This is a genomic window from Roseateles toxinivorans (genome assembly GCF_004362525.1).
GTDB classification, from domain to species: Bacteria; Pseudomonadota; Gammaproteobacteria; order Burkholderiales; family Burkholderiaceae_C; genus Paucibacter; species Paucibacter toxinivorans.
Genome location: NZ_SNXS01000001.1, coordinates 57,174 through 110,421, shown reverse-complemented (window position 1 = coordinate 110,421; position 53,248 = coordinate 57,174). Strand labels below are relative to the sequence as shown.

51 protein-coding genes (1 of these 51 running past the window's edge) are annotated in these 53,248 nt (G+C 67.8%); 28 read left to right on the top strand and 23 right to left on the bottom strand.

Annotated features, from left to right (window positions below):
- The 3 genes from DES47_RS00490 to DES47_RS00480 form a co-directional block, all read left to right on the top strand.
- The coding region (locus DES47_RS00490) for a glutathione S-transferase N-terminal domain-containing protein (RefSeq protein WP_341800553.1) at positions 1 to 457 on the top strand (457 nt) is incomplete at its 5' end.
- A 368-nt stretch (positions 458 to 825) separates the two neighbouring features.
- Entirely contained in the window at positions 826 to 1,587 is a 762-nt protein-coding gene (locus DES47_RS00485) for an OST-HTH/LOTUS domain-containing protein (protein WP_208114872.1), read from the top strand.
- 189 nt (positions 1,588 to 1,776) lie between these two features.
- Positions 1,777 to 2,022 carry a hypothetical protein gene (locus DES47_RS00480; RefSeq protein ID WP_133698713.1) on the top strand — a complete coding sequence of 82 codons (246 nt, stop codon included), beginning with the start codon at positions 1,777 to 1,779 and terminating at the stop codon, positions 2,020 to 2,022.
- Between the two features lie 25 nt (positions 2,023 to 2,047).
- Here the strand turns inward: DES47_RS00480 and DES47_RS00475 are convergent, their stop codons facing one another.
- Together DES47_RS00475 and DES47_RS00470 are read right to left on the bottom strand one after the other, a co-directional pair.
- Positions 2,048 to 2,677, bottom strand: a complete 630-nt coding sequence (locus DES47_RS00475) for a histidine phosphatase family protein (RefSeq protein WP_243748101.1) — start codon at positions 2,675 to 2,677, stop codon at positions 2,048 to 2,050.
- 98 nt (positions 2,678 to 2,775) lie between these two features.
- Positions 2,776 to 3,420: an SOS response-associated peptidase gene (locus DES47_RS00470; RefSeq protein WP_243748100.1), complete on the bottom strand. Its 645-nt coding sequence runs from the start codon at positions 3,418 to 3,420 to the stop codon at positions 2,776 to 2,778.
- A 142-nt stretch (positions 3,421 to 3,562) separates the two neighbouring features.
- Here DES47_RS00470 and DES47_RS00465 point away from each other — a divergent pair, with 142 nt between their 5' ends.
- The 3 genes from DES47_RS00465 (at position 3,563) to DES47_RS00455 (ending at position 5,413) form a co-directional block, all read left to right on the top strand.
- The gene (locus DES47_RS00465; RefSeq protein WP_133698711.1) at positions 3,563 to 4,183 is read left to right on the top strand and encodes a DJ-1/PfpI family protein; all 621 of its coding nucleotides are present in this window, start codon (positions 3,563 to 3,565) and stop codon (positions 4,181 to 4,183) included.
- Between the two features lie 119 nt (positions 4,184 to 4,302).
- Positions 4,303 to 4,644 (top strand): zinc ribbon domain-containing protein YjdM, encoded by a 342-nt coding sequence (locus tag DES47_RS00460; protein WP_133698710.1) that lies wholly within the window; start codon positions 4,303 to 4,305, stop codon positions 4,642 to 4,644.
- Positions 4,645 to 4,657: 13 nt separating this feature from the next.
- Positions 4,658 to 5,413: a spermine/spermidine synthase domain-containing protein gene (locus tag DES47_RS00455; protein ID WP_133698709.1), complete on the top strand. Its 756-nt coding sequence runs from the start codon at positions 4,658 to 4,660 to the stop codon at positions 5,411 to 5,413.
- A 13-nt stretch (positions 5,414 to 5,426) separates the two neighbouring features.
- Here the strand turns inward: DES47_RS00455 and DES47_RS00450 are convergent, their stop codons facing one another.
- The 4 genes from DES47_RS00450 to DES47_RS00435 form a co-directional block, all read right to left on the bottom strand.
- Entirely contained in the window at positions 5,427 to 6,389 is a 963-nt protein-coding gene (locus tag DES47_RS00450; RefSeq protein WP_133698708.1) for a helix-turn-helix transcriptional regulator, read from the bottom strand.
- Positions 6,386 to 8,491, bottom strand: a complete 2,106-nt coding sequence (locus tag DES47_RS00445; RefSeq protein ID WP_133698707.1) for a xanthine dehydrogenase family protein molybdopterin-binding subunit — start codon at positions 8,489 to 8,491, stop codon at positions 6,386 to 6,388. The genes DES47_RS00450 and DES47_RS00445 overlap by 4 nt, the downstream gene beginning before the upstream one ends.
- Positions 8,488 to 8,952, bottom strand: coding sequence for a (2Fe-2S)-binding protein (locus DES47_RS00440; protein WP_166651794.1), 465 nt, complete (start codon positions 8,950 to 8,952; stop codon positions 8,488 to 8,490). The genes DES47_RS00445 and DES47_RS00440 overlap by 4 nt, the downstream gene beginning before the upstream one ends.
- An 89-nt stretch (positions 8,953 to 9,041) precedes the next feature.
- Complete coding sequence (locus tag DES47_RS00435) at positions 9,042 to 9,737, bottom strand: PEP-CTERM sorting domain-containing protein (protein WP_133698706.1); 696 nt, start codon at positions 9,735 to 9,737, stop codon at positions 9,042 to 9,044.
- A gap of 192 nt (positions 9,738 to 9,929) precedes the next feature.
- Here DES47_RS00435 and DES47_RS00430 point away from each other — a divergent pair, with 192 nt between their 5' ends.
- Complete coding sequence (locus tag DES47_RS00430; protein ID WP_166651793.1) at positions 9,930 to 10,733, top strand: substrate-binding periplasmic protein; 804 nt, start codon at positions 9,930 to 9,932, stop codon at positions 10,731 to 10,733.
- A 12-nt stretch (positions 10,734 to 10,745) separates the two neighbouring features.
- Here the strand turns inward: DES47_RS00430 and DES47_RS00425 are convergent, their stop codons facing one another.
- The gene (locus DES47_RS00425) at positions 10,746 to 11,645 is read right to left on the bottom strand and encodes a LysR family transcriptional regulator (protein WP_133698704.1); all 900 of its coding nucleotides are present in this window, start codon (positions 11,643 to 11,645) and stop codon (positions 10,746 to 10,748) included.
- Positions 11,646 to 11,768: 123 nt separating this feature from the next.
- On the opposite strand from DES47_RS00425, the gene DES47_RS00420 reads away from it, so the two are divergent.
- The 6 genes from DES47_RS00420 to DES47_RS00395 all read left to right on the top strand — a co-directional run bounded on the left by DES47_RS00420 (position 11,769) and on the right by DES47_RS00395 (position 17,336).
- On the top strand, positions 11,769 to 12,269 hold the full coding sequence (locus DES47_RS00420; RefSeq protein ID WP_133698703.1) for a hypothetical protein: 501 nt from the start codon (positions 11,769 to 11,771) through the stop codon (positions 12,267 to 12,269).
- A 70-nt stretch (positions 12,270 to 12,339) separates the two neighbouring features.
- On the top strand, positions 12,340 to 13,218 hold the full coding sequence (locus tag DES47_RS00415) for a DMT family transporter (RefSeq protein ID WP_133698702.1): 879 nt from the start codon (positions 12,340 to 12,342) through the stop codon (positions 13,216 to 13,218).
- Positions 13,219 to 13,320: 102 nt separating this feature from the next.
- Complete coding sequence (locus DES47_RS00410) at positions 13,321 to 13,554, top strand: hypothetical protein (RefSeq protein ID WP_133698701.1); 234 nt, start codon at positions 13,321 to 13,323, stop codon at positions 13,552 to 13,554.
- Positions 13,555 to 13,688: 134 nt separating this feature from the next.
- Positions 13,689 to 14,405: a hypothetical protein gene (locus tag DES47_RS00405; RefSeq protein WP_133698700.1), complete on the top strand. Its 717-nt coding sequence runs from the start codon at positions 13,689 to 13,691 to the stop codon at positions 14,403 to 14,405.
- Between the two features lie 11 nt (positions 14,406 to 14,416).
- Entirely contained in the window at positions 14,417 to 15,955 is a 1,539-nt protein-coding gene (locus DES47_RS00400; protein ID WP_133698699.1) for a methyl-accepting chemotaxis protein, read from the top strand.
- A gap of 124 nt (positions 15,956 to 16,079) precedes the next feature.
- The gene (locus DES47_RS00395) at positions 16,080 to 17,336 is read left to right on the top strand and encodes a PQQ-dependent sugar dehydrogenase (protein WP_133699658.1); all 1,257 of its coding nucleotides are present in this window, start codon (positions 16,080 to 16,082) and stop codon (positions 17,334 to 17,336) included.
- Between the two features lie 7 nt (positions 17,337 to 17,343).
- Here the strand turns inward: DES47_RS00395 and DES47_RS00390 are convergent, their stop codons facing one another.
- From DES47_RS00390 to DES47_RS00370, 5 genes are read right to left on the bottom strand one after another with little or no spacing between them, the layout of a single operon-like run.
- Complete coding sequence (locus tag DES47_RS00390) at positions 17,344 to 18,699, bottom strand: ATP-binding protein (RefSeq protein WP_133698698.1); 1,356 nt, start codon at positions 18,697 to 18,699, stop codon at positions 17,344 to 17,346.
- Positions 18,699 to 19,370, bottom strand: coding sequence for a winged helix-turn-helix domain-containing protein (locus DES47_RS00385; RefSeq protein ID WP_133698697.1), 672 nt, complete (start codon positions 19,368 to 19,370; stop codon positions 18,699 to 18,701). Before DES47_RS00385 ends, DES47_RS00390 begins: the two co-directional genes overlap by 1 nt.
- A 26-nt stretch (positions 19,371 to 19,396) precedes the next feature.
- Positions 19,397 to 20,107 (bottom strand): cytochrome b/b6 domain-containing protein, encoded by a 711-nt coding sequence (locus DES47_RS00380; RefSeq protein ID WP_133698696.1) that lies wholly within the window; start codon positions 20,105 to 20,107, stop codon positions 19,397 to 19,399.
- Positions 20,079 to 20,555, bottom strand: coding sequence for a diheme cytochrome c (locus DES47_RS00375; protein ID WP_133698695.1), 477 nt, complete (start codon positions 20,553 to 20,555; stop codon positions 20,079 to 20,081). The genes DES47_RS00380 and DES47_RS00375 overlap by 29 nt, the downstream gene beginning before the upstream one ends.
- Positions 20,556 to 20,586: 31 nt before the next feature.
- Positions 20,587 to 20,988: a DUF1924 domain-containing protein gene (locus DES47_RS00370; protein WP_133698694.1), complete on the bottom strand. Its 402-nt coding sequence runs from the start codon at positions 20,986 to 20,988 to the stop codon at positions 20,587 to 20,589.
- A gap of 166 nt (positions 20,989 to 21,154) precedes the next feature.
- On the opposite strand from DES47_RS00370, the gene DES47_RS00365 reads away from it, so the two are divergent.
- The 7 genes from DES47_RS00365 (at position 21,155) to DES47_RS00335 (ending at position 30,580) form a co-directional block, all read left to right on the top strand.
- Positions 21,155 to 22,102 carry a cation diffusion facilitator family transporter gene (locus DES47_RS00365; RefSeq protein ID WP_133698693.1) on the top strand — a complete coding sequence of 316 codons (948 nt, stop codon included), beginning with the start codon at positions 21,155 to 21,157 and terminating at the stop codon, positions 22,100 to 22,102.
- Positions 22,099 to 24,651 (top strand): cation-translocating P-type ATPase, encoded by a 2,553-nt coding sequence (locus tag DES47_RS00360; protein ID WP_133698692.1) that lies wholly within the window; start codon positions 22,099 to 22,101, stop codon positions 24,649 to 24,651. Before DES47_RS00365 ends, DES47_RS00360 begins: the two co-directional genes overlap by 4 nt.
- Before the next feature lie 66 nt (positions 24,652 to 24,717).
- Positions 24,718 to 26,472 (top strand): PHA/PHB synthase family protein, encoded by a 1,755-nt coding sequence (locus DES47_RS00355; RefSeq protein ID WP_133698691.1) that lies wholly within the window; start codon positions 24,718 to 24,720, stop codon positions 26,470 to 26,472.
- A gap of 41 nt (positions 26,473 to 26,513) precedes the next feature.
- Positions 26,514 to 27,941, top strand: coding sequence for a bifunctional enoyl-CoA hydratase/phosphate acetyltransferase (locus DES47_RS00350; protein WP_133698690.1), 1,428 nt, complete (start codon positions 26,514 to 26,516; stop codon positions 27,939 to 27,941).
- An 8-nt stretch (positions 27,942 to 27,949) separates the two neighbouring features.
- The gene (locus DES47_RS00345) at positions 27,950 to 29,080 is read left to right on the top strand and encodes an acetate/propionate family kinase (RefSeq protein WP_133698689.1); all 1,131 of its coding nucleotides are present in this window, start codon (positions 27,950 to 27,952) and stop codon (positions 29,078 to 29,080) included.
- 34 nt (positions 29,081 to 29,114) lie between these two features.
- Positions 29,115 to 30,314 (top strand): lipase family alpha/beta hydrolase, encoded by a 1,200-nt coding sequence (locus DES47_RS00340; RefSeq protein WP_243748099.1) that lies wholly within the window; start codon positions 29,115 to 29,117, stop codon positions 30,312 to 30,314.
- Between the two features lie 50 nt (positions 30,315 to 30,364).
- Positions 30,365 to 30,580: a hypothetical protein gene (locus DES47_RS00335; protein ID WP_133698688.1), complete on the top strand. Its 216-nt coding sequence runs from the start codon at positions 30,365 to 30,367 to the stop codon at positions 30,578 to 30,580.
- 15 nt (positions 30,581 to 30,595) lie between these two features.
- On the opposite strand, the gene DES47_RS00330 is transcribed toward DES47_RS00335, so the two are convergent.
- The 9 genes from DES47_RS00330 to DES47_RS00290 form a co-directional block, all read right to left on the bottom strand.
- Positions 30,596 to 31,015 carry a SirB2 family protein gene (locus DES47_RS00330; protein ID WP_133698687.1) on the bottom strand — a complete coding sequence of 140 codons (420 nt, stop codon included), beginning with the start codon at positions 31,013 to 31,015 and terminating at the stop codon, positions 30,596 to 30,598.
- A 36-nt stretch (positions 31,016 to 31,051) separates the two neighbouring features.
- A complete protein-coding gene (locus tag DES47_RS00325) occupies positions 31,052 to 32,722 on the bottom strand; it encodes a sulfurtransferase (RefSeq protein WP_166651791.1) in 1,671 nt (556 codons plus the stop codon).
- A gap of 177 nt (positions 32,723 to 32,899) precedes the next feature.
- Positions 32,900 to 34,210, bottom strand: coding sequence for a citrate synthase (gltA, locus tag DES47_RS00320; protein ID WP_133699656.1), 1,311 nt, complete (start codon positions 34,208 to 34,210; stop codon positions 32,900 to 32,902).
- On the bottom strand, positions 34,210 to 34,521 hold the full coding sequence (locus DES47_RS00315; protein ID WP_133698685.1) for an FAD assembly factor SdhE: 312 nt from the start codon (positions 34,519 to 34,521) through the stop codon (positions 34,210 to 34,212). Before DES47_RS00315 ends, gltA begins: the two co-directional genes overlap by 1 nt.
- Positions 34,522 to 34,555: 34 nt before the next feature.
- Complete coding sequence (locus DES47_RS00310) at positions 34,556 to 35,260, bottom strand: succinate dehydrogenase iron-sulfur subunit (protein ID WP_133698684.1); 705 nt, start codon at positions 35,258 to 35,260, stop codon at positions 34,556 to 34,558.
- 41 nt (positions 35,261 to 35,301) lie between these two features.
- Positions 35,302 to 37,098 carry a succinate dehydrogenase flavoprotein subunit gene (sdhA, locus tag DES47_RS00305; RefSeq protein ID WP_133698683.1) on the bottom strand — a complete coding sequence of 599 codons (1,797 nt, stop codon included), beginning with the start codon at positions 37,096 to 37,098 and terminating at the stop codon, positions 35,302 to 35,304.
- Positions 37,098 to 37,460: a succinate dehydrogenase, hydrophobic membrane anchor protein gene (gene sdhD, locus DES47_RS00300; protein ID WP_133698682.1), complete on the bottom strand. Its 363-nt coding sequence runs from the start codon at positions 37,458 to 37,460 to the stop codon at positions 37,098 to 37,100. The genes sdhA and sdhD overlap by 1 nt, the downstream gene beginning before the upstream one ends.
- A 20-nt stretch (positions 37,461 to 37,480) precedes the next feature.
- Positions 37,481 to 37,903: a succinate dehydrogenase, cytochrome b556 subunit gene (gene sdhC, locus DES47_RS00295; protein WP_133698681.1), complete on the bottom strand. Its 423-nt coding sequence runs from the start codon at positions 37,901 to 37,903 to the stop codon at positions 37,481 to 37,483.
- A 105-nt stretch (positions 37,904 to 38,008) separates the two neighbouring features.
- Positions 38,009 to 38,779 (bottom strand): GntR family transcriptional regulator, encoded by a 771-nt coding sequence (locus DES47_RS00290; protein WP_133698680.1) that lies wholly within the window; start codon positions 38,777 to 38,779, stop codon positions 38,009 to 38,011.
- Between the two features lie 206 nt (positions 38,780 to 38,985).
- On the opposite strand from DES47_RS00290, the gene DES47_RS00285 reads away from it, so the two are divergent.
- From DES47_RS00285 to acnB, 6 genes are all read left to right on the top strand, one after another.
- Positions 38,986 to 39,972, top strand: a complete 987-nt coding sequence (locus DES47_RS00285) for a malate dehydrogenase (protein WP_133698679.1) — start codon at positions 38,986 to 38,988, stop codon at positions 39,970 to 39,972.
- Positions 39,973 to 40,052: 80 nt separating this feature from the next.
- Positions 40,053 to 41,069, top strand: a complete 1,017-nt coding sequence (locus tag DES47_RS00280) for an HpcH/HpaI aldolase/citrate lyase family protein (protein ID WP_425057394.1) — start codon at positions 40,053 to 40,055, stop codon at positions 41,067 to 41,069.
- 81 nt (positions 41,070 to 41,150) lie between these two features.
- Positions 41,151 to 41,819 carry a hypothetical protein gene (locus DES47_RS00275; protein WP_133698678.1) on the top strand — a complete coding sequence of 223 codons (669 nt, stop codon included), beginning with the start codon at positions 41,151 to 41,153 and terminating at the stop codon, positions 41,817 to 41,819.
- Positions 41,820 to 41,926: 107 nt separating this feature from the next.
- The gene (locus DES47_RS00270; RefSeq protein ID WP_133698677.1) at positions 41,927 to 42,172 is read left to right on the top strand and encodes an AbrB/MazE/SpoVT family DNA-binding domain-containing protein; all 246 of its coding nucleotides are present in this window, start codon (positions 41,927 to 41,929) and stop codon (positions 42,170 to 42,172) included.
- Between the two features lie 6 nt (positions 42,173 to 42,178).
- Positions 42,179 to 42,583 carry a type II toxin-antitoxin system VapC family toxin gene (locus tag DES47_RS00265; RefSeq protein WP_133698676.1) on the top strand — a complete coding sequence of 135 codons (405 nt, stop codon included), beginning with the start codon at positions 42,179 to 42,181 and terminating at the stop codon, positions 42,581 to 42,583.
- 48 nt (positions 42,584 to 42,631) lie between these two features.
- Positions 42,632 to 45,229 (top strand): bifunctional aconitate hydratase 2/2-methylisocitrate dehydratase, encoded by a 2,598-nt coding sequence (gene acnB / locus DES47_RS00260; protein WP_133698675.1) that lies wholly within the window; start codon positions 42,632 to 42,634, stop codon positions 45,227 to 45,229.
- 436 nt (positions 45,230 to 45,665) lie between these two features.
- Here acnB and pdxR read toward each other — a convergent pair whose 3' ends face one another.
- Positions 45,666 to 47,120, bottom strand: coding sequence for a MocR-like pyridoxine biosynthesis transcription factor PdxR (gene pdxR, locus DES47_RS00255; RefSeq protein WP_133698674.1), 1,455 nt, complete (start codon positions 47,118 to 47,120; stop codon positions 45,666 to 45,668).
- Between the two features lie 101 nt (positions 47,121 to 47,221).
- On the opposite strand from pdxR, the gene DES47_RS00250 reads away from it, so the two are divergent.
- Entirely contained in the window at positions 47,222 to 47,881 is a 660-nt protein-coding gene (locus tag DES47_RS00250) for a pyridoxamine 5'-phosphate oxidase family protein (protein WP_133698673.1), read from the top strand.
- Positions 47,882 to 48,048: 167 nt separating this feature from the next.
- Complete coding sequence (locus DES47_RS00245; protein WP_341800550.1) at positions 48,049 to 48,858, top strand: class I SAM-dependent methyltransferase; 810 nt, start codon at positions 48,049 to 48,051, stop codon at positions 48,856 to 48,858.
- 4 nt (positions 48,859 to 48,862) lie between these two features.
- Here DES47_RS00245 and DES47_RS00240 read toward each other — a convergent pair whose 3' ends face one another.
- On the bottom strand, positions 48,863 to 53,248 hold the 3' portion of the coding sequence (locus DES47_RS00240) for a PAS domain S-box protein (RefSeq protein WP_133698672.1). Its footprint extends 717 nt past the window's final position; 4,386 of the gene's 5,103 nt are visible here — the last part of the coding sequence; the start codon falls outside the window, past its right edge; the stop codon is at positions 48,863 to 48,865.

Sequence of the window (53,248 nt, the reverse complement as noted above, 5' to 3'; positions counted from 1 at the left end):
GGGGCTTTTTTCTTTCTTGGCGCCGAGCAAGCAGATCGACGACGCCATTCACCCGACCCCATCCCACATGAAGCCACTCATTCGATTCTTCTTCAGAACCCTGCGCATCCTGCTCGGCCCGGTCATGCTGCTGAAAGAGCGCCTGTCGCGCCCGGCAGCCCTGCAGCGCTCTGCCGACCGGCAGGCCGAAGTCGATCTCCAGTGCAATAGCCTGGTGCTCTATCAATTCAAGACCTGCCCGTTCTGTATCAAGGTTCGGCAGGAGATGCATCGCCTGTCACTGCCGATCGCGCGGCTGGACGCTCAGCATGACGCTCTGAATCGAACGGCCCTGCTGCAGGGCTCGGGATCGGCCAAGGTGCCCTGCCTGAAGATCACCAACGCCAATGGGTCGGTGCAGTGGCTAACCGAATCCGGCGCGATCATTGACCACTTGCGGGGGCGGTTTGCGGTGTGAGCCATCCGACCTCCACCATGTAGTTCCAGGCTGAGCTACCCCGGGCGGCAACCAGTTCATCTGCACTTAGTGCAGCCATGTATGGTCAGCGTACCGAGCATTGATAGGATCTAGCTACTCACTACGCCTTGTCCCTCTAGCCGTACCTTGAGCAGACAGCCACGCGCCCTCATCGTGGGCCAGAACGGCCGCCTGTGGGCCGACTTCGGGGCTGGGTGACCTGCTCCCATCCAGCCGTACCAAACAAACCAGCAGGCACACCACACCCGGTCTGGCCGATGAACGTAGAGCCAAAACCTGAACGACAGCGAGACGTGCAGCGCCTGCTTGGCCGTTGCATGCTGCGTCTTCAGCAGTACGAGCGCCTGATGAAGACGCTGCTGGTCCACCATGAGTTGGCGGGCCCTGTTGACACGCTGGAGGCCCAGCTCGTGGCGCGCCAGGAGAAGCTCGCCGACAAGACCCTGGGCACCCTGGTCAAGGTCTTGTTCGACACCTATGCTGTGCCCGAGGGCTACGAACGAGAACTGCTGCCTGAGGACAAGACGCCGACGGACCGCATCTCGTTGGCCTTCAGCTTTCGCTTGACGATGCCTCCGGAGCAGTTGGCCCAGACGCGAGCCGCCATCGAAGAATTGGTCACGCTGCGTAACGAACTCGTGCACGACCTAATTGAACGCTTCGACGTCTGGACCGAAGACGGATGCACCGCCGCCATCAAGCACCTAGAGACGTGCTACGAGCGCATAGACCGCCACCATGGTGAACTCGCGGACTGGGCCATGAGCGTGGACGAAGCACGAGCCAAAGTGGCGGCGTTCGCCCAGACAGAGAGCTTCAAGGACATGATGCTTAACGGCATCGCGCCGGACGGGACCTTCGAGTGGCCTGCCACCGGCATCGTTCGCGTTCTGAGAGAGGCCGGCAGGCGAGCCTCGGAGCGCGGCTGGTCGCGACTAGATCACGCGCAGGCGTGGATAGAGGCTCATCACGCCCAGCAGACGCCTGCAAAGTACGGCTGCCGGACGTGGCCGCAGGTACTCAGCGATTCGCGGCTGTTCGACCTCGAGTACCGCATCGGCGAGGATGGGCGCAAGGTCGCTTGGTTCCGCGCGCGTCCGGACCATTGAAGTTGAGCCAATGAGCGGCTGCACTTGCTGGCTCGCAGGTCGCCGCGACGGCCGAAGTATTGATGTCATGCTGCTTCATCCAAAGGTGCATTACCCGTGAAACAACTGTGGGCAACGACGTCAATTGGCCCCCAGGACTAGACTCCCGCCGGGTCCATCCCGTTTTCCAACCGCAACTTGGAGATGCGCATGAAGCTACGTTCCTACCTCGCCGCCGGTGCCTTGATGATTTCGAGCGCGGCCTTCGCGTTTCATTGCCCGGCCGACATGAAGAAGATCGACGAGGCGCTGGCCAAGAGCCCGAAGCTGACCGCCGAGCAGATGACCGAGGTGAAGAAGCTGCGGGCCGACGGTGAAACCCTTCACAAGGCCGGCAAGCACCAGGAGTCGGTGGACACGCTGGCCAAGGCGATGAAGATGCTGAGCATCCAGTAGGGCCGCTGCCGCACCCGGGCGCTGCTCACTTGCCAGGCGCCGTCTCAGCCTCTTCAGCCGTCCGCGCCACCAGCTCGGTCTCGTTCCACAACTCGATCAGGCGCTTCGGCGTCGGATCGCTGTTGTGGCCGAGGATGCTCACGCTGGCGGGGTTGAGGACGAAGTGCTGCCCGGCGTTGATGGGCAGGCCAATCCATCGCGCGGCCAGGGCGGAGCCCAGATGGCCGTGGGTGAACAGCGCCACATTGCCGTGCATGCTGCACAGGTGGGTGATGAGGCGGTCGACGCGGCTGGCCATCTGCGCCGGCGACTCGCCGTGGGGGCAGCCGTCCTGCCAAACGCTCCAGTTGGGCCTGTCCTTGCGGATGTCGGCGGCACGCAGGCCCTCGAAATCACCGTAGAGCCATTCGGCCAGCTTGGGCTCGACCTCGCTGCCCGAGGCCAGTTCGGCGAGTTCGCAGGTCTTCTGCGCCCGGATGCGGGGGCTGACGAGCACATGGCTGAACTCGACGTCGATCAGCCGGTAGGCCAGCGCCCGTGCCTGCGCCTCGCCATGTTCGGTCAGCGGGATGTCGCTGGTGCCGGTGTGCTGCCCGGTCAGGGTCCAGGCGGTTTCGCCGTGGCGGATGAGATAGATCGTTGGCAGTGCTTTCAAGCGAGCTCCCTTGTTTGATGACGACCGTGCGGCCGTGCGGCCCATTGTGCGCGCCGGTGCACCTGGCCTTCTAGCGGGTTCACCGCCATACCCGCGCCTCAGCCCAGCGGCTTCGCTTCCAGCCGGTTCGCCGGGTACTGCTTCAGGAAGGCCGCGGCCTCGGCCACCGGGCAGTTCAGCCAGGCGTCGTATTCGGCCTCGTCCAGAATCACCACCATGCGCTTCTCTTCGCCCGGCTTGTGCATGCGCTCATAGATCTCGTGCCCGGCGCCGCTGATCGTCAGCATCGTGAATGACAGCACCTCCTTGCCGTCCTTGTCGCGCCAGTAGCCCCACAGCCCGGCCAGGCCCAGGGGCAGGCCATCGCGGCGGCTGATGGCCCACTTCACGGCTTTGCCTGTTTCCCAACAGGGTTCATACACCGCTTCGGCCGGAATGATGCACCGCCGCCCCTTGGCCCAGGCGTCGCGAAAGCTGGGCTTCTCGGCCACCGTCTCGCTGCGGGCATTGAAGGTCTTGCGGCCGAAGGCCAGGTCCTTGGCCCATGACGGCAGCAGGCCGAACAGGCCCAGCTGCGCCTCGCGCTCCATCTCTGGCCGGTGTTTGGCGGCCACGATGAAGGGCGCCAGATAGCCCGGGAAGACCAGCTCAGGCGGCTCCGTGCCCTTGGGCCGCTCGACGCCAAAGTAGGTCAGCAGGCGGTCGGTTGAAGTGACGGTCTGGTAGTTCGAGCACACAGGCACACCTCGCTATCGTCGATACGGCACATCGTGCGGCCGTGCTCGGCGTCAAACTGATGGCGCAAACCTACCACATCGAACGGCTTCGACTTAAGCTGCTGGCCCCGGGCCTCACAAGCCGCGAACCACAGGAACAAGCCGCCCCATGCACATCGCCATCCTCACCTTCGAGGGCTTCAACGAGCTGGATTCGCTGATCGCCCTGGGCATACTCAACCGCGTCAAGAAACCCGGCTGGCGGGTGTCGCTCGCCAGCCCCACGGCCAGGGTGCGCTCGATGAACGGTGTGGTGCTGGAGGCGCAGGCCTCCTTGCAGGACGCGGCCGAGGCCGACGCGGTGATCGTCGGCAGCGGCATGCGAACGCGCGAGGTGGTGGCCGATGCGGCGCTGATGGCCCAGCTGAAGCTCGACCCGCGCGGCCAGTTGCTGGGCGCCCAGTGCTCGGGCACCCTGGTGCTGGCCAAACTGGGCCTGCTGAACGGCGTGCCGGCCTGCACCGACCTGACCACCAAGCCCTGGGTGCAGGAGGCCGGCGTCGAGGTGCTGAACCAGCCGCTGTTCGCGCGGGGTAATGTGGCCACCGCCGGCGGCTGCCTGGCCTCGATCTATCTGGCGGCCTGGGTCATCGCCCGGCTGGACGGCATGGAGTCCGCGAGGAGCGCGTTGCACTATGTCGCGCCGGTGGGCGAGAAGGATGAGTTTGTGGCGCGTGCGCTGCGCCATGTCGAACCCTGTCTGGGCGGCGAAGCGCTGACCGAGGCCTGAACACCCGGCTCTTACAATAGCTCGACTCTTTGACGCCCCCCGCGCGCCAGACCGCCTCCAAGATCGCAAGATGTTGGAGGCTTTTCCTTTTGACTTCAGCCCCAGCCCGAAAGCCCGCCATGAGCACCCTGCCGAACTGCCCGCAGTGCCAATCCGAACTGACCTATGAGGACGGCGCGACGCTGATCTGCCCGGAGTGCGGCCATGAGTGGGCGCCAGGCGCCGCGGCCGCCGCGGAGGACGGGCCGCGTGTGATCCGCGACGCCAATGGCAATGAGCTGAAGGACGGCGACACCGTCACCGTGATCAAGGACCTGAAGATCAAGGGCTCGTCCCTGGTCGTCAAGGTCGGCACCAAGGTCAAGAACATCCGCCTGGCCGAGGGCGACCATGACATCGACTGCAAGATCGACGGCGTCGGCGCGATGGGGCTGAAGTCGGAGTTTGTGAAAAAGGTCTGAGGGAGCCGCCGCCATGCCCGAGAACACCGCCGATGCCTTCGTGAAACCCTTTGTCTACGAGACGCTGACCTCCAAGGCCCTGCATTTCACGATCTCGGAGATCCAGAGCCGCATGCAGCCGCAGCGGCCCTATGCGCTGGACCTCGAATACACGCAGACGATGATGGCCGTGCTGCTGTTCAACAACCAGCCCGAAACGCTGGCGATGATAGGCCTGGGAGGCGGCTCGCTGGCCAAGTTCTGCTACCACCACCTGCCCAGGACGCGCATCCAGGTGGTCGAGATCAATCCGCACGTGATCGCCCTGCGCGACGAGTTCAAGGTGCCGCCAGACGACGAGCGCTTTAAGGTCAGGCGTGGCGACGGTGCCGAGTTCGTGCGTTTCGCGCCCAGTCCGGTCGATGTGCTGATGGTCGATGGCTTCGACAGCGAGGGCCAGCCACCCGAGCTGTGCTCGCAGCGTTTTTATGACGACTGCCTGGATGCCTTGCAGCCGAACGGCATCCTGGTCGTGAACCTGCATGCCGGTCACCGCAAACACGACACCTTTCTTTCACGCATCAGGCGCAGCTTCGGTGATGAGGTGCTGGTCGTCGGAGATGCCGACTGCTGCAACAACATCGTGTTCGCCTGCCGCGGCTCGCTGGTCCAACGCTACAAGCCCACGGCGATGCGCAGGCCCAGACACATCGACGCAGCGACCTGGGCCGAGCTGAGGCCGGCCTTCGACAAGGTGGCCGCAGCCTGGGCAAAGCGGGCCGCGGACTGAATCGCCTCCGGCCTCAGCCGAAAAAGCTCTGCCGATACGCACCGGGCGCCATGCCCGTGTGCCGCTTGAAGCAACGGTTGAAGTGAGCCTGGTCGGCATAGCCGCACAGAAAGCCGGCTTCGGCGAGCGGGTGCCGGGTTTCCAGCAGCCACCAGGCGGCAGCGCGCAGGCGCACCTCGGCCAGCAATTGCGAGACGCGCAGGCCATGCTGCTGCAGATGGCGCTGCAGGCTGCGCGGCGACAGCGCGAGCCCCTGGGCCAGCGACGCCACGCTGGGCGGGTGCATCAGGTCCTGCAGCAGGCGCCGGGCGCAGTGCTGGGCCAGCTCCGGCCAGGGCAGTGCCTGGCACAGATCCAGCGGCAAGGCGGGTGCGCGGGCTGCCGCGGCAGGCCCGGCATCGGCCGCGCTGTCCGGCACCTGCCAACTCAGATGCCAGCTACCGGCCGCGCCCGCCTCGGCCAGCGCGCGCAAGGCCTCACCATCACCCCGGGGAAATGCCGGCACCGCGCCCGCGCGGGCCTGCACCTGCTGCAGGCCCAGCGACTGCAGCAGCGCGCACAGCAGGCCCAAGACGACCAGGCTTTCGGCGGCCATCGGCGGCTCACCGGCGCGCAACGACACATGGCGCAGTCTGGCCTCATGGCCACCCAGCTGCAACAGCTCGACGCGGTGGCGCGAGTGCACGTATTTCTCCAGCCGACTCCAGCGTGCCAGCAGGCTGGCGACATCGGGTGCCGAGACCAGTGCGCGATGCAGTGGCGCATGGTCCTGCCCATGAAAGCCCTGACCCAGCTGCGGCAACAGGGCCCAGCCGCCCCGCGCCAGCGCGGCACCGACCAGGGCCCGCTTGGTCTGCAGCGCGACGTGCGCGCCTGCGGCCGCGTCGGGCAACGCCGGGCCGTCGCTGCCAAGGCCCAGGCGCTGCAGGCCGGCGTGCATCACGGCCACCATGGCGGCGCTGGCAAAGTCGCTCACAGTCGAGTCGTGGCCTGGGATTGCATGGCGGCAAGCATATCGCTGGCGAGCACCGGCAGCCGCGTGGCTCGGCAGCCGCTGGCCGCAGCCAGCGCATTGGCAATGGCCGCCGCGGCGCAGACCATGGCCGTTTCACCGGCGCCGGTCGGCGCTTGGGTCGAGTCGATCAGTTCCACGGCCAGCGGCGGCACCTGGGGCAGGCGCGGTATCGGCGCCTCGGCAAAGCTGGTGGCAGCCACTGCCGAGCTGCCCACTGGCAAACCATCGCTGAGCACCATGGCCAGGCCCCACACCAGATTGCCCTCGCACTGGGCGCGCACCTGATCGGGGTTGATGATGTGGCCGCAGTCATGCACGCAACTCAAACCCAGCACACGCCATTCGCCGCTGGAGGCATCGACCTCGACCTCGGCCACGGTGGCCGCATAGCTCAAGCCCTTGTAGATGCCGCAGGCCAGGCCACGCGCGCGCAGCTTTCCCGGCACAATGGGCAAGACATGACCCCATCGCCCCAGCCGGGCCGCCTGCCGCAGCACCGCACCCAGCCGCGAATCATCGATATGCGCCAGGCGAAAGGCGAGCGGGTCAGCGCCCGCCTTGTCGGCCAGCAGGTCCCAGGCGGTCTCCAGCGCAAAGGCATTGGGGCCGGCACCCAGGCCGCGCCAGGGCCCGGTGAACACCGGCAGCCGCGCGAGATCGAACTCGATGCGCTGCTGCGGCACCCGATAGGGCAGCTGGGCACTGCGCGCCGCGCCGGCATCGCCAACGAAGCTGGACACGGTCTGCATCCAGCGAGGCATGGCCGCATTGGTGAACAGGATGTGGCTGGTGGCGAAGGCATGCCACCATTGCTGCACCCGGCCCTCGTGCAGGCGGGCGCGGATGCGGTGCTGCGAGGGCGGGCGGTGAAAGCCCTGCTGCAGCTCCTGCGCCCGGCTCCATTGCACCTTGACGGCGCCTCCCAGCCGCCGTGCCAGCACCGCCGCCTCCATCTCGACGGTGCACAGCATGCGGCCGCCGAACGCGCCGCCGATGCGACAGGCCTGCACCCTGACCTGAGCCTCGTCGAGCCCGAGCTGGCGGGCCACCGCATCGCGCTGGTAGAAGATGTCCTGGCTTCCGACCCACAGGCGCAGCAGGCCCTCCGGTTGAGACCATTGCGCCACCGCCGCGCGCGGCTCCAGAGCGCCATGGGCGGCCAGCGGCACCTGCAGCAGCAGATCAATGTCCCATGGCGCCTGAGCGACGGCCGCATCGTCGCGCAGCCGGTGCGCCAGGGTACCCTTGGCCAGCCGGGCATTGACATCGATCAGGGCCTCCACATCGGTCGCTTCAAACCCGCCCTCGATTTGCCATTCGACGGCCAGTGCCGCCTCGATGCGCACCAGAGCGCCCGGTGTGCGCGCCACGATGCCCACGCCCTCGCTGCCGCCCATGCGCAGGCCGGGGTCGCGCAGCAGCGCAACGAAGCCCGGCACGGCGCGGGCCGCATCCTCGCTCAGGGTCTTGGCCCGCGAGGCCAGCTCGGGCGACACCGGCGCACGCAGCACACGCCCGTAGACCATGCCGGCCAGGCGCACATCGGCGGCATACAGCGGCGCACCGCGCACGATGGCCAGGCCCTGCTCCAGCGGCGCCGGCCGGCCCACATGGCGGCCCCTGCCCGCAAAGCTGCGCAGGCTCTCGACCGGCCGCGGTTCGGCGGCCAGCAGGCCCTGAGTCTGGCCGCGGGCCAGCGCATCGCGCAGGGTCGCGCAGGCCTGGGCCAGCAGCAGGGCGAACTCGCGGATCGAGTCACTACCGACAGTGGCCTTGACGCGGCGTATCGTGCGAGTGTCGGGCAGTCGGACCTGCACCGCCGCCCAGGCCACGCCCAGCTCCTCGCTGGCCACCTGCTTCAATGCGGTCAGCATGTTCTGCCCCATTTCCGCGCGCGGCAGATAGAGGGTGTAGCGCCCCTGCTCATGACGCAGCCAGGACATCGCATCCTCGGCCGTGGGCAAGGGGCGCTTGGGCAGCACCGGCAACAGACTGCAGCCAGGCAGCGCAATGGCAACGGTCAGCCCACCCGCGGCCAGGCCGAGAAAACTGCGGCGCTTCATGGCTGCGCCCTTTGCGCGGCGCGGTGCACCGCCTGGCGTATGCGCTGCTGGGTGCCGCAGCGGCACAGGTTGCCGGCCAGCGCGGCGTCGATGTCGGCGTCACCCGGGCGGGGCTGCCGGCGCAGCAGGGCCACGGCGGACATGATCTGCCCGGCCTGGCAATAGCCGCACTGCGGCACCCGCTCGTCCAGCCAGGCCTGCTGCACCGGATGCAGCGCCTCACCGTCGCGGCTCAGGCCCTCGATGGTGGTGATCTGTGCGCCCAACACATCCTGCGGCCGCAGCAGGCAGCTGCGCCTTGGCTCGCCGTCCACCAGCACGGTGCAGGCGCCGCACTGGCCCAGGCCGCAGCCCAGCTTGGCGCCGACCAGGCCCAGCACCTCGCGCAGCACGAACAGCAGCTGCTCGTCCTGCCAGATGGGCGGCACGTCGTGCCGCTCGCCGTTGATATGCAGTTCCATGATCCGGTCTCCTGTCGGGAGCCCGGATCGTCGGCCGGTGGCGGCGGTGCGTCTTGAACCAACGCGCCAATCGCACCGCCGCGGGCCTGTCAGCCCTCGGCCACGCCGCGCCGCCGGGTCGCGGCCATGCCCAGCAGGGCCAGCGCCGTCAGGGCCAGCGTGGCGGGCTCGGGCACCTGGGCAACGCCCTGGGCATAGCTGGCAAAGCCGCCGAAGTCGAGGAAGCGCTGCGCGCTGGCCGAGTCGGCAAAGCCGTCGAAGGTGAAGCTGACGTCGTAGAAGGCGGTCTGCCCGGCGCCCATCACGCCGAAGTCGAACAGCGGAAGCTCCCAGTCGGCCTCGGTGGCGATGGCCGTGTAGTTGAGCGCGTCGGGCGTCCAGGGGTTGCCGACCCAGGTGTCGCCCTGCACGTCGCCGGGGCGCAGCATCTGCGTGGCCGCATCGGTGCGCGCAACCTTCAGGCTCAGGCTGCCGGTGCTGAAGGCGCCGGCCCCATTGCTCCAGGGCATGGACTGGTAGGCGCCATTGGCCTCCGGACGCACCCAGGACCAGCCGAAGTACATGCCCAGATGGCGGGCCTCGGCGCCCGTGTTCGTGACCGATTGGGCGCTGAAACTGACGATCGCCGTCGTGCCCGAGACCTGGCCGACGTAGTTGTTGTCGAGCGTGCCGGCGAGCGGGTCGTACTGCGCCCACACCGGGCCGGCCTGCGCCGCCGGGGCGGTGGCCAGCGCGGCGCAGAGCGCCAGCAGGGTCAGACTGAAGTAGCGCTGGGTGGTAGCCATGGGTGAGTTGCTCCGGGTGGTGGGGTTGAAGGCCTTGGACTGCCGGATAGTGTCGACGCACGCCGTCCCGGCTTGATTTCAGGGCGCTGGTTTCGCGGGTTTCATTTGTTTCAGTGCCCGCAGCGCGCCGCAGGCGGCCCTACCCGCAGCTGCTGCATACTGGTGCATCCCTGCACCCGTGGAATGCGCAAGATGACGATGGCGACGAGCCTGCCCGCTCCGGCCCGGCACCTGGCCTGGCACAAAGCCATGGCCTTGCTGCTGTGCCTGCAACTGCTGTGGCCCGCCACGGTGGTGGCCGAGCCGGCGCGGCTGCGCATCGCCCAAACCGAGGGCATGGGCTATCCGCTGCTGACCCTGAACGGCCCGTCGGAGGTCAGCGGCGGTTTTCTGAAAGAGCTTGGCGATCGCGTCGCCGAGTTGCTGGGCACCCAGGCCGAACACATCGTCTATTCGCGCCGCCGCGTCGAGCAGGCGGTGCTCGGTGGCAGCGCAGACATGCTCTGCTATTCCAGCCCGCTGTGGGTCAAGAACGTTGACGAGCACTGGACGATTGCGCTGCTGCCGCAGATCGAGCGGGTGGTCGTGCCGGCCGCTTCGAGCCTGGTCTACGGCGGCCCCGAAGACCTGGCCGGCATGCGCATCGCGGTGATGCTGGGCTACAACTTCCCGGCACTGCAGCCCTTGTTCGACAGCGGCCGCGCGACCCGTGTCAACGAGACCCGGGTTGACCTGCTGTTCCGCCAGCTGGAGCTGGGCATTGCCGACGCCATGATCGTCTCCGAGGCCGAGATCGAGGGCTATTTCAAGACCCGGCCGGCCGAGCGCGAGCGCTACAAGGTCAGCAGCAAGGCCTACTCCTCGGTCGATACCCGCTGCCTGGTCTCGCCCCAGTCGAACTGGGCGCTGACGGCCATTGACCGGGCCCTGCTGACGATGCTCAAGAGTGGCGAGATCGCCCGCATGGCCCAACGTTACGGCATGAGCATGCGCTGAGGCCGACGGCGCTCAGGCCGGCAGCGCCGCATCGCGCAGCCAGGCCTTCAGCCAGCGGCAGAAATGCCGTGCCGTCTCGGGCCTGGCGCTGCGCGGATTGACATAGGCCTGATAGCTGGCATCGCGGCGCACCAGATCGGGCGTGGCCAGCACCAACTGACCCTGGCTCAGCGCCACCGCCACCAGGGCCAGTGGCGCGACCAGATGGCCCATGCCGGCCATCGCCGCCGGTATGGCCAGGAAATAGTGGTCGAAGCTGGCGCAGATGGCGGGCGCCCCGCCCTCGGGCCGCACCTGGCGGGCCCAGGCCAGCAGCGCCTCGGGGCGCGAATGGGTGGCCAGGAACTGCCACTCGGCGACCGGCCGCTGCGCCCAGTCGCACTGGCGCTGTGGCGCGGCCACGCACACCAGCACCTCGCTGCACAGCAGCCACTGCTCTGCGTCGCCGAGGTGCAGATCGCGGGTGATCAGCACATCGTAGGCATCGTCCGGGCCGGGGGCGTCCAGCGAGGTGACCAGATCGACGCCCACCGGTGGCGTGGCCGCAAAGTGCGGCAGCGCCGGTATCAGGCTGCCCATCGCAAAGGTCGGCAGCGAGGTGCGCACGATCAACCGCCCGGCCGCGGGCTGGCGCTGGGCCATCTGCCGGCTCGCCAGTTCGATGGCTGCCATCGGTTCCTGAACCGCATCGAAGTACAGCCGCCCGCCATCGCTCAGCGTTACCGCGGTGCCCTGGCGATGGAACAGCGCAAAGCCAAGATGGCGCTCCAAGGTCGCGACATGGCGACTGACCCCACCCTGGGTGATGCCCAGCGCCCGCGCCGCACGGCTGAAGTTGAGCTGGCGCGCCGCCTCGACGAAGACGCGGACGGCGTTCAGCGGCGCCGCCGCCTCGCTATCGCTTTTACTCATCGCTCAGCCTCATTTGCAGATGACCTGGCAAGACTTTTCACCTTGGAAGCGTCATTATCAAGGCAGCAGCTGCTTCGGATTCGATGCAATTTCTTCATCAAGACAGCTGCCAAGAGAGGCCCCATGCCCCAGATACTCCATGCCTGCACCGGCGGCACCCTGTGCCTGCCCGAAACCCTGCTGTGTGATCGGCAGGATGGCGGCCACCTGATCGTCAACCCGCCGCGCCCGGTGTGGGAGCGCCATGAGCTGGCCCCGCTGGAGCTGGCCCTATGGTCGCTGCTGGTGGCCGCCACCGGCCGGGCCATGCTGGAGACCCTGCCCTGCCTGAGCGATGGCTGCATCAACTACTGGGAAGCTGGCAACTGGGCACTGAACGACGCGGCCGCGCCGGTGGGGCCCAAGCACGTGCGCGAGCACCGGCGCGTGCATCTGCACCTGTTCGGCCGCAGCCGCCAGGCCCGCCATGCTGACTGGCGCTGGGGCGAGTCGCCACGCTTTCCGGACTACCGGGATGTCAAGACCTGGAGCGCAGCGATGACGCCGCTGGACGCCGCCGAATGCGCGGCAGTGGCGCAGCGCGTGGGCGAGCTGCTGGCCAGCGAGATGCGGCTGGCACCATGAGCCCCGCCCGACCGCCCGAAGGGGCGAATTCCCGCTTGGCGGGACAGCGCGTAGCGCGAAGGGTGCACCAATGAGCGCCACCACACTGGCCCTGGTGCTGGCCGGCGCGTTGTGCCATGCACTATGGAACATCGCCGCCAAACGGGTGGCCTCGGGCGCGGCCAGCGCGGTCGCCTTTGTCTGGCTGTTCGGCTGCGTCAGCCTGGTTTTCGCCACGCCGCTGGCACTGTGGACCTGGCACAGGCAGCCGCAGCACTTCGATGGCTGGATGTGGGCTGCGGCACTGGGCAGCGGCCTGGTCCATGTGGGCTACTCGCTGGTGCTGCAGCGCGGCTACCGGGTGGCCGACTTCGCCGTCGTCTATCCGGTGGCGCGGGGCAGCGGCCCGTTGCTGGCCGTGCTGGGCGCGGTGCTGTGCCTGGGCGAGGTGCCCAGTGCGCTGGGTTGCCTGGGCGTGGCCCTGGTGCTGGGCGGGGTGATGCTGACGGCCAGCGGCCAACAGGCAGCCAGCGTCGATGCGAGCCGCCGCCGCCTCGGCGTGGCCTGGGGGCTGCTGACCGGCCTTTGCATCGCCAGCTACACCGTCATCGACGGCTGGGCGATCAAGAGCCTGGGCATGGCGCCACTGCTGTTCTACACCGTGGGCCTGGCCATGCGCACCCTCGCGCTGGCACCCTGGGCGCTGCGCCGGCCGGCCGCCCTGCTGAGTCAGGCGCGCAGCCACAAGGGCGCGATCCTGGTCGTGGGCCTGCTCTCGCCGCTGGCCTATTCGCTGGTGCTGTTCGCGCTGCAGCGAGCGCCGCTGAGCTATGTCGCGCCGGCGCGCGAGGTCTCGATGCTGCTCGGCACGGTACTCGGCGCGCGCCTGCTCAAGGAGGCGCTGACCAGCCGCCAGTTGCTGGCTGCGGCACTGATGCTGATCGGTGTGGCCGGGCTGGCCCTGGCCTGAGTCGAGCCCGCCCACCAACAAGCTAGGGATACGCAGCCCTTGAATTGGCCTTTCCAATGGCGCAGACTTTTCCCGGACCACGACCGTGCAGGGAGACCCATCGTGTCCCATACCCCCCGCGACGATGCCGCACGCAAGCGCGTTTGGCGCATCACAGCCAATGCCCCGCAGGGCGAGTATCTCGATCGCGACGAGGCCGCGCGCCGCGACCGCCAGGCTCTGCAAGCCGACGCCGGCTGGCAGCAGTCTTCGTTCGATCTGAGCATGGGCGCCGAGGTCCATGACGCCTCGAACACGCTCAGCGACAAGATGTTCGACGAACTGTTCAAGCGCTGAAGGCGCCTCCTCACACTCAGGTGTGCGCTGCTGTGATGGTTCGCATGAATTGAGCCTGTCTCAACCGACGGGGATTGAAGATCTCCATCGCTTGCGCGTAAGCTCGGCCATCGGAACAGGCCAAGGAGCTAGCAATGGCGTTGCGGTTAACCCTCCTGTGCGCTGTCGCAGGCATCTGCTCGTCGCCGAGCGTCTGGGCCGGGCGCCCGCTGAGCAGCGACGACGCCGCCACCGCCGATCCAGGCACCTGCCAGGTCGAGAGTTGGCTGGAGCGACAAGGCGGTGACCGGACACTCGTCATCGCCCCGGCCTGCGGCATTGCCCCGGGCATGGAACTGGCCGCCGACTACAGCACCCTCCACCCGCGCGACGTGCTGCATGCCGGCGCGGGCCTGGCTTTCAAGTGGGTACCCGAAACCTGGGCCTGGGACACCCCGGCCGGCGCGGTGCAGCTGGGACTGAAGCTCAGCGCCAGCTGGCTTCGACCTTCGGGCACCGGCTGGCAGCACAGCGAGCTTGGTGCGCTGGGCCTGCTGACGCTGCAGCCGCACGAGGACTGGGCACTGCATGCCAATCTCGGCCGCGTGCGCGAGCGCAGCAGCGGCAGCGGCGCCACCCTGCTCAATCTGGCCCTCAGCTGGACGCCGACGGAGCAGGCGCAGCTGTTTGCCGAGACCCTGGCCAACAACCGGCGCCAGGTCTTTGGCGGCACCGTCAACACCGTGGGCGGGCGCTGGTGGCTACTCAAAGATGTGCTGGGCCTGGACCTGACCGCCAGTCGCGAGGCGGGTAGCGGCGCCCGTACCGTCTGGAGCCTCGGTTTTGGCTGGTACGGCCTGCGCCTGCCCTGAAGGACCACGACATGAAGCTTCGTACGCAAATCATTGCCCTCGGACTGGCCGGCGCAGCGCTCGCGCTGGTGGTGGGCGGCATCGGCCTGCTGGCCTCGGCCAATCTGGGCACCGCCATCGATGACGCCATCCAGTCGGGTCAGGCCCTGCAGGCCAGCCAGGAGGCGGACATGATGCATGACGCCATCCGGGGCGACGGCCAGCTGGCCCTGTTCGGTGCGCTGCAGAAAAGCCCCGAGCGCATTGCCGAGGCCGAGAAGGGCCTGGCCGATCATGGCGCCACCTTCAACAAGGCGCTGGAGCGGCTGGAGGGCCTGCCGCTAAGCGACGCCAGCCGCAGCGCGCTGAACAAGGTCAGGCCGCTGGTCAAGTCCTATATCGCCGCCGCCGAGCAGACCATCAAGGCCTCGAGGACCGGCCAGGAAGAAGCCGAGAAGGCGGTGCCCGGCCTGCAGGCCGCCTTCACCGAGCTCGAGCGCGAGATGGCGGCCCTGTCCGACTCGATCGAGCAAAGCGGTGACGCGCTGAACGGGCAGGCCAAGGGCGGCGTCGGCCAGACGCGCTGGGCCATCATCCTGGCCCTGGTCGCGGCCACTGCGCTGATGCTGGGCCTGTCGCTGTGGCTGGCGCGCCGCATGACCCTGCCGATGGCCCATGCCGTGGCGGTGGCCGACAGCATGGCCAAGGGCGATCTGACCGCGGTCATCCACCCCAGCGGCAACGACGAGAACCTGCAGCTGCTGCAGGCCATGGCGCGCATGCAGTCCAGCTTTGCCGGCATCGTGCGCGAGGTCAAGGGCAATGCAGACCGCGTGGCCAGCGCCAGCGCACAGATCGCCGATGGCAACCAGGACCTGTCCAGCCGCACCGAGCAGCAGGCGAGCTCGCTGCAGCAGACGGCCGCGACCATGGACGAGCTCGGCGCCACGGTGCGCAACAACGCCGACAACGCCCAGCAGGCCAATCAGCTGGCGCTGGGCGCGGCCAGCATCGCCGTCAAGGGCGGCACGGTCGTGGGCCAGGTGGTCGAGACAATGAAGGGCATCAATGACAGCTCGCGCAAGATCGCCGACATCATCGGTGTCATCGACGGCATCGCCTTCCAGACCAATATCCTGGCCTTGAATGCGGCCGTCGAGGCCGCCCGGGCCGGCGAGCAGGGCCGCGGCTTTGCCGTGGTGGCCGGCGAGGTGCGCAGCCTGGCGCAGCGCTCGGCCGCTGCGGCCCGCGAGATCAAGGCCCTGATCGGCGCCAGCGTCGAGCGCGTCGAGCAGGGCTCGACCCTGGTGGACCAGGCCGGCCAGACGATGAGCGAGATCGTCAGCGCGATCCAGCGCGTCAATGACATCGTGGCCGAGATCAGCTCGGCCAGTGCCGAGCAAAGCAGCGGCGTCAATCAGGTCGGCAAGGCAGTGACCTCGATGGAGCAGGCGACGCAGCAGAACGCCGCGCTGGTGGAGCAGAGCGCCGCAGCCGCCGAGGGCTTGCGCCAGCAGGCTGACGAACTGGTGCGAGCGGTGGCGGCATTCAGGCTGAGCGCGCCGGGCTGACCCGGCCAACTTTGCCGCAAGTTCGGCGCCTCGTCCCCGGCATCGCGACCCGGTGGCGAGTACGGGCATCGGGCACACCGATTGCTCCGCTCTGCCGCGCACCTCTGCGCTCAGGAGTCTCGCCATGGCCTTTTCCTTGCGCCCCCTTCACCATCTTCACTCCCTTCTGGGTTCCGTGCTGCTCGCCGCAGCCGGGGCCGTGCATGCCCTCGGCGGCCAGATGGTGGTCAGCGCCGGCTTGACGCAGCCGCTGCACATCAGTGCGCCGGCTGGCGATGACCGGCTGTTCGTGCTGGAGAAAGGCGGCCTGGTGCGCATCGTGTCCGGCGGCGTGCTGCAGGCCACGCCGTTCCTGGATCTGTCGGCCGTTGTGGCCACCGGCGGCGAGCGGGGCCTGCTGGGCCTGGCCTTCGATCCCGGCTATGCCAGCAATGGCCGCTTCTATGTGAACTACATCGACAAGACCTCGCTCAACACCGTGGTGGCCCGCTACCAGGTGGCCGCACCCGGGGCCAACGTGGCCAATGCGGGCTCGGCCCAGACCATCCTGTCGTTCGCGCAGCCGGCCTTCAGCAATCACAAGGGCGGCTGGATCGCCTTCAGGCCGGGCGACGACCAGAATCTGTACATCGCCACCGGCGATGGCGGCGACAGCAACGACCCGCTCAACAATGCCCAGAACGGCAGCAGCCTGCTGGGCAAGATGCTGCGCATCGACGTCAGCGGCAACACGGCCGGCTACACGGTTGCCGCCAGCAACCCCTTCGTCGGCAGCGCAAGCACCCGCGAGGAGATCTGGGCCCTGGGCCTGCGCAACCCCTTCCGCAACAGCTTCGACCGCAGCAACGGCGACTTCTGGATCGCCGACGTGGGCCAGGGCCAGCGCGAGGAGATCAACTTCGAGGCCGGTGGCAGCGCCGGTGGCCTCAACTATGGCTGGCGCCTGCGTGAGGGCACGATTGCCACGCCCGGTGTCGGCGGCAACGCACCCGGCCTGACCGACCCGGTGTTCGACTATGCGCACCTCAACGTGGCAGGCGGCCTGGGCGACTCCATCATCGGCGGCTACGTCTATCGCGGCCCCAGCATCGCCGGTGCCGACGGCCGCTACTTCTTCGGCGACTTCGTCAGCGACCGCATCTTCTCGTTCGCCGTGGGCGCCGGCGGCACGCCGATGGACTTGCGCGACGACACCAACGCCTTCCTGGGCGGCACCGGTCTGAGCGGACTCGACTCGTTCGGCGAGGATGGCAGCGGCCGGCTCTATGCCGTGGGCATCAACGGCGTGGTCGTGCGAATGGTGCCCGAGCCGCACACCTATGGGCTGATGCTGGCGGGCCTCGTGGCGCTGGGCTGGGTGGCGCGCTCGCGACGCGGTTGATGGCGGGTCAGGCTTGCTGATCCACCACGACGGCAAGCCCGCCCAGGTCGGCCGACCTGGCGACCTGCACGCCCAGGTGATGCGCCGCAGCAATGCGTCGCACGATCGACCAGCCCAGCCCGCTGCCGCTCTCTTCGCTGCCCAGCACGCGGAAGAAGCGTTCGCCCAGGCGCCGGCGGTCGGCCTCGTCCAGGCCCGGGCCGCTGTCTTCAACCTTCAGTTGCACCCGCCCCTGAGGCTGCGACACGCTGACCAGGACGCGCGCACCGGCAGGGCTGTAGCGCAGCGCGTTGTCGACCAGATTGCGCACCAGCACCGCCAGCAGCGTGGGCTCGCCCGGCAGCCTGCAGGCGCCGTCGGCCTCAAGCTCCAGCGTCTGGCGCTTGGCGGCGGCCCGGGGGGCCAGTTCGGCCAGCACCTGGCGGGTCAGCGCCGTCAGATCCAACTCCGAGGCGGCCGGTGCGCCTGCCGGCAGCGACTGGGCCTCCAATCTTGAGAGGGTCAGGAGTTGCTCGACCAGACGGCTGGCGCGGTCGCAGCCCTCCAGCGTGTGCTGCAGCGCCTGCTGGCGCAAGCCGGCATCGCGCTCGCCCATCGCCACCTGGGCCTGGGCGCGGATGGCGGCGATCGGTGTGCGCAGCTCGTGAGCGGCGTCGGCAGTGAAGCGGCGCTCGGACTCCAGCAGCCGGGCAATGCGCTCGAACAGGCCATTCAGGGCGTCCAGCATCGGCCGCATCTCCGACGGCGCGTCGTGCAGGGCCAGCGGGTGCAGGGCCTGGGCCTCGCGCTCGGCCAGGCTGGCGCCGAGGCGGCGCAGCGGCGCCATGCCGCGGTAGACGGCCCACCAGACCAGCAGCGCCAGCAGGGGCAGCGCCACCACCATCGGCCACAGCGTGCTGCGCAGCACAGCCCAGAGGATGGAGGCACGCGAGCTCAGCTGCTCGCCGACATAGACCTGGACATCGCGCTCGGCGCCCGTCGCTGCGAACACGCGCCAGGCGGTACCCGCTATCTCCGCCGTCCTGAAGCCGGTCTTGAAGGGTTCGCCCGGTCCGACCATGGGCGCACTCGGGGCCTGCGCCGAGCGCAGCGCCAGACGTCCCTCGTGAAAGACCTGGAAGGCAACCTTCGGGGCATAGCGGTGCAGGCTGGGCGCATCGACCGCGTGGTCATCGTCCTCGATCTCGCGGGCCTGCTGCACCACCAGCAGGGCGGCGGCCTGGGCCAGATGGCCGTCGAGCAGCTCATCGAGTTCGTGGCTGACGTCGAACCAGGTCATCACCGCCGTGGCCAGCCAGAGCAGCGACACCGCCGCCAGCACCAGCGCCAGCAGGCGACGCTGCAGGGAGCGAGGCCCGCGCATCACACCGCCGGCACCCGGCGCAGCAGCATGTAGCCGACGCCGCGCACGGTCTGAATCAGGGCGGCTCCGAGCTTGCGGCGCAGGTGGTGGACATGGACCTCGACCGCATTGCTGTCCACCTCCTGGCCCCAGCTGTACAGGTGCTGCTCCAGCTGCTCGCGCGACAGCACGCGGTCGGCATTCAGCATCAGCACCTGCAGCAGGTCGAACTCGCGCTGCGACAGTGTCACCGGCAAGCCGGCCCGCAGCACGGTGCGGGCGGCCGGGTCCAGCAACAGGTCCTGCGCCTGCAGGCACTCCTGCACCTGGCCGTGGGCGCGGCGCACCAGGGCGCGCAGGCGGGCGGCAAGCTCATGCAGATCGACCGGCTTGAGCACATAGTCATCGGCGCCGAGGTCGAGGCCGCGAATGCGCTCGGGCACGGCGTCACGCGCCGTCAGCACCAGCACCGGAAGAGTCACACCGGCGCGGCGCACCGCCGCCAGCACGTCCAGGCCATCCTTCAGCGGCAGCCCCAGATCGAGCACGGCGGCAGCATAGGGCTCGGCACGCAACTCGCGCTCGGCGGCCTCGCCGTCGCGCACCCAGTCGACCTGGAAGCCCAGCTGCCGCAGGCCGGCGCGCAGGCCATCGCCCAGCAGGGTGTCGTCTTCGGCAAGCAGGATGCGCATGGGTCGATTATTCCGTCATCGCAAAGTCAGTCGTCATGATCTTCATCATGTCCCGAACGTGCCGATGCGGCAGGCCTGTCCGCGAGGCCCCCGGCCGGGGCACCCTGCCATTGCAGCCACCAGAAGCCCAGCACCGCCACCAGCATCAGCGCCGCCACCGAGCGCCAGGCGCTGCGGATCGCGTCCTGCGGCAGGCCGGGCTTGCGGCCGCTGACCATCGCGCCGATCAGGTTCTCGCCATGCAGGACGCTGCTCAGGACCACCGCCGCGACATGCAGCCCGACCAGGGCCAGCATCGCGTTGGCCGCCAGCTCGTGCACCTCCTCCAGCCATTCGGGGCCGACCTCGGCGTATATCGCCCAGCCCGAGGCCGTGACCGCCAGCGCCAGGCCCAGCAGGCCGACGATGGCCAGCGCTCCGGCCGGGTTGTGGCCCAGATGGTGCTCGGGCCGGCCCCGTAATAGCGAGCCGAGATAGCGCGCCACTGCCTGCGGGCCGCGCACAAAGCCGGCGAAGCGCGCATAGCGCGTGCCCATCAGGCCCCAGACCAGGCGGAACAGCACCAGACCGGCCAGCGTGTAGCCCAGGCTGACGTGCACGAGGCGCCAGCGCTCGCTCTCGGCCGTCAGATAGGCGCCGGCAAAGCTCAGCACCATCAGCCAATGGAACACGCGCACCGGCGCGTCCCAGATCAACACCTTGCGGGCTTCAGCGGGGAATGCGGACGTAGCGTTCATTGAAATCTCCTTGATCGGCTCGGGTATGGCAGGCGGCGCAGTTGGCGGCGCTTTTCACCGCCGGCAGCTTCCAGGTGGCGGCGGCCACCTCGTCGTGCTTGCGCACAAACCAGGCGGAGCGGGTGATGCGGTCCTGCGGTGGCTCCTCGCGCACCCGCTTGTAGGTACCGGCGTTGGCGCCCAGCCAGGCGGACAGCTCCTTCAGCGTGGCCGGGTCCACCGAAGCATCACTGCCGAAGTGCTGCGGCAGCTGCGTCATCAATCGCTGCCAGGAGGCCGCGGGCAGCATGCCCGGCGGATAGGCCAGATGGCAGGCGGCGCACTCCTGCTGGTACTTTGGCAGCAGCGGCACACGGGCCGTGCGGCCCTCGCCGTCGGCCCATGCCGATGAGGCCAGGGCGAACACAGCCAGCGCGGCCAAGCCGACACGATGCTTGATTCGTTTCATGGAGCATTCCTTGTTCGGGATAGGCAGGGGGTCAGGGCTTGAGCGTGAGCAGCCAGCTCAACACATGGGCCTTCTCGGCGGCGCTGCACTCGCGGTCGAGCACGTCCTTGCAGTTGCGCCGGAACCATTTCTCGGTCTTGGCCGGGTCGGTGAAGCGCTCCGGGTTGAAGGCCGGGGCCAGCGGCGCGATGGCCTTGCCGGTGGCTGCGTGCTTGCCGGCCTGGGTCGGCACGACGCCGTGGCAGGAGGCGCAACTCCATTCGCGCCCCTGGCGCACGGTGAACAGCTGCTGGCCCGCAGCGGGCACGGCCGGCACGCCCGCCTGGGCGCTGTAGCCGGCCAGCAGCTCGGCCGGCGTGGCGGCGACCACGGCGGGTGCCAGCGCGGCAAACAGGACGCTGGCGATGAGTCGATTCAAGACGGTGGGTTTCATGGCATCTCCTTGAATGCCATCGTGCAAGTGCCGGCTTAGGGCTTTCTTAAGCGCGCCGCGGCCGCGCCACCGGGCTTGCGCCAGCGCAAACCGGCGCTGGCGCGACACCGCTTGGTCACCTGCTCTGCCTTAAGCTGCACGCCAGACTTCACTCGATCACCCTCTCATGACCCCTGATGAACTGCTGGATGACAGCGAAGACCCCCGGCACAGCCCGGCCGAGCGGGCGGCGGCGGGCGCGCGCAGCACCTGGGTCAGCGTGGGCGTGAACCTGGTGCTGACGGTGACGCAGATCGTCGTCGGCCTGCTGGCCAAGTCGCAGGGCCTGGTGGCCGACGGCCTGCATTCGCTGTCCGATCTGGTGGCCGACTTCGTGGTGCTGTTCGCCGGCCACCATGCGCGCAAGGATGCCGACGAGGACCACCCCTACGGCCACCAGCGCTTCGAGACCGCCGCCTCGCTGGTGCTGGGCCTGCTGCTGCTGGGTGTGGGTCTGGGCATGCTGTGGTCGGCCGCGACCAAGCTCGAGGCGCCCGAGACGGTGCAGCCGGTGCATATCGTGGCGCTTTGGGTGGCCGGCGGCGCGCTGCTGGCCAAGGAGCTGCTGTTCCGCTACATGCTGGCGGTGGCCAAGCGGGTCAAGTCCAGCATGCTGGTGGCCAATGCCTGGCACGCACGCTCCGATGCTGCCTCCTCCCTGGTCGTCGGCCTGGGCATCATCGGCAACCTGATGGGCTACCCGATCCTGGACCCTATCGCCGCGGCCATCGTCGGCTTCATGGTGGCCAAGATGGGCTGGGGCTTCGGCTGGGATGCGATGCACGATCTGATGGACCGTGCCGTCGATGAGCAGGAGGTCGAGGCGATACGCCGCACGCTGCGCGAAACCCCGGGCGTCAGCGATGTGCATGACGTGCGCACGCGCAAGATGGGCGACATGATCGTTGTCGATGCCCATCTGGAGGTCGATGCCACCTTGACCGTCGAGGCCGGCCACGACATCGCCGTGGCGGCGCGCCAGCGCGTCTTGCAGCGCCACCGGGTGCTGAATCTGATGACCCATGTCGATCCGTACCGGCGCCCCGATCTGGACCACAGGCCTGGCCAATCATGACCGAACAGGGCCTCAGTGCCATCGAGGCACAGCAGCGCCTGGCGCAGGACGGCCCCAACGAGCTGCCGCAGTCGCGCCCGCGCAGCGTGCTGCGCCTGTTGCACGAGGTGGTGACGGAGCCGATGTTCCTGCTGCTGGTGGCCTGCGGCGGCATCTATCTGCTGCTGGGCGACCGCGGCGAGGCGCTGATGCTGCTGGGCTTTGTGTTCGTCGTGATGGGCATCAGCTTTGTGCAGCAGCGCCGCACCGAGCGCTCGCTGCAGGCACTGCGCGAGCTGTCCAGCCCGCGCGCGCTGGTGCTACGCGATGGCCAGGCGCTGCGCATCGCCGGCCGCGAACTGGTCCGCGGCGACATCGTGCTGCTGGCCGAGGGCGACCGCGTGCCGGCCGACCTGTATCTGCTGCAGGCCAACAACCTCAGCGTGGACGAGTCGCTGCTCACCGGCGAGTCCGCGCCCATGCTCAAGCACGCCGGCCCGGCGGACCGTGCCGTGCTGCTCGAGCCCGGGGCTCAGGGCGAGTCCAGTGTCTTCTCGGGCACGCTGGTGACGCAGGGCACGGCCCAGGGCCTGGTGATGGCCACCGGCGAGCGCAGCGCACTGGGCCGCATCGGCAGGTCGCTTGCCGGGCTGGCCCCGCAGGCCACCCCGATACAGCAGGAGACCGATCGCATCGTCAAGCGCGTGGCCGTCATCGGTCTGACGGTGGCTGCCGGCCTGGCGCTGGCCTACTGGGCGCGCACCGGCGACTGGCTGCACGGCCTGCTGGCCGGGCTGACCCTGGCGATGGCCATCCTGCCCGAGGAACTGCCGGTGGTGCTGACGCTGTTCCTGGGCCTGGGCGCCTGGCGCCTGTCGCGTGAGGGCGTGCTGGCACGCAGCGTGCCGGCCGTCGAGCTGCTGGGCGCCACCAGCGTGCTGTGCGTGGACAAGACCGGCACGCTGACCGCCAATCGCATGGAGCTGCGCCGCCTGTCGTCGGCCGACGCCGAGTACGACACCAAGGCCACCGAGCCGCTTCAGGAGGCCCTGCACGGCCTGCTCGAATTCGCCGTGCTGGCCAGCCACCGCCAGGCCTTCGACGCCATGGAGATGGCCATCGCCAGCGCCGGCCGGCGCCTGCTGGCCGACACCGAGCACCTGCACGGCGACTGGACCCTGGTCGACGACTATCCGCTGTCGCGCGAGATGCTGGCGATGTCGCGTGTCTGGCAGTCGCCGGACCAGCGCGAACGGGTGATCGCCGCCAAGGGCGCCCCCGAGGCCATCGTCGACCTGTGCCATCTGGGCAGCGATCAGGCCGGCCGCATTGCCGCCCAGGTGGCGACATTGGCCGCCGATGGCCTGCGCGTGCTGGGTGTGGCCCAGGCCCGCTTTGCCGCCGAGGTGCTGCCCGGCAACCAGCACGAATTCGAGTTCAAGTTCCTCGGCCTGATCGCCCTGGAAGACCCGCTGCGCCCGGAGGTGCCGCAGGCGATCGCCGAATGCCAGGCGGCCGGCATCCGCGTGGTGATGATCACCGGCGACCATCCGGCGACAGCGCTGGCCATCGCGGCCCAGGCGGGTCTGGGCAACCGGGCCGCACCGCTGAGCGGCCCCGAGCTGGCGGCGCTGGACGATGCCGGGCTGCAATCCCGGCTGGCCGACACCACGGTGTTCTGCCGCGTCCAGCCCGAGCAGAAGCTGCGCCTGGTGCAGGCCTTTCGCGCCCGCGGCGACATCGTCGCGATGACCGGCGACGGCGTCAACGATGCCCCGGCCCTGAAGGCAGCGCACATCGGCGTGGCGATGGGCGCGCGCGGCACCGACGTGGCCCGCGAAGCCGCGGCCCTGGTGCTGCTGAAGGACGACTTCGGCTCCTTGCTGACGGCGGTGCGCTATGGCCGGCGCGTCTTCGCCAATCTGCGCAAGGCCATCGTGTTCGTGATCGCCGCCCATGTGCCCATCATCGGCCTGTCGATCCTGCCGGTGCTGCTGGGCTGGCCGCTGTTGCTGATGCCGGTGCACATCCTGTTCCTGCAGCTGATCATCGACCCGGCCTGCTCGGTTGTCTTTGAGGCCGAGGCGCTGGAGGACCAGGCCATGACGGCGCCGCCCCGCAGCCCGCTGGCGCGCCTGTTCGACCGGACCGTGCTGCTGCGCGGCCTGTGGCAGGGGCTGGGCCTGCTGGTGCTGCTGATGGCCGTGTATGCGGGCATGCGCCAGGCCGGGCAGTCTGATGCGGCGGCGCGCGCGCTCAGTTTCATGGTGCTGGTGCTGTCCAACCTGACACTGATACAGGCCAACCGCCGCTGGGGCCGGCCGCGCCAGGCGGGCCCGGCCAACCACCAGTTTGTGTGGATCGCGCTTGCAACGGTCCTGCTGCTGGCCGCGGTGCTGGGCGTGCCGGGCCTGAGCGCGTTGTTCGCGTTCGAGCGCCCGTCGCCGCTGCTGCTGCTGGCGGGCCTGGGCGCGGTCCTGCTGGGCCTGCTGTGGTTCGAAGCGGTCAAATGGATGCTGAGCCGTGGGACTGAAACGCCGGGCCAGGCCCGCATGAGCGGCGAGGCTTGACTCAGGTCAAGCTGCAGGGCAGCGTATCTCCCTACAGTGACTGCAAGCCCCGCTCTCAGAGATCCCATGCCCAGCACCGCGCCGACGCCCCCGCACGCCCTCGACCGCCCTCTGGCCGAGCGCATCGACCCCGCCCTCCACGCCGCCCTGGCCAGCGCCGGTTCGGCCCTGTCCATCGCCTCGCCGCTGCTCGCCCTTGCCGACTGGGCCCTGCATTTGAGCCTGTCGCCGGGCCAGCGCATGGATCTGCTGCGCCTGGCCTTCCAGCAGGGCAACGAGCTGGCCCGCTATGCCCGCGAGCGCCTGGCGGCCACGCCCGAGACCCGAGACGCCGTCGAGCCGCCGCTGCGCGACCGCCGCTTTGCCGCGCCCGAGTGGCAGCAATGGCCCTTCAATCTGATGCACCAGTCGTTCCTGCTGACCGAGCAATGGTGGGCGGCGGCGACGCACGGTGTCTGGGGCGTGGAGAAACATCACGAGGACCTAGTCGCCTTCGGTGCGCGCCAGATGCTGGACATGCTGTCGCCCGGCAACCATCTGGCCACCAACCCCCTGGTGCTCAAGCGCACGCTGGACGAGGGCGGCGCCAATCTGCTGCGCGGCGCGGCCTTTGCCCGCGACGACATCCGGCGCCAGGCGCAGCAGGCACCCGCCGCCGGCACCGAGGCCTTTGTGGTCGGGCGCGACGTGGGCATCACCCCCGGCACCGTGGTGCTGAAGAACCGCCTGATGGAGCTGATCCAGTACACGCCGACGACGGCCACCGTGCACCCCGAGCCCATCCTGATCGTGCCGGCCTGGATCATGAAGTACTACATCCTGGACCTGTCGCCGGAGAACTCGCTGATCAAGTACCTGGTCGACCAGGGCCACACGGTGTTCTGCATTTCCTGGCTGAACCCGGGCGCCGACGATCGCGATCTGGGCATGGACGACTACCTGGAACAGGGCGTGATGGCGGCGCTGGACGCCGTGGGCGCGATCGTGCCGAAACGCAGCGTGCATGCCACCGGCTACTGCCTGGGCGGCACGCTGCTGACGATTGCCGCCGCCGCGATGGCGCGCGACGGCGACAGGCGCCTGGCCTCGATCAGCCTGTTCGCCGCGCAGACCGATTTCTCCGAGCCCGGCGAGCTCGGCCTGTTCATCGACGAAAGCCAGGTCAGCCTGCTGGAAGCGAAGATGGCGCAGACCGGTTACCTGACGGCCGCGCAGATGGCCGGTGCCTTCCAGATGTTGCGCTCGCAGGACCTGCTGTGGTCGCGCCTGGTCAATGAGTACCTGCTGGGCGAACGCGCCAGCATGAATGATCTGATGGCCTGGAATGCCGACACCACGCGCATGCCCGCGCGCATGCATTCGCAGTATCTGCGCCGGCTGTTCCTGCACAACGACCTCGCCTCGGGCCGCTACCCGGTCAGGGGCAAGGCGGTGGCGCTGAGCGATCTGCACCTGCCGGTGTTCATGGTCGGCACCGTCACCGACCATGTGGCGCCCTGGCGCTCGGTGTTCAAGCTGCACCACCTGACCGAGGCCGAGATCACCTTCGTGCTGACCAGCGGCGGACACAACGCCGGCATCGTCAGCCCGCCCGGCCATGCGCACCGCAGCTACCAGATACGCACCCAGCCCGAGCATGCCGCCTACATCGCGCCGGACGCCTGGGCGGCCGCGACGCCCAAGGCGGAGGGCTCCTGGTGGCCGGCCTGGCAGGACTGGCTGCGGGCCCGCTCGGGTGCTCGGGTCAAACCACCCCGGACCGGCGCCAAGGCCTACCCGGCCCTGGGCGCGGCGCCCGGCAGCTATGTGCTGCAGCGTTGATGCGCCCTCCACCCTGCCAACTTCCCGATTGAACGACTAGCATGCCTGACCTGCCCAAGACCCTTGACGGCGACCTGAGCCGCGTGCGCAATCGCACCTTCGACGAGATCACCGTCGGCGAGACCGCCGCCATCGAACGCACGCTGACGGCCGAGGACATCCAGCTCTTCGCCGTGCTGTCGGGTGACGCCAACCCGCAGCACCTGGACCACGACTTCGCCGCGGCCTCGCGCTTTCACGGCGTGATCGCCCACGGCATGCTGGGCGGCGCCCTGATCTCGGCCGTGCTGGGCACGCGTCTGCCCGGGCCGGGCACCATCTACCTGGGCCAGACGCTGCGCTTCCTGGCGCCGGTGCGGGTCGGCGACAAGCTGACCATCAGCGTCACCGTCAGCGCCCGCGACGAGGCGAACAAGCGCCTGAAGCTGGCCTGCGCCTGCGTCAATCAGGACGGCCTCAGCGTCATCACCGGCGAGGCCGAGGTGATTGCCCCCACCGTGCACATCGAACGCGCCCGCACCACCCTGCCCGAGGTCCGGCTGACGCCAGGCAATGACGGTCTGCAGCGCCTGCTGGACCATGTGCGGCCACTGGGCGCGATCCGCGTCGCGGTGGTCCATCCCTGCGATGCGGTCAGCCTCTCCGCTGCGCTGGACGCCCAGGCCGCCGGCCTGATCACCCCGGTGCTGGTGGCGCCGCGCGCACGGCTGGAGGCGGTGGCGCAGGAGGCCGGCCTGGACCTGCGGGGCCAGATCATCGAGGAGGTGGCGCACAGCCATGCCGCCGCGGCACGCGCCGTCGAGCTGGCCGTGCGCGGCGAGGTCGAGGCCCTGATGAAGGGCAGCCTGCACACCGACGAGCTGATGGCCGCCGTGGTCGCCGCTGGCACCGGCCTGCGCACCAAGCGCCGCATCAGCCACTGCTTCCTGATGCAGACGCCGGCCTATCCCCGCCCCTTCATCATCACCGACGCGGCGATCAACATCAGGCCCACGCTGGACGACAAGGCCGACATCATCCGCAATGCCATCACGCTGGCCCATGCGATCGGTGTCGAGCTGCCGCGCGTGGCCATACTGGCCGCGGTGGAGACCGTCAACCCGCACATGCCGGCCACGCTGGACGCCGCCGCGCTGTGCAAGATGGCCGATCGCGGCCAGATCAGCGGCGCGCTGCTGGACGGGCCGCTGGCCTTCGACAACGCGGTGTCGATCGCCGCGGCGCGCATCAAGGGCATCGTGTCCGAGGTGGCGGGCCGCGCCGACGTGCTGGTCGTGCCCGATCTCGAGAGCGGCAATATGCTGGCCAAGCAGCTGGAGTATCTGGGCGGAGCCTCCAGCGCCGGCATCGTGATGGGTGCGCGCGTGCCCATCGTGCTGACCAGCCGGGCCGACTCGCGCGAGTCGCGCATCGCCTCCTGCGCGATCGCCCTTCTGCTGGCCCAGCGCTACCGGAGCACCCCGCCATGACATCGACCATGAGCCCCGTGGTTGTGGTGCTCAACTGCGGCTCGTCCAGCATCAAGTTCGCGCTGTTCGAAGCTGGGACAACGCCGCTGCCACGCACGCCGCTATGGGGCGGCAAGGTCGAGGGACTGAGCAGCGGCGAGGCGTATCACCAGGCGCTGGATGACATCCGGGCGCGAATCCTCGCCCGGCTCGAAGGCCGACCGATCGCCGCGATCGCCCACCGCGTCGTCCACGGCGGAGCCAGGTACGCCGAGCCGGTGCGGGTGGATGCCGCCGTGCTGGTCGACCTGAAGTCCTTCATCCCGCTGGCGCCCTTGCACCAGCCCTTCGCCCTGGAGGCGATAGCGGTACTGCTCGAGGCCCGTCCCGACCTGCCCCAGATCGCCTGCTTCGACACCGCCTTTCATCACACCCTGCCCCTGGTCGAGCAGATCCTGCCGCTGCCCTACTCGGCCTGGGAGCGCGGCCTGCGGCGCTACGGCTTTCACGGCCTGTCCTACGAGTACCTGGCGGTGGTGCTGCCCGAGCGCCACGGCGCGTTGGCGCGGGGCCGCACGCTGGTGGCGCATCTGGGCAGCGGCGCCAGCCTGTGCGCGATGCAGGACCTGCAAAGCGTAGCCACGACGATGGGCTTCTCGGCGCTGGACGGCCTGATGATGGGCACGCGCTGCGGCGCGCTGGACCCGGGCGCCGTGCTCTACCTGATGGAGGTGGAAAAGCTCAGCGTCGAGCAGCTCGGTCATCTGCTGTATCACGAGTCGGGGCTGCTGGGCCTGTCGGGTGTATCGGCCGACCCGCGCGCGCTGCTCGCCCAGGAGACTGGCAACCCGCGCGTGCAGGCGGCGCTGGACCTCTATGTGCGGCGCATCGTGCGCGAAATCGGCGCGATGGTGGCGGTACTGGGCGGGCTGGACCTGCTGGTCTTCACCGCCGGCGTCGGCGAGCACAACGCCGAGATCCGGGCCCGCATCTGCCGTGGCCTGGGCTTTCTGGGCCTGGTGCTGGACGAGGCCGCCAACGCGGGCCATGCGGCGACGATCTCGAACACCGAAAGCCGCGTGCGCGTGGCCGTGGAGCCCACCAATGAGGAATGGATCGCGGCGCGAGATGCGCTGGCCTGCTTGAACAAGCCCAGCTGAGGTCACAATCGGCGGGCACGAGCAGGAGCCACGCATGGTCAAGATGATGTCGAAGAAGCGCAGCACCGTCAGTGATCTGCGCGGCGGCCTGCGCCTGCTTGTCGATAGCGTCAGCGGCATGACCGGCATCGTCGAGGCCATGCACTCGCGCATCACCCGGGTGGCGCGCCCGGTGGGCCCGGTGGCCGAGAGGCCCACACGAGGCATCACCGGCCTGGTCTATCGCAGCATCCAGGGCACGAACCGGCTGGTCGGCAAGGGCCTGGACGGCGCGCTGGCCCTGGCCGAGGCCGGCCTGCAGGCCTCGCTGCGCGAGGTGCCCGAGGACCAGCGCATGCCCCGCCGCGACGCGCTGGTGGCGGCCCTGAACGGTGTGATGGGCGATCACCTGGTGGCCAGTGGCAACCCGCTGGCGATACAGATGCAGCTGCGCCCTCAGCTGCCCCCCGCCGGCGGCCGGGTGCTGCTGCTGATTCACGGCCTGTGCATGAATGACCTGCAGTGGTCGCGCAAGGGCCATGACCATGGGCAGGCGCTGGCCGAATCACTGGGCTACGCGGCGGTCTATGCCCGCTACAACACCGGGCAGCACATCTCCATCAATGGCCGCGACCTGGCCGCGCAGCTGGAGCAGTTGCTGGGCTCCTGGCCCGAGCCGGTGAGCGAGCTGGCCATCATCGGTCACAGCATGGGTGGCCTGGTCGCGCGCAGCGCCCTGCACCAGGCGCTGGAGGCCGGCATGGCCTGGCCCCGGGTTCTGCACAAGCTGGTGCTGCTGGGCAGCCCGCACCACGGCGCGCCGCTCGAGCGCGGCGGCAACTGGCTGCACCGCGGCCTGGGCGTCAGCTCCTATGCGGCGCCGCTGACCCGGCTGTCGGGCCTGCGCAGCGCCGGCATCACCGATCTGCGTCACGGCAATCTGCTGGACGGCGACTGGGACGACGACACCCGCTTTGTCCAGGCCGACCAGCGCTCATCCCTGCCCCTGCCCGCCGGCATGGCCTGCTACGCGCTGGCCGGCAGCCTGAGCCCCAGGACCGACCGTGCGGGGGCCCACGACTGGCTGGGCGACGGCCTGGTGCCGGTGGCCAGCGCGCTGGGCCAGCACGCCGACGCAAGCCGTGACCTACGGATTCCGGCCTCGCATCAGTGGGTGGCCCGCGGCGTCAATCATCTGGACCTGCTCAGCGACAAGGGCGTGTACCGCCGCCTGCGCCAGTGGCTGGCCGAATGAGGCAGGCTTTTTGAGCGATTGACGCGCGCGGCATCGGGCAGCATGGGCAGATGCTCAAATCGGCCCGCTCACTGCTGCTCATCGCGCTGACCGGCCTAGCCGGCGCCCTGCCCGCGGCCTCCGCCCCCTGGTACCAATGGCGCAGCCAGGTCAATGGCGAGCTCTACTGCAACCAGCTCAAGCCTGGAGAGGGCTGGAAGCTGGCCGACGGACCGTTCCGGGATGCCGGCTGCCGGCAGAAGGGGCGGCCGGGAGAGCGGCGCTGAGCCGTACGGTCGACCTCAGCCCAGCAGCCCCAACGCCGCGCTGCGGGTGTAGGACGCCCCCATGATGTAGGCCAGCAGCAGCAGGGCCGCCACGTACTCGGGCAGGCGCAGGTGCCCCTCCTGACCCAGCGCACGGTGGGCGATGAAGCCGTAGCCGGCAAAGGCCAGCAGCTTGGCCAGCAGCCAGGTGTCGCGCAGCGGATTGTGGTAGCGCAGCACCCACAGGCTCAGGCCGGTGACGATCAGCAGCACCAGGGCGCCGAACACCAGCACCAGCATGTCGGGCACCCAGCTCGCACCGAGCCGCAGAGCCAGGCCGCGAATCAGGAACAGGGCGATGAAGCTCCAGGCCAGCAAGGCATGGATCTCGCTCATCTGCTGGTTGTAGGAGTACATGGCGCCGCCGCGGTGGTTGCTGGCACCGAGCTTCGCCACTGGTCGCCTCACTGTCAAGCCCGGGTCGGGCGGCGCTCAACCCTGCAGCAGGACCTTGACGTCGGGAAAGCCCATCAGCTTGAGGATGTAGTAGTTGACGGCCGCCTCGCCGGGGTCGTCGGAAAAGCAGACGATCTCGGCATACCTCGGCACGCCGGCCTTGACGAGCGCCTTCCAGATGTCCTTGGCGGCCTTGGGCGAGCCATCGGCATTCAGCAGTTCCTTGTAGGGCAGATGAACGGTCTTGCCGTGGCGCCGCACATCGCCGCCATCGGCCGGCGCCGCCTGGCCCGAGGCGATGAAGACCTTGGGGTAGCGGCCCTTGCTGCTCTTGGCATCGCGGACAAGGACGTCGTCGCGCAGCCGAACCGGATAGACGCTGGCCGGCACGGCCATGTCCTGCGGTGCCTTGGGCGCGCCCACGACGGTGGCCTCCTTGGCCAGCGGCAAGCCCTTCAGGCCCCACTCATCGACGGAGTCCATCAGCACCGACACCCTCTGGTGGCCCAGCCGCTGGAACATCAGATAGGCCAGGGCCGAGTGCGGGTTCAGCCCCCCGTCCGACACGATCACCGTCTCGGTATCGGGGTTGACGCCCGCCGGGCCCAGGCGCTCGGCCAGGGCGGCGGGCTTGTCCAGGCTGCCGCTGAACAGCTCGGCGGGCAGGCTCAGCGCATAGGGCACATGGCCCAGCCGGTAGGCCTCGGGTGGGCGAACATCGATGACATTGATCTTGGAGCCGCCATAGGTACGCATCATCCGGCTGCCCCAGCCGTTGAGCCAGCTCATGTCGCGCTTCAGTTGCGGCGCGGCCTCGGTCCAGAGCGGCAGGCCGCGCGAGTCCTGCAGCCACTCCAGCTGCGACTCCCGGTACAGCTTGACCTTGGGATAGTTCAGGATGAACTTCAGCGCGAAGAAGGGCACGCTGGCGGCCACGCCGCCGCCGCAATAGCTGTGAATCTGCTGCTCGGGCCGTATGCCCAGGTAGCCGACCATGCGGGCGATTTCTTCCGGCGACTTGAAGGTCTTGTCGGCGTTGTAGAAGTCTTCGCCGGGCAGCATGATGGCATTGGGCACATGGCCCGCCCGGTCGAAGAACTTCGCCTCGCCGACATAGTAGCCGGGCTCCAGCGCATCGACCACGGCGTGGTTGGCGGGGTCGCCCGCCGCGTTCAGGAACTCGGGCAGCCGTACCCGCACCTCGTCCCGGACGGCCTGCAGGCGAAAGGTCCCGGGCTGCGGCGGCACGGCCTCCTGGGTCACCGCCCCTCCGTCGGCCTGCCACTTTGCCAGCCCCCCATCGAGGATGAAGAGGTCCTCGGCCGGCACGCCCTGGTAGTAGAGATCGAAGAACAGCCGCGTGGCCATATTCGTGCCGCCCTGGTCGTAGATGACGATCTTCCTGCCCGGGCTCACGCCCCAGGACTGCAGGCGACGCTCCATCACCTCCGGCGCGACCTCCCGGTTGCCGTAGCGATACAGATCGACGCTGACGGCCCCGGCAATATGCTTGGCCGTGTACAGCGGCGTGACCGAGGCGTCGAGCAGCAGCACCTCGCCGCTCTTCAGGGCCTGCTCCAGCCAGGCCACGTTCACCAGATGGCCCTGGCGGCCCTGCTGTGCCCAGGCGGGCTGCAGCATCAACAGGCAGCTGGCGAGGGCCAGCAGAATCCATTGACTCCAGCGATTTGAGACTGACTTGGGCATGGCACGCTCCTGTTGCGGAGCCTCACTTTGGCCGCCCAGGCGCACCGGGGCCAGCCACATGCGACAGGCTGCAGCCGGGCCGGATCCGGCCGCGCCAGCCGCAGACGAACGACGAGCAGCAAGAAAAAGGCCCCCTGCATCACTGCAGGGGGCCCGTCACTTCAGGACTGCACAGTCTCAGCGCTGTGCCATCGGCGTCACGTCGCGGCGCTCGGAGCCGACGAAGAGCTGGCGCGGGCGGCCGATCTTGTACTCGGGGTCGCCGATCATCTCGTTGAGCTGGGCGATCCAGCCGACAGTACGTGCCAGCGCGAAGATGGCGGTGAACAGGCTGACCGGGATGCCCACGGCGCGTTGCACGATGCCCGAGTAGAAGTCGACGTTCGGGTACAGCTTGCGCGACACGAAGTAGTCGTCTTCCAGGGCGATCTTCTCCAGCGCCATGGCCAGCTTGAACAGCGGGTCGTCATGCAGGCCCAGTGCGTTGAGCACCTCGTGGCAGGTCTCGCGCATCAGCTTGGCGCGCGGGTCGTAGTTCTTGTAGACACGGTGACCGAAGCCCATCAGCTTGACGCTGGAGTTCTTGTCCTTGACCTGCTTGATGAACTCGCCGATCTTCTCGACGCCGCCATTACGCTGGATGTCTTCCAGCATGTTCAGCGCCGCCTCATTGGCGCCGCCGTGGGCCGGGCCCCACAGGCAGGCCACGCCGGCAGCAATCGCCGCGAACGGGTTGGTGCCCGACGAACCGCACAGGCGCACGGTCGAGGTGGAGGCGTTCTGCTCGTGGTCGGCGTGCAGGATGAAGATGCGGTCCATCGCGCGCACCAGCACCTCGTTGGGCACGTACTCTTCGCAGGGCGTGGCGAACATCATTCGCATGAAGTTCGCGGTATAGCCCAGATCGTTCTTCGGGTACACATAGGGCTGGCCCACGGTGTACTTGTAGGCCATGGCCACCAGGGTGGGCAGCTTGGCGATCAGGCGGATGGCGGCGATCTCACGGTGCTGCGGATTGTTGATGTCCGTGCTGTCGTGGTAGAAGGCCGACAGCGCGCCGACCAGGCCGGTCAGCACGGCCATCGGGTGCGCATCACGGCGGAAGCCGCGCAGGAAGAACTGCATCTGCTCGTTCACCATCGTGTGATTGGTGACGCGGCCGACGAAGTCCTGCTTCTGCGCCGCATTGGGCAGTTCGCCCTTCAACAGCAGATAGCAGGTTTCCAGGAAGTCGCAGTTGGTGGCCAGTTGCTCGATCGGGTAGCCGCGATACAGCAGTTCGCCCTTGTCGCCATCGATATAGGTGATGGTCGAGTTGCACGAGGCAGTCGAAAGAAAGCCCGGGTCGTAGGTGAACTTGCCGGTCTGGGCGTAGAGCTTGCGGATGTCGATCACGTCCGGACCGATGCTGCCCTTGTACAGGGGCAGATCCATGCTGGGGCTGCCGTCGGAGAACGACAGGGTGGCTTTCACGTCGGACGGGGTCATCATATTGATTCCTCTGGGGTTCGTGGTATCGGGGGGAATGACGGATGAGATACAGGCTTGAGCATGCCCAGCACCTCACGAACTTCGGGCAAGTCCAACTCGGGGCCGGGCTCCTTGCGCGACAGCAGCAGGTCCAGCAGGTCGTTGTCGGCCAGTTCCATCAAGGTATTCATGCCCTGCCCCTGCGCCTCGGTCAGCGTATGGGCATAGGTATTGAAGAACCGCTCTATCAGCAGATCGTTTTCTAGCAGGCCGCGCCGGCAACGCCAGCGCAGTTTGCTCAATGACCGCTCACTCAGAAGGGTATCCATGGTGGGTACTGCGTGATCCCGGTGGTGGTGTGGCTTAGACCGCGCGCCTGACCATCAGCTCTTTGATCTTGCCGATCGCCTTGCTGGGGTTCAGGCCCTTGGGGCAGACGTCCACGCAATTCATGATGGTGTGGCAGCGGAACAGGCGGTACGGATCTTCAAGATTATCCAGGCGCTCGCCGGTGGCCTGGTCGCGGCTGTCGGCGATGAAGCGGTAGGCCTGCAGCAGACCGGCCGGGCCGACGAACTTGTCCGGGTTCCACCAGAAGCTGGGGCAGGCGGTCGAGCAGCTGGCGCACAGGATGCACTCGTACAGGCCGTTGAGCTCGTCGCGCTCGACGGGCAGCTGCAGACGCTCCTTGTCGGGCGGAGGCGTGTCGTTGACGAGGTAGGGCTTGATCGAGTTGTACTGCTTGAAGAACTGCGTCATGTCCACGATCAGGTCGCGGATCACGGGCAGACCTGGCAGCGGCTTCAACACGATGGTGCCCGGCAGGGTCAGCATATTGGTCAGGCAGGCCAGACCGTTCTTGCCATTGATGTTCATCGCGTCCGAGCCGCACACGCCTTCGCGGCAGCTGCGGCGGAAGCTCAAGGTCGGGTCCACCGCCTTGAGCTTGCCCAGGGCGTCCAGCAGCATGCGCTCGGAGCCGTCCAGTTCGACCTCCAGCGTCTGCATATAGGGCTTGGCATCCTTGTCCGGGTCGTAGCGGTAAATCTGGAAGGTGCGCTTGGTCATTTGAATTCCTAGGTATGTTCGGGCTTCGCTCTCAGCACTCGTCAGAACGTGCGCACTTTGGGCGGAATCGATTCAGCCGTCAGCGGCTTCAGGTTCACCGGCTTGTAGTCCAGGCGGTTGCCTTCGGAATACCACAGCGTGTGCTTCATCCACTGCTTGTCATTGCGGCCGTTCGGGAACTCGGGGCTGTCGGCATAGTCGTCGACCGTGTGCGCGCCGCGGCTCTCGGTGCGGGCCGCGGCCGACACGATGGTCGCCTGCGCCGCCTCGATCAGGTTCTCGACCTCCAGCGCCTCGATGCGGGCGGTGTTGAAGACCTTGGACTTGTCCTTCAAGGTGATGTTCTTCACCCGCTTTGCGATCTCGGCGATCTGGCTCACGCCCTCGTTGAGCATGGCCTGGGTGCGGAACACGCCGGCATGACGCTGCATCGCGTTGCGCAGATCGTTGGCCACGTCCTGTGCGTACTCACCGGAGTTGCTGCTGTCCAGACGGGCCACGCGGGCGGCCGACTGCTCGCCGGCGTCAAGCGGCAGCGGCTTGTGCGTCTTGCCCTTCAGGCCCGAATCGACGATGTGGTTGCCGGCCGCACGGCCGAACACCAGCAGGTCCAGCAGCGAGTTGGTGCCCAGGCGATTCGCGCCGTGCACGCTGACGCAGGCGCATTCGCCGACCGCGTACAGACCGTTGACCACCGTGTTGGGCTGGCCGTCCTTGGGCACGACCACCTGACCATGGATATTGGTCGGGATGCCACCCATCTGGTAGTGGATGGTCGGCACCACGGGGATCGGTTCCTTTGTGATGTCGACGTTGGCGAAGTTGTGACCGATCTCGAACACGCTGGGCAGGCGCTTCATGATGGTCTCGCCGCCGAGGTGGGTCATGTCCAGCTGGATGTAGTCCTTGTTCGGACCGCAGCCACGGCCTTCCTTGATCTCCTGGTCCATGCAGCGCGAGACGAAATCGCGCGGGGCCAGGTCTTTCAGGGTCGGTGCATAGCGCTCCATGAAGCGCTCGCCATTGACGTTGCGCAGGATCGCGCCCTCGCCGCGGCAGCCTTCGGTCAGCAGCACGCCGGCGTTGTGCACGCCGGTCGGGTGGAACTGCCAGAACTCCATGTCCTCCAGCGGAATGCCGGCACGGGCCGCCATGCCCAGGCCGTCACCGGTGTTGATGAAGGCATTGGTCGAAGCCGCGAAGATGCGCCCTGCCCCACCGGTGGCCAGCAACACGGTCTTGGCTTCCATGATGTGCAGCTCGCCGGTTTCCATCTCCAGCGCGGTCACGCCGACGACATCGCCCTCGGCGTCGCGTATCAGGTCCAGCGCCATCCACTCGACGAAGAACTGGGTGCGCGCCTTGACGTTCTGCTGGTACAACGTGTGCAGCATCGCGTGGCCGGTGCGGTCGGCGGCGGCGCAGGCGCGCTGCACCGGCTTCTCGCCGTAGTTGGCCGTGTGGCCACCGAACGGGCGCTGATAGATGGTGCCGTCCGGGTTGCGGTCGAAGGGCATGCCGAAATGCTCGAGCTCGTAGACGACCTTGGGCGCTTCGCGGCACATATATTCGATCGCGTCCTGGTCACCGAGCCAGTCCGAACCCTTGACGGTGTCGAAGAAGTGATAGTGCCAGTTGTCCTCGCTCATATTGCCCAGCGAGGCGCCGATGCCGCCTTGGGCGGCCACCGTGTGCGAGCGGGTCGGGAAGACCTTGGACAGCACGGCCACATTCAGGCCGGCCAGCGACAGCTGCAGCGAGGCACGCATGCCAGAGCCACCGGCTCCGACGATGACCACATCGAATTTACGCTTAGGGATAGTCGTTGCCACCGTCATCACAGTCTCCACAGCACTTGGATCGCCCAGCCGGCACAACCCACCAACCAAACAAGGGTGAACACATGCATCACCAGGCGAACGCCGACGTGCTGCACATAGTCCATCCAGATGTCACGCATGCCTACCCACGCGTGATAAAGCAAGGCAACAATCGTGACGAAGGTCAGAAACTTCATCCATTGCTGCGAAAAAATGCCCGCCCAGCGGTCGTAGCCCAGTGCGCCAGGCATCAGGACCTGGGCCAGCACGACGATCGTGAACAGGGCCATCAGCACCGCGGTGACGCGCTGCGCGAGCCAGTCGCGGGCACCGTAGTGGGCGCCGACGACCAGGCGCTTGGAACCAAAATTGGGATTCATACGTCCTCTTCCTTCGTGATTCAGTACAGGCCGAACAGCTTGGCACCCAGCGCTGCGGTCAGCAGCAGGCTAGAGCCCAAGGTGACGACGGCGCTGGAGCGGCCCTGCTCCTTGCTGACGCTGTGAGTCATGTCCATCCACAGATGGCGCACGCCGGCAATGAAGTGGTGCAGATAGGCCCAGATCAGACCCAGGCAGACCAGCTTGATGAACCAGCCCGGCAGGAAGCCGATGCCGGCCACGAAGGCGTTGGTGAATTGATCGTAGGAGATCTCTGTCGAGAGGCTGGTGTCGAACATCCAGATGATGAAGGGCATCAGGAGGAACATCAGCATGCCGCTGGCGCGATGCAGGATGGAGACCACCCCGGCCAGTGGCAGACGGTACTGCAAGGCGTCGATCAGACGCATGGTTCCCGGTCTTTGTTTTTGAGTTGCAGCCATGCTTCGCCTTTTTTATGTAATCCGATGAAACCCGATGATTTTATTGCAATGCAGCACCCTTGCTCGACGCAATGACGTGATTTGCACACCACGCCGGCGTCAGCTTCAGCTCAGTTCATTGCGATAGAAGTGTCCGGAGGTGTTGTAAAGCCCGCGGCGCAGCTCCACCGGCCGGTCATGATAGGTGTGCGATAGGCGCTCAACGCTGAGCAAGGGGCTGCCCGGCGGCACCTGCAGCAGCTCGGCACTGAGGGCATCGGCGGCCACGGCGCGGATTTTTTCTTCCGCCCGTATCATGCGCACCCCGAATTCGGTCTCGAACAGGCCATACATCGGGCCGCGGTGTTCGTTCAAGCGCTCGGCGGTAAGTCCCTTGAACAGATGGCCGGGCAGCCAGATCTCATCCAGCACCACCGGCACGCCGCTCGCGTGCAGCATGCGCCGCACCTGCACCATCGCGTCGCCGGTGCGCAGGCCCAGCGACCGCGCCACCTCGGCCGGGGCGCGCACGCGGCGGCAATCCAGCAGCTGGCGCTCAAGCCCTGGCCCCGCGCCGACATCGGGCGTCAGGCGCAGAAAGCGGTACTGGATCTTCTGCTCGGCGTGAGTGGCAACAAAGGTGCCCTTGCCCTGGCGGCGCACGAGCAGGTTCTCGGCCGCCAACTCGTCGATGGCCTTGCGCACCGTGCCCTGGCTGACCTTGTAGCGGGCGGCCAGCTCCATCTCGCTGGGAATCGCCTCGCCGGGTTTCCATTCACTCGACTGCAGGCTGCGCGTCAGCAAGCCCTTGATCTGCTTGTAAAGCGGGCTGAAATTGGGCCCGGCAGCGCCGGCCTGCGCTTCGGCGTCGAGCAGTGAGGAGTTGGGAGGGGCCATGGCGCGCATTGCACCACAGGCCGGCCCTTTTTGTCTTATATAAGACATAGGATTGAGCCGAATCAGGCTTTTCACTTCGGGTTCTCCCTTGCTCTGCCCTACACTTGCGGGCTGTCCAGCCTGGAAAATCCACTCCATGCCTGCGCCCAATTTCAAGCAATTTCTGTCCTTCCCTCTCTCCATCCCCACGCTTTAGGAGCCTTCTCATGAGCAAGAAACCCGTTCGCGTCGCCGTCACCGGCGCCGCTGGCCAGATCGGCTACGCCCTGCTGTTCCGCATCGCCTCCGGCGAAATGCTGGGCAAGGACCAGCCCGTCATCCTGCAACTGCTGGAAGTTCCGGTCGAGGGCCCGCAGAAGGCGCTCAAGGGCGTGATGATGGAGTTGGAAGACTGCGCCTTCCCGCTGCTGGTGGGCATGGAAGCGCACAGCGACCCGATGACCGCTTTCAAGGACACCGACTACGCGCTGCTGGTCGGTTCGATGCCCCGCAAGGCCGGCATGGAGCGTGCCGAGCTGCTGGCCATCAATGGCCAGATTTTCACCGCCCAGGGCAAGGCCCTGAATGCCGTGGCCTCGCGCAACGTCAAGGTACTGGTGGTCGGCAACCCGGCCAACACCAATGCCTATATCGCGATGAAGTCGGCCCCGGATCTGCCGGCCAAGAACTTCACCGCCATGCTGCGCCTGGACCACAACCGTGCCCTGAGCCAGATCGCCGCCAAGACAGGCAAGCCGGTCTCGTCCATCGAGAAGCTGGCCGTGTGGGGCAACCACTCGCCGACGATGTATGCCGATTACCGCTACGCCACCATCGACGGCGCCTCGGTCAAGGACATGATCAACGACCAGGTCTGGAACAAGGACGTGTTCCTGCCCACCGTCGGCAAGCGCGGCGCCGCCATCATCGAAGCGCGCGGCCTGTCGTCAGCCGCCTCGGCCGCCAATGCCGCCATCGACCATATGCGCGACTGGGCCCTGGGCACCAACGGCAAGTGGGTGACGATGGGCATCCCGTCGAACGGCGAATACGGCATCCCGAAGGAAGTCATGTTCGGCTACCCCGTCACCTGCGAAGGCGGCGAGTACAAGATCGTGGCTGGCCTGGAGATCGATGCCTTCTCGCAAGAGTGCATCAACAAGACCCTGGCCGAGCTGCAGGGCGAGCAGGACGGCGTGAAGCACCTGCTGTGATCCGCTGAATTTTTGTTGTAAATCCGCAAGAGCCGTCATGGCAACATGACGGCTCTTGCCGCATCTGGACTCGCAAAAAAGTGACCACGACCTCGTTACATCCCCGCGACGCTCTGTTCGAAGACGGCGACGCCGCCACCACCTTGCCGGTGTGCGACCACTACTGCGGCGTCGAGGCGCGCATGCGCAAGAGCCTGGAACTGCAGGCCGAGTTGGGCCCGGTGTTCGACATCACGCTGGACTGCGAAGACGGCGCGCCTATCGGCGGCGAGGCCGAGCATGTGCGCATGGTGGCTGAGATGGTGGGCGGCGCCGAGAACCGCCATGGCCGCGTCGGCGCGCGCGTGCACCCGGTCGATCACCCGGCCTTTGCCGACGATGTGGACACGCTGATCTCCCGCACCGGCGACCGCCTGGCCTATCTGATGGTGCCCAAACCGCAGGGGCTGGCCGATGTGCAGCAGGCCTTGGCGCATATCGCAGAAGCCGTCCGTGCCCATGGCAAGGGCCATGAGCTGCCCGTTCATGTGCTGATCGAGACGCACGGCGCGCTGCGCGAGGTGCAGGCCATTGCCGCCGAGCCGCGCATCCAGTCGCTGTCGTTTGGCTTGATGGATTTTGTCTCCGCCCATCGCGGCGCCATCCCTAAGACGGCGATGGGCGCTCACGGCCAGTTCACCCATCCGCTGGTGGTACGCGCCAAGCTGGAGATTGCCGCCGCCGCCCACGGCCATGGCAAGACGCCCTCTCACTGCGTGGTGACCGAGTTCAAGGACAAGCACGCGATCGAGGCCGCGGCCACCAAAGCCTCGCGCGAGTTCGGCTATATGCGCATGTGGAGCATCCACCCGGCGCAGATCCAGCCCATCATCGACGCCTTCGCGCCGAGTGCGGCCGAGATCGACGAAGCGATCGAGATCATCCAGGCCGCCCAGGCCGCCCACTGGGCGCCGATCAGCCACCGCCATGGCAACCAGGACACCCTGCACGACCGGGCCAGCTTCCGCTACTTCTGGCAGTTGCTGGAACGAGCCCACCGCACCGGCCAGCCGCTGCCGGCCGAGGTGCGGGTGGCCTATTTCGATGGCAAGCCCTGATTGCAAATCGTCACAAGAGGGTTTCCAATCACCCGCACAATTGTTGGCAAGCCAACGCAAGACTGCCCCCGCAGACAAATCATGACGAAACCCACTCTTATCGCGCTTGCCGCCCTGCTCGCCGCCCTGCAGCTGAACACGGCCTGGGCCGCGGCCGCCGTCAAGGACACGCCTGCGCCCAAGCGCCAGCGCCCGGTAGCCAAGAAGGCCCCTGTTCCCGTCGCTGCCCCGGTGGCGGCAGCGGTGGAGGACGAGGTGCTGTCCGAGGATCAGCTCGCCGCCGCGCAGCGCGTCAACCATGGCGACGCCCAGTGCGAGTTCAATCAGACCGTCAAAGTCGTGCCGCATCCGCAGCGCGCCGGCCTGTTCCAGGTGCTGTTCAAGAACCAGATCTTCACCATGGCACCCGAGCCCACCACCACCGGCGCCGTGCGACTGGAGGACAAGCGCAACGGCATGATGTGGCTGCAGATCCCGACCAAGTCGATGCTGATGAACAGCCGCATCGGCCAGCGCATGGTGGACAGCTGCACCCACTCCGAGCAGCGGGCCCTGATCGCCGCCAATGCGGCCAATCCCACGGGCGGCAGCGGCATCGGCATCGTCCCGGTGACCGGGCCCATTGTCGCCACCGGCCCGCGCAGCACGACCAATATCGTCACCAACACCGGCACCGACGGCACCGCCACGCCGGATGCGCCACCGCCGGTGGTGGCCGCCGGCACGCCGGTGATCACTCCCACACGCTGAAGCTGCAACGCCCGAGGTCGGGCAGCAAATCATCCGGGCAAACCCCGGTATGAATCTGAAAGTATGTACAATCAATGCATACTTTTCGCGCCATACCGGAGTGAACCATGGAAGCCACAGTTGCCGAACGCGGCCAGATCACCCTGCCCAAGGCGGTGCGTGATGCACTGGGCCTGACCAAGGGCACGACGCTCAAGGTCGAGCTGGACGGCGGCCGCATCATCCTGCGCAAGAACGTCGACGACGCGATCACCCGCGCCCGCGGCAAGTTCAAGCTCGATGGCTTTGCCTCGGTCGATGACGCGATGCGCGCCATCCGTGGCCGCGCCCCCGGCGATCCTGTCGAGACCTGAGCCCGCATGATCGCCATCGACTCCTCGGTGCTCGTGGACCTGCTCAGCAACAGCGAGCGCGCCGACCTGGCCGAGGCCGCACTGCGCGAGGCCCTGGGGCATGGGCCTGTCGTCGTCTGCGACGTGGTCCTGTCCGAGGTCTGCTCCTCGCTCCAGGACGGCGACCAGGCCATGCAGGTGCTCGAGGAGATGGGCGTCAGCTACAGCGCCGTCGAGCAGAAGGCCGCCATCCGCGCCGGCGAGATGCAGCGCCGCTACCGCTCGCGCGGCGGCCACCGCGAGCGCACCGTTCCCGATTTCATCGTTGGCGCCCATGCGCTGCTGCAGTGCAGCGGCCTGATCACCAGCGACGAAGGATTTTTTCGCGATTACTTCAAGGGTCTCAAGCTGATCAAGCCCAAGCTTGATTGAGCAGACCTGCACCCAACCCCCGCCCAGCCCCACCCAACGGAGAAACACATGCTTCAAGCCTATCGTCAACATGTCGCCGAGCGCGCCGCGCTTGGCATCCCGCCGCTGCCCCTGTCCGCCAAGCAGACCGGTGAGCTGATCGAGCTGCTGAAGAACCCGCCCGCTGGCGAGGAAGCCACCCTGGTCGAGCTGATCACGCACCGCGTGCCGGCCGGCGTGGACGATGCCGCCAAGGTCAAGGCCAGCTATCTGGCCGCCGTGGCCCATGGCACCGAAAAGTGCGCGCTGATCAGCCCCGCCAAGGCCACCGAGCTGCTGGGCACGATGCTGGGCGGCTACAACATCCATCCGCTGATCGAGCTGCTGGATGACGCGGCCGTGGCCGCCGTCGCCGCCGAGGCGCTGAAGAAGACGCTGTTGATGTTCGACCAGTTCCACGACGTCAAGGCCAGGGCCGACCAGGGCAATGTCCACGCCAAGGCCGTGCTGCAAAGCTGGGCCGATGCCGAGTGGTTCACCTCGCGCCCCGAGGTGCCGAAGTCCATCACCGTCAGCATCTTCAAGGTCACCGGCGAGATCAACACCGACGACCTGTCGCCCGCACCCGACGCCTGGAGCCGCCCGGACATCCCGATGCACGCGCTGGCCATGCACAAGAACGCCCGCCCCGGCGTCACACCCGAGGAAGACGGCAAGCGCGGCCCGGTCAAGTTCATCGAAGACCTGCGCGCCCGCGGCAATCTGGTCGCCTATGTCGGCGATGTGGTTGGCACCGGCTCCAGCCGCAAATCGGCCACCAACTCGGTGCTGTGGTTCACCGGCGAAGACATCCCGTTCGTGCCGAACAAGCGCTTCGGCGGCGTCTGCCTGGGTGGCAAGATCGCCCCGATCTTCTACAACACGATGGAAGACTCGGGCGCCCTGCCGATCGAGCTGGACGTCAGCCAGATGAATATGGGCGACGTGGTCGAGCTGCGCCCCTACGAGGGCAAGGCCTTGAAGGACGGCAAGGTCATCGCCGAGTTCACCGTGAAGAGCGATGTGCTGTTCGACGAAGTGCGCGCCGGTGGCCGCATTCCGCTGATCATCGGCCGCGGCCTCACCGCCAAGGCCCGCGAGGCGCTGGGCCTGCCCGCCTCGACGCTGTTCCGCCTGCCGCAAAACCCGGCCGACACCAAGAAGGGCTTTTCGCTGGCGCAGAAGATGGTCGGCCGCGCCTGCGGTCTGCCGGTCGTCGCCGGCGAGCAGCAGGGCGTGCGGCCCGGCACCTATTGCGAGCCGCGGATGACCTCGGTCGGTTCGCAGGACACCACCGGCCCGATGACCCGCGACGAACTGAAGGACCTGGCCTGCCTGGGCTTCAGCGCCGACCTGGTGATGCAGTCCTTCTGCCACACCGCCGCCTATCCTAAGCCGGTGGACGTGAAGATGCACCACGAGCTGCCCGAATTCATCAGCACGCGCGGTGGCGTGTCGCTGCGCCCCGGCGACGGCGTGATCCACAGCTGGCTGAACCGTCTGCTGCTGCCCGACACCGTGGGCACCGGCGGCGACAGCCACACCCGCTTCCCGATCGGCATCAGCTTCCCGGCGGGGTCAGGTCTTGTGGCCTTCGCCGCCGCCACCGGCGTGATGCCGCTGGACATGCCGGAGTCGGTGCTGGTGCGCTTCAAGGGCAGCATGCAACCCGGCGTGACCTTGCGTGACCTGGTCAACGCGATCCCGCTGTACGCGATCAAGGCCGGCCTGCTGACGGTCGAGAAGAAGGGCAAGAAGAACATCTTCTCGGGCCGCATCCTCGAAATCGAAGGCCTGCCTGACCTGAAGGTGGAGCAGGCGTTTGAACTGAGCGACGCCTCGGCCGAACGCTCGGCCGCCGGCTGCACGGTGCACCTGAACCCCGAGCCGATCAAGGAATACATCAACAGCAACATCACCTTGATGAAGTGGATGATTTCCGAGGGCTATGCCGACGCCCGCACCCTGCAGCGCCGCATCGCCGCCCAGGAAGCCTGGCTGGCCAACCCGCAGCTGCTGAAGGGCGACGCCGACGCCGACTATGCCGCCGTGATCGAGATCGACCTGGCCGACATCCATGAGCCCATCGTCGCCTGCCCGAACGACCCGGACGACGTGAAGATGCTGTCCGAAGTGGCCGGTGCGGTGATCGATGAGGTCTTCATCGGTTCCTGCATGACCAATATCGGCCACTTCCGCGCCGCCAGCAAGCTGCTCGAAGGCAAGCGCGACATCCCGGTCAAGCTGTGGGTCGCCCCACCGACCAAGATGGACGCCAAGAAGCTCAGCGACGAAGGCCATTACGGCGTGCTCGGCAATGCCGGCGCCCGCATGGAAATGCCCGGCTGCAGCCTGTGCATGGGCAACCAGGCACAGGTCAAGGAAGGCGCCACCGTGTTCTCGACCAGCACGCGCAACTTCCCCAACCGCCTGGGCAAGAACTCCAACGTCTATCTGGGCTCGGCCGAACTGGCCGCGATCTGCTCCCGCCTGGGCAAGATCCCGACCAAGGAAGAGTACCTGGCCGGCATGGGCGTGCTCACCGCCGACAGCAGCAAGATCTATCAGTACCTGAACTTCGACAAGATCGAGGAATTCAGCGATGCTGCGGCGACTGTGGGCGCCTGATCGATCAGTACCGCTTTATCTGAACGTGAGGCCCTGCCGGTGACGGTGGGGCTTTTTCTTTGGTCGCGCATTGCGAGCTCCGCCGGTGGCACGCCGCTCCTCCCACGCCACCCTGGTTCCGCGCAGGCACAGCACCGCCAGACGACGGGCGCCTGTGCGGGGCTGAAGCGCGCAGCGGCTTGGGCCAGCGCGCCTTGGCGCGCGATTCCAAATCTAGCTGGGCGCGTTTGTCCGAGCTTAGTGAGCGCAGCGAACGGGTGCGAGTTATGCGCCCGGCCCAAGCTGCGAGCACTGCAAGGCAGTCGGGTCGGCCGCAGGCCGGCTCGACCCCCGCACTGAAGCCTGGCGGCTGGCGGGGCTGGGCCTGTGCCGCCACCCAATACGATCTGGCGGAAGTTGATCCCTGCCATCGCCCATCCACGACAAGCCCCCCGAGCTATACACGGATCAGCGCCTCCAGCCGCATCACCAGCTCCCCCATCTGCTCCACCGGCACCTGCGCATACCCCAACATCAGCCCGCGCCAGCCATGGGCTCGGCCGCCGACCGAATGCTGACTCAGCGCCGGGGCGACGATGCCTTGTTGCAGGGCCAGTGAGCTGATGCGGGCGTCGTCCAGCCGCAGCTCATCGTGGAAGCGCAGTGCCAGGTGCATGCCGGCGCTGGCGCCGTGGACGCTGGCGACGTCTGACAGGCGCGACTCCAGCGCCTCGACCAGCGCGTCGCGTCGCTGGCGGTAGAGCCGGCGCATGCGGCGCAGGTGCAGGCTGAAGTGGCCGTTGCGCAGGAACTCGGCCAGGGCCAGTTGGTCGGCGGCGCGGCCGCGTGGCAGCGAGCGTGAGAGCAGCGCCGCCAGCGCCGGGGCCAGGGTGGCAGGCGCGACAACGAAACCGATGCGCAGCGCCGGGAACAGCGTCTTGCTGAAGGTGCCCAGGTACACCACCGGCGCATCGGGCGTCAGGCCCTGCAGAGCGGCCAGCGGCGGCCCGTCGTGGCGGAACTCGCTGTCGTAGTCGTCCTCGATGATCAGCGCCCCGGCCGCCGTGGCCTGGCGTATCAGCGCCAGCCGGCGCTCCAGGCCCAGCACCGCGCCGGTGGGGTACTGGTGCGAGGGGGTCAGATAGATCAGCTTCGGTGGCTGGCGTCTCCAATCGGCAGCCGTGGGGGCCATGCCGCCGCCATCGACCTGGATGCCGACCACGCTCAGCTGTGCGGCGCGCCAGGCGGCCAGCGCGCCGCCATAGCCGGGGTTTTCCATCCAGACCCGGTCGCCGGTGTCGGCAAAGGCGCGGGCGCACAGGTCCAGGCTGCTCTGCGTGCCATCGGTGATGAAGACCTGGCCGGCGTCGCAGACCACGCCGCGTGCGGCGCGCAGATGGTCGGCAATGGCGCTGCGCAGCGTGGGCTCGCCGGCCGCTTCGCCATAGTTCAGCTGGGCCGCGCTCAAGCCCCGCCAGCTGCGCTCCAGCAGGCGGCGCCACAGCGTGAGCGGAAACTCGGCCAGGGCCGGCACGCCGGGCGCGAAGGCCGCCGACAGCTCGGGCGCCACCGGCAGGCTGGCCAGACTCTGGGCGCGGATTGACAAGCCTGTACGCAAGGTCAGGGGCGGTTCGGGCAGCAAGGCCAGCGCCGGCTTGAAGCTGACTTTGGTGCCGCGCCGGTCCGGGCTGACAAAACCCTCGGTGGCCAGCTGCCCGTAGGCATAGAGCACGCTGTTGCGCGCCACGCCCAATTCGCGCGCCAGCACGCGGCTGGCCAGCAGACGCGTGCCGGCCGCCAGGGTGCCCTCGCGTATCGCCTGGCGCAGGCATTCGTGCAGCAGGCGCTGGCCCGACCAACCAGGCTGCGCGCCATTTTTGGCGAAGGCGGCCATCAAGAGGGCGTAGTCCATGCTGTGGCTCTAGAAAAATAGCTATCCGTGGGTCTTTCACAAGAGCCACAGCTTAACTACATTGCGCCCTTCTTCCTGCCTTCTACTTTATTGTGAGTGCCATGAACCCTGCCGAGACCGCACCGCCCAGCGAGCGCACCCGCATCCGCCGCGTCACCGAGAACGCCCGCTATGAGCGCGCCACCCTGCACGCCATCATCGACGCGGCCTATTTGTGCCATATCGCCTTTGCCGACGCCAAGGGCACGCATTGCATACCGATGGCCTGCTGGCGTGAGGGGGAGCATCTGTACATCCATGGCTCCAACGGCGGCCGCCTGGTCAGGCAGTTGCTGGGTGACACCCAGGCCTGCATCACCATCACCCATCTGGACGGCTTGGTGCTGGCCCGCTCGGCCTTCAACCACTCGATGAACTACCGCTCCTGCATGATCTACGGCCGCTTCGAGGCGCTCACCGACGATGCCGAGAAGCGGGCCTCGCTGGCCCGCTTCATGGACAAGATCGCCATCGGCCGCCAGGCCGAGATCCGCCCCGGCAATGACAAGGAGTTCACCGCCACCACGGTGCTGCGCATCCCGCTGGACGAAGCCGCCTGCAAGGTGCGGCAAGGCCCGCCGATCGACGATGCCGAGGATATGGGCGTGCAGGCCTGGGTCGGCGTGCTGCCCTTTACCCAGCAGCGGCTGGAGCCGATCGCAGCCCCGGATTGCAGCGCGCCGGCGCCCGGCTATGTGCGCGATTGGCTGGCGGCCGCTTGAGCCTGCCACGCCGCGCCGGCTTGATGATCGAACCGGCCGCGCGCCTTCCTGCAAGATCGGCGCTCATCACCCGAATTGCCTGCTCTATCTCAGTGGCCTCACCGGGGAATTGATTGACGGCGATACTGCGCGACCATTTCCCTGGCTCGCTCTCAAAAGGTCGCTCAATGATGAAAAAATGCTTCTCTGCCGTTGCGATGGCCCTGTGCCTGATCGGCTCCGCCCAGGCAGACGATGCGCTGAAGGCGGCCATCGCCGGCGCCCACCGCACGCCCGCCTTCGCTGCACGTGACAACGCACGCCATCCCTACGAGACACTGAGCTTCTTCGGCATCAGGCCCGAGCAGACCGTGGTCGAACTGGTGCCTGGCGGCGGCTGGTACACGGAGATACTGGCGCCCTATCTGCGCGACAAGGGTCGGTTGATTCTGGCCGCCGACGACCCCGAATCCGACAAGGCCTATGCGCGTCGCGGCATCGAGCGCCTGAAAGCCAAGCTGGACGCCCAGCCGGCCGTCTACGACAAGGTACAACTGGCGGTGTTTGCGCCGCCGGCCAAGCTGCAGTACGCGGCGCCGGGCAGTGCCGATCTGGTGCTGACCTTCCGCAATGTGCACAACTGGGCGGCGGAGGGCGAGGCCCAGACCCTGGCCGTGTTCAAGAGCGTATTCGCCAGCCTCAAGCCCGGCGGCGTGTTTGGCGTGGTCGACCACCGCCTGCCGGCGAACCGCGAGCAGGATGCCAAGGTCGGCAGCGGCTATCTGCATGAGGCCTATGTACAGCGCCTGGCCGAGAGCGCGGGCTTCAAGCTCGCAGGCAAGTCCGAGGTCAACGCCAACCCCAGGGACAGCGCGGACCATCAGAACGGCGTCTGGGCGCTGCCGCCGACCTATGCCAACAAGGACAAGGACCGTGCCCGCTACGAGGCGATCGGCGAGAGCGACCGACTGACGATGAAGTTCGTCAAGCCGCAGTGAGCGCCTATTTGGCGGCGGCCTCGGCCTGACGCTCGCGCATCGCCGGCAGCAGGGCGGCGATGTCCCGCTGCCCCTGCTGCACCGCCGCCAGCACCGTGGCCAGCACGGCCGGTGCAGTGCCGTCGGGCTGACGCAGGGTCTGCTCGGCTTCGGCGGCACAGGCCGCCAACGCGTTCAGCCCGAGGGTGCTGGCGATGCCCTTCAGCGAATGCAGGGCGTTCATGGCCTCGGCCAGCCGCTCGGCATCTCCGGCCGCATCCGCCCCGAGCAGGGTCGACAGCTGCTCGGGCAGCAGGGCCAGGTTTTGCTGGAAGGACTCCAGCACCCGCAGGTAGATGCGCCGGTTGCCGCCCATGCGCGCCAGCGCCGCTTCCACATCCCGATGCAGGTCCATACCCGTCTCGCGCGCAACGGCAACCGGGGCCACAGGCGATACGCCCCCCGCGGTGTGCCGCAGCAGGCAGCGCACCAACTGGTCCAAGTCGAAAGGTTTGCCGACATGGTCGCTCATGCCGGCATCGAGGCAGGCCTGGCGATCGGCGGGCATGGCATTGGCCGTCATCGCGATGATGGGCAGGGCCTGCGCGCCGGGGTGGCGGCGGATCGCGGCGGTGGCGCCGTAGCCATCGAGCACGGGCATCTGCACGTCCATCAGCACCGCATCGAACGGTCGGCCGCCGGGCTCCAGGCTGCTCAGCACCGCGTCCACGCCCTCCTGGCCCTGGGTGGCGACCTGCACCTCGGCACCCTCGTCGCCGAGCAGTTCCTGCGCCACCTGGCGGTTGTTGGCGTTGTCTTCCACGACCAGCAGGTGCAGGCCGCGCAGACGCCCAGGACCGGGCGGCACGCTATCTGACTTCGCGCCCGTGGCCAACGGAGCCGGCTGGCTGGCACGGACCTGCGCATCGACCACCGCATCCAGCAGCATCGAGGCCGTCACCGGCTTGACCAGGAATCCCTGCAGCAACGCCTGTTCGTCGGCGCCGCGCTCGGCCAGCATCTCGCGGCCATGGGCGGTGATCATGACGACCAGCGGCGGTGCCTGCGGCTTACAGAGCTCGCGCAGGCGCTGGTTCGTCTCCCAGCCGTCCATGCCGGGCATCTGCCAGTCCAGCAGCACAAGCTGATAGGCCTGAGGACCGCCGAGCCGAGCCTGCACCATCTGCAACGCCTGGGCGCCGCTGGAGGCCACGTCCACCTGCCATTGCATCGCGCGCGCCATCTCGCCCAGCACCTCCCGGGCGATGGCGTTGTCGTCAACGATCAGCGTGCGCAGCGGCCCGGCATCGACACGGTTGGCCAAGCGCGGCAGCACATCGTCGGCCACCGGCAGCTCAAGCTCGAACTGGAAGCAGCTGCCCTGGCCGGGTTGGCTGCTCAGACGCAGCTCGCCGCCCATCATCTGCACCAGGCGCTGGCTGATCGACAGCCCCAGCCCGGTGCCGCCAAAGCGCCGCGTCGTCGAGGCCTCGGCCTGGGCAAAGGCCTCGAAGATGTGGTGCTGGTCGGTCTCGGCAATGCCGATGCCGGTGTCGCGCACCTGCAGCCGCAGCCGCACCGCGCCGGGCAGTCGCTCGAGCACGCGCAGGCTGACGACGACTTCGCCGCGCTCGGTGAACTTCAGCGCGTTACCCCCCAGATTGATCAGCACCTGCTGCAGACGCAGCGCATCACCGACCAGCACCGGCGGCAGGCCCGGGTCGATGTCGAACACCAGCTCGATCTCCTTCTGGCCCAGATTGCCCGACAGGATCACCGACAGCTCGCGCAGCAGGGTGTCGGTGCGGAAGGGGTGCGGCGCCAGACTCATCTTGCCGGCCTCGACCTTGGAAAAGTCCAGGATGTCGTTGAGCAGGCCCAGCAGCGAGCGCGCCGCGCCCTCGGTCTTGCGCGTGTAGTCCCATTGCCGAGCGCTCAGCTGGGTCTTCTGCAGCAGCTGCAGCATGCCCAGGATGGCATTCATCGGCGTGCGCAGCTCGTGGCTCATATTTGCCAGGAACTGGCTCTTGGCCAGATTCGCCTGCTCGGCCTTCTGCATCGCCACCTTGAGCGATTCCTGATAGAGCTTGTGGCGCGTCACATCATGGGCCACGCCCAGGTAGCCGATGGGGCGGCCGTCATGGGCCGTCATGGCCGTCACCGTCAGCGCCACCTGGGTGCGCTGGCCGCTCTTGGCGATATAGGTCCACTCATGTTCCTCGCCGATGGCCACCGGGTCGACGAACACCCCGCGACCGCGCACGCGCCGGCCGGCCTGCTGAGACAGCTGCTCCAGCCGCGCCTCGATCTCGACCGGATCATGGAAGATCTCCGGCGTGCAATGGCCCACCACCTCCTGCGCGGTATAGCCCAACAGGCGCTGCGCACCGATATTGAAGACGGTGATCCTGAGGTCCATATCGGTACCGATCACCGCCACCTCGGAGGCCGAGTCCAGCACCGAGGACAGCAGCGCACTGGTCTGGCCCAGCTCCAGCTCGGCGCGCTTGCGCGCGGTGATGTCGAAGTTGATGCCTATCACCCGCTCCGCCTGGCCCCGGGCATTGCGCACCACGCGGGCCGAGGCGCGCAGATGCCGCACTTCGCCATTCAGCCAGAGGATGCGGAACTCGGTGTCGAACTCGCGCTCGCCGCTGATCGCCTGGGCCAGTTCCTGCTGCGCGGTCGGCAGGTCTTCCGGATGCACGCTCTCGCTCCACAGGGTGTAGGGCGCGAACTCGCCGACTCTGGTGCGGCCATAAAGCCGGTACATCCAGTCATCCCAGCTCAGCGTGCGGTGCTGTACATCCATCTCCCAGACGCCGATGCCGGCCGAGTCCGCGGCCAGCACAAAGCGTTGCAGCGTCTGCTGCAGTGCCTGCTCCGCCAGCTTGCGCTGGGTGATGTCCATATGGGTGCCGACCATCCACTCGGGCTTGCCGTCGGGCGTGCGGGTGGACAGGCGGCCTCGCACCAGCACCCACATCCAGCGCCCGTCCTTGTGGCGGGTGCGCGACTCGACCTCGTAGTAGTCCAGCTCACCGTCGAAATGGCGTTGCAGCAGGGCCTGGCCGCGCGCCAGGTCGTCGGGATGGGCCAGCTTCAGCCAGGTCTGGACAGTGGTCGGCTGCAGCTCATCGAGCGTGTAGCCGACGATCTCGGCCCAGCGCTCGTTGAAGTGGCTGACGCCGGTCTGCACATTCCACTCCCAGGTCGCGACGTGGGTGCCCTCGATGATGTTGGCCAGGCGCTCGCGCTGCAGGGCCAGTTCGGTGGCGGCGGTCTTGCTGGTGGTGATGTCGTTGCTGATGGAGACATACTTCTCGATGCGTCCCTGAGCATTCAGGAAGGGCGCGATGATGCTGTCCACCCAGTAAAGCCGTCCGTCCTTGGCACGGTTGCAGATCTCGCCGCGCCAGGAACGGCCGCTGGCGATGGTGCGCCAGACCTCGACCCAGAAGCTGCGTGGATGCTGGCCCGAGCCGAGCAGCCGGTGGTCCTGGCCCAGCAGTTCCTCCAGCAAGTAGCCGCTGATCTGCACCAGGGCCGCATTGGCCTCAAGGATCAGGCCGCGCCGGTCGGTCACCGACACGATCGCATGCAGATTGATCGTGCGCAGCAGCACGTCGGTGTCGCGCAGCGCCGCCTCCAGCCGCTCCTTGGCCACCTTCTGTTCGGTGATGTCCGACTCGATCGACATGAAGCCGGTCAGCTGGCCCCGCGCATCGTGCAGCGGCTGCACCTCGGCATGGGTCCAGATCTCGCGGCCGTCCTTGCGGCGCTTCTGCAGCTCGCCGCGGAAGGCCTGCCCGCTGTCGAGCAGCTCGCGCAGGCGCTGCATCTGCTCGGGATCGAGGCGTTCGCTGTGCGTCAGATCACCGGGTTTGTGGCCGCGCGCCTCGGCCAGCGTGAAGCCGAACAGACGCTCAAAACCCTCATTGACCCAGACGATATAGCGCTGCGCATCCAGTATCGCCACCGAATTCGAGGTGTGGCGCACGACCTTGGCCAGGCGCTCCAGATCGGCGGTCATCTCGGCCGCCAGCGATTCGGCGCGGGCCCGGCCCGACACCAGCAGCCAGGCCGCCAGCGCCAGCAGGCTGCTCAGCAGGGTGCCGGCGGCGGCCAACAGGGTCGGCGTGGTGCGATCAAGCCCGCGCTCGAACGCCGGGGTGGTGCTGGTGCGCAGGGCCAGCGTGCGCCCGCCCACCGAGATATAGCGTGTGCTCTGGAACAGCGGGCCCGCCGCTGCGACCCGTGGCGCGGAGCCCGGGTCGCCTTCGCCCTGGAGTTCGGTGCCGAACAGCAGGCGGGCCGGATCGACCTGCCCCGCGTCATAGAGCTCGAAGTCCAGCTGCATATCGGCCACGTTGGCGATGCCTGTGCACAGCTCACCGACCACGATGGGCGC

Coding starts and splice junctions, on each gene's coding strand:
- DES47_RS00485 (WP_208114872.1), top strand. CDS start 826: ATGAAGACGCTGCTGGTCCACCATGAGTTGGCGGGCCCTGTTGACACG.
- DES47_RS00480 (WP_133698713.1), top strand. CDS start 1,777: ATGAAGCTACGTTCCTACCTCGCCGCCGGTGCCTTGATGATTTCGAGC.
- DES47_RS00465 (WP_133698711.1), top strand. CDS start 3,563: ATGCACATCGCCATCCTCACCTTCGAGGGCTTCAACGAGCTGGATTCG.
- DES47_RS00460 (WP_133698710.1), top strand. CDS start 4,303: ATGAGCACCCTGCCGAACTGCCCGCAGTGCCAATCCGAACTGACCTAT.
- DES47_RS00455 (WP_133698709.1), top strand. CDS start 4,658: ATGCCCGAGAACACCGCCGATGCCTTCGTGAAACCCTTTGTCTACGAG.
- DES47_RS00445 (WP_133698707.1), bottom strand. CDS start 8,491: ATGAAGCGCCGCAGTTTTCTCGGCCTGGCCGCGGGTGGGCTGACCGTT.
- DES47_RS00440 (WP_166651794.1), bottom strand. CDS start 8,952: ATGGAACTGCATATCAACGGCGAGCGGCACGACGTGCCGCCCATCTGG.
- DES47_RS00435 (WP_133698706.1), bottom strand. CDS start 9,737: ATGGCTACCACCCAGCGCTACTTCAGTCTGACCCTGCTGGCGCTCTGC.
- DES47_RS00430 (WP_166651793.1), top strand. CDS start 9,930: ATGACGATGGCGACGAGCCTGCCCGCTCCGGCCCGGCACCTGGCCTGG.
- DES47_RS00425 (WP_133698704.1), bottom strand. CDS start 11,645: ATGAGTAAAAGCGATAGCGAGGCGGCGGCGCCGCTGAACGCCGTCCGC.
- DES47_RS00420 (WP_133698703.1), top strand. CDS start 11,769: ATGCCCCAGATACTCCATGCCTGCACCGGCGGCACCCTGTGCCTGCCC.
- DES47_RS00415 (WP_133698702.1), top strand. CDS start 12,340: ATGAGCGCCACCACACTGGCCCTGGTGCTGGCCGGCGCGTTGTGCCAT.
- DES47_RS00405 (WP_133698700.1), top strand. CDS start 13,689: ATGGCGTTGCGGTTAACCCTCCTGTGCGCTGTCGCAGGCATCTGCTCG.
- DES47_RS00400 (WP_133698699.1), top strand. CDS start 14,417: ATGAAGCTTCGTACGCAAATCATTGCCCTCGGACTGGCCGGCGCAGCG.
- DES47_RS00395 (WP_133699658.1), top strand. CDS start 16,080: ATGGCCTTTTCCTTGCGCCCCCTTCACCATCTTCACTCCCTTCTGGGT.
- DES47_RS00390 (WP_133698698.1), bottom strand. CDS start 18,699: ATGCGCGGGCCTCGCTCCCTGCAGCGTCGCCTGCTGGCGCTGGTGCTG.
- DES47_RS00385 (WP_133698697.1), bottom strand. CDS start 19,370: ATGCGCATCCTGCTTGCCGAAGACGACACCCTGCTGGGCGATGGCCTG.
- DES47_RS00380 (WP_133698696.1), bottom strand. CDS start 20,107: ATGAACGCTACGTCCGCATTCCCCGCTGAAGCCCGCAAGGTGTTGATC.
- DES47_RS00375 (WP_133698695.1), bottom strand. CDS start 20,555: ATGAAACGAATCAAGCATCGTGTCGGCTTGGCCGCGCTGGCTGTGTTC.
- DES47_RS00370 (WP_133698694.1), bottom strand. CDS start 20,988: ATGAAACCCACCGTCTTGAATCGACTCATCGCCAGCGTCCTGTTTGCC.
- DES47_RS00365 (WP_133698693.1), top strand. CDS start 21,155: ATGACCCCTGATGAACTGCTGGATGACAGCGAAGACCCCCGGCACAGC.
- DES47_RS00360 (WP_133698692.1), top strand. CDS start 22,099: ATGACCGAACAGGGCCTCAGTGCCATCGAGGCACAGCAGCGCCTGGCG.
- DES47_RS00355 (WP_133698691.1), top strand. CDS start 24,718: ATGCCCAGCACCGCGCCGACGCCCCCGCACGCCCTCGACCGCCCTCTG.
- DES47_RS00350 (WP_133698690.1), top strand. CDS start 26,514: ATGCCTGACCTGCCCAAGACCCTTGACGGCGACCTGAGCCGCGTGCGC.
- DES47_RS00345 (WP_133698689.1), top strand. CDS start 27,950: ATGAGCCCCGTGGTTGTGGTGCTCAACTGCGGCTCGTCCAGCATCAAG.
- DES47_RS00340 (WP_243748099.1), top strand. CDS start 29,115: ATGGTCAAGATGATGTCGAAGAAGCGCAGCACCGTCAGTGATCTGCGC.
- DES47_RS00335 (WP_133698688.1), top strand. CDS start 30,365: ATGCTCAAATCGGCCCGCTCACTGCTGCTCATCGCGCTGACCGGCCTA.
- DES47_RS00325 (WP_166651791.1), bottom strand. CDS start 32,722: ATGCCCAAGTCAGTCTCAAATCGCTGGAGTCAATGGATTCTGCTGGCC.
- gltA (WP_133699656.1), bottom strand. CDS start 34,210: ATGACCCCGTCCGACGTGAAAGCCACCCTGTCGTTCTCCGACGGCAGC.
- DES47_RS00315 (WP_133698685.1), bottom strand. CDS start 34,521: ATGGATACCCTTCTGAGTGAGCGGTCATTGAGCAAACTGCGCTGGCGT.
- DES47_RS00310 (WP_133698684.1), bottom strand. CDS start 35,260: ATGACCAAGCGCACCTTCCAGATTTACCGCTACGACCCGGACAAGGAT.
- sdhA (WP_133698683.1), bottom strand. CDS start 37,098: ATGACGGTGGCAACGACTATCCCTAAGCGTAAATTCGATGTGGTCATC.
- sdhD (WP_133698682.1), bottom strand. CDS start 37,460: ATGAATCCCAATTTTGGTTCCAAGCGCCTGGTCGTCGGCGCCCACTAC.
- sdhC (WP_133698681.1), bottom strand. CDS start 37,903: ATGGCTGCAACTCAAAAACAAAGACCGGGAACCATGCGTCTGATCGAC.
- DES47_RS00290 (WP_133698680.1), bottom strand. CDS start 38,779: ATGGCCCCTCCCAACTCCTCACTGCTCGACGCCGAAGCGCAGGCCGGC.
- DES47_RS00285 (WP_133698679.1), top strand. CDS start 38,986: ATGAGCAAGAAACCCGTTCGCGTCGCCGTCACCGGCGCCGCTGGCCAG.
- DES47_RS00275 (WP_133698678.1), top strand. CDS start 41,151: ATGACGAAACCCACTCTTATCGCGCTTGCCGCCCTGCTCGCCGCCCTG.
- DES47_RS00270 (WP_133698677.1), top strand. CDS start 41,927: ATGGAAGCCACAGTTGCCGAACGCGGCCAGATCACCCTGCCCAAGGCG.
- DES47_RS00265 (WP_133698676.1), top strand. CDS start 42,179: ATGATCGCCATCGACTCCTCGGTGCTCGTGGACCTGCTCAGCAACAGC.
- acnB (WP_133698675.1), top strand. CDS start 42,632: ATGCTTCAAGCCTATCGTCAACATGTCGCCGAGCGCGCCGCGCTTGGC.
- pdxR (WP_133698674.1), bottom strand. CDS start 47,120: ATGGACTACGCCCTCTTGATGGCCGCCTTCGCCAAAAATGGCGCGCAG.
- DES47_RS00250 (WP_133698673.1), top strand. CDS start 47,222: ATGAACCCTGCCGAGACCGCACCGCCCAGCGAGCGCACCCGCATCCGC.
- DES47_RS00245 (WP_341800550.1), top strand. CDS start 48,049: ATGATGAAAAAATGCTTCTCTGCCGTTGCGATGGCCCTGTGCCTGATC.